Annotated in this window: 54 protein-coding genes and 1 riboswitch (2 of these 55 cut by a window edge); of the genes, 17 read left to right on the top strand and 37 right to left on the bottom strand. The window is 43.8% G+C overall.

Going from position 1 to position 57,671, the window contains the following annotated elements; genetic code table 11:
• The 5 genes from cobN to V6259_RS13650 all read right to left on the bottom strand — a co-directional run.
• Window positions 1-2,273 carry the 5' portion of a cobaltochelatase subunit CobN gene (gene cobN, locus V6259_RS13670; protein WP_341584993.1) on the bottom strand. 1,594 nt of this gene lie to the left of the window's left edge, so 2,273 of the gene's 3,867 nt are visible here — the first part of the coding sequence; it begins with the start codon at window positions 2,271-2,273; its stop codon lies beyond the left edge, outside the window.
• Window positions 2,274-2,344: 71 nt separating this feature from the next.
• Window positions 2,345-3,433: a cobalamin biosynthesis protein CobW gene (gene cobW, locus V6259_RS13665; protein WP_341584992.1), complete on the bottom strand. Its 1,089-nt coding sequence runs from the start codon at window positions 3,431-3,433 to the stop codon at window positions 2,345-2,347.
• A 14-nt stretch (window positions 3,434-3,447) separates the two neighbouring features.
• On the bottom strand, window positions 3,448-4,227 hold the full coding sequence (gene cobM / locus V6259_RS13660; protein WP_133010284.1) for a precorrin-4 C(11)-methyltransferase: 780 nt from the start codon (window positions 4,225-4,227) through the stop codon (window positions 3,448-3,450).
• A gap of 25 nt (window positions 4,228-4,252) precedes the next feature.
• Window positions 4,253-5,029 carry a precorrin-3B C(17)-methyltransferase gene (gene cobJ / locus V6259_RS13655; protein WP_341584991.1) on the bottom strand — a complete coding sequence of 259 codons (777 nt, stop codon included), beginning with the start codon at window positions 5,027-5,029 and terminating at the stop codon, window positions 4,253-4,255.
• Window positions 5,030-5,164: 135 nt separating this feature from the next.
• Window positions 5,165-5,524, bottom strand: coding sequence for an MliC family protein (locus V6259_RS13650; RefSeq protein WP_341584990.1), 360 nt, complete (start codon window positions 5,522-5,524; stop codon window positions 5,165-5,167).
• A 260-nt stretch (window positions 5,525-5,784) separates the two neighbouring features.
• A riboswitch (FMN riboswitch) is annotated at window positions 5,785-5,939 on the top strand.
• Between the two features lie 122 nt (window positions 5,940-6,061).
• On the opposite strand from V6259_RS13650, the gene V6259_RS13645 reads away from it, so the two are divergent.
• Both V6259_RS13645 and cfa read left to right on the top strand, forming a co-directional pair.
• Entirely contained in the window at window positions 6,062-6,559 is a 498-nt protein-coding gene (locus V6259_RS13645; RefSeq protein ID WP_341584989.1) for a 6,7-dimethyl-8-ribityllumazine synthase, read from the top strand.
• A gap of 428 nt (window positions 6,560-6,987) precedes the next feature.
• Complete coding sequence (gene cfa, locus V6259_RS13640; protein ID WP_341584988.1) at window positions 6,988-8,205, top strand: cyclopropane fatty acyl phospholipid synthase; 1,218 nt, start codon at window positions 6,988-6,990, stop codon at window positions 8,203-8,205.
• 96 nt (window positions 8,206-8,301) lie between these two features.
• Here cfa and V6259_RS13635 read toward each other — a convergent pair whose 3' ends face one another.
• Window positions 8,302-9,546 (bottom strand): leucine-rich repeat-containing protein kinase family protein, encoded by a 1,245-nt coding sequence (locus V6259_RS13635; RefSeq protein WP_341584987.1) that lies wholly within the window; start codon window positions 9,544-9,546, stop codon window positions 8,302-8,304.
• 90 nt (window positions 9,547-9,636) lie between these two features.
• Complete coding sequence (locus tag V6259_RS13630; protein WP_341584986.1) at window positions 9,637-11,805, bottom strand: malate synthase G; 2,169 nt, start codon at window positions 11,803-11,805, stop codon at window positions 9,637-9,639.
• 537 nt (window positions 11,806-12,342) lie between these two features.
• Between V6259_RS13630 and pstS the strand changes: the two genes are divergently transcribed.
• From pstS to pstB, 4 genes are read left to right on the top strand one after another with little or no spacing between them, the layout of a single operon-like run.
• Window positions 12,343-13,386 carry a phosphate ABC transporter substrate-binding protein PstS gene (pstS, locus tag V6259_RS13625; protein ID WP_341584985.1) on the top strand — a complete coding sequence of 348 codons (1,044 nt, stop codon included), beginning with the start codon at window positions 12,343-12,345 and terminating at the stop codon, window positions 13,384-13,386.
• Window positions 13,387-13,390: 4 nt separating this feature from the next.
• Window positions 13,391-14,395, top strand: a complete 1,005-nt coding sequence (gene pstC / locus V6259_RS13620) for a phosphate ABC transporter permease subunit PstC (protein WP_341584984.1) — start codon at window positions 13,391-13,393, stop codon at window positions 14,393-14,395.
• A gap of 9 nt (window positions 14,396-14,404) precedes the next feature.
• Entirely contained in the window at window positions 14,405-15,250 is an 846-nt protein-coding gene (gene pstA, locus V6259_RS13615; RefSeq protein WP_341584983.1) for a phosphate ABC transporter permease PstA, read from the top strand.
• A 14-nt stretch (window positions 15,251-15,264) separates the two neighbouring features.
• Entirely contained in the window at window positions 15,265-16,083 is an 819-nt protein-coding gene (gene pstB, locus V6259_RS13610) for a phosphate ABC transporter ATP-binding protein PstB (protein ID WP_341584982.1), read from the top strand.
• A 128-nt stretch (window positions 16,084-16,211) separates the two neighbouring features.
• Here the strand turns inward: pstB and V6259_RS13605 are convergent, their stop codons facing one another.
• Window positions 16,212-16,547, bottom strand: coding sequence for a DUF1294 domain-containing protein (locus V6259_RS13605; RefSeq protein WP_341584981.1), 336 nt, complete (start codon window positions 16,545-16,547; stop codon window positions 16,212-16,214).
• A 210-nt stretch (window positions 16,548-16,757) separates the two neighbouring features.
• On the opposite strand from V6259_RS13605, the gene V6259_RS13600 reads away from it, so the two are divergent.
• Complete coding sequence (locus tag V6259_RS13600; RefSeq protein ID WP_133010275.1) at window positions 16,758-17,291, top strand: glutathione peroxidase; 534 nt, start codon at window positions 16,758-16,760, stop codon at window positions 17,289-17,291.
• 113 nt (window positions 17,292-17,404) lie between these two features.
• Here V6259_RS13600 and V6259_RS13595 read toward each other — a convergent pair whose 3' ends face one another.
• The 6 genes from V6259_RS13595 to V6259_RS13570 all read right to left on the bottom strand — a co-directional run bounded on the left by V6259_RS13595 (window position 17,405) and on the right by V6259_RS13570 (window position 22,381).
• Window positions 17,405-18,511, bottom strand: coding sequence for a FecCD family ABC transporter permease (locus tag V6259_RS13595; RefSeq protein ID WP_341584980.1), 1,107 nt, complete (start codon window positions 18,509-18,511; stop codon window positions 17,405-17,407).
• The gene (locus V6259_RS13590; RefSeq protein WP_341584979.1) at window positions 18,508-19,491 is read right to left on the bottom strand and encodes an ABC transporter substrate-binding protein; all 984 of its coding nucleotides are present in this window, start codon (window positions 19,489-19,491) and stop codon (window positions 18,508-18,510) included. The genes V6259_RS13595 and V6259_RS13590 overlap by 4 nt, the downstream gene beginning before the upstream one ends.
• Before the next feature lie 7 nt (window positions 19,492-19,498).
• Window positions 19,499-20,320: an ABC transporter ATP-binding protein gene (locus V6259_RS13585; RefSeq protein ID WP_240536912.1), complete on the bottom strand. Its 822-nt coding sequence runs from the start codon at window positions 20,318-20,320 to the stop codon at window positions 19,499-19,501.
• A gap of 174 nt (window positions 20,321-20,494) precedes the next feature.
• A complete protein-coding gene (locus V6259_RS13580; RefSeq protein WP_341584978.1) occupies window positions 20,495-21,244 on the bottom strand; it encodes an NUDIX hydrolase in 750 nt (249 codons plus the stop codon).
• Between the two features lie 248 nt (window positions 21,245-21,492).
• A complete protein-coding gene (locus V6259_RS13575) occupies window positions 21,493-21,903 on the bottom strand; it encodes a GFA family protein (protein WP_341584977.1) in 411 nt (136 codons plus the stop codon).
• Window positions 21,904-21,991: 88 nt separating this feature from the next.
• Window positions 21,992-22,381, bottom strand: a complete 390-nt coding sequence (locus V6259_RS13570; RefSeq protein ID WP_133010270.1) for an MmcQ/YjbR family DNA-binding protein — start codon at window positions 22,379-22,381, stop codon at window positions 21,992-21,994.
• A gap of 203 nt (window positions 22,382-22,584) precedes the next feature.
• Here V6259_RS13570 and purB point away from each other — a divergent pair, with 203 nt between their 5' ends.
• From purB to V6259_RS13555, 3 genes are all read left to right on the top strand, one after another.
• A complete protein-coding gene (purB, locus tag V6259_RS13565) occupies window positions 22,585-23,955 on the top strand; it encodes an adenylosuccinate lyase (RefSeq protein WP_341584976.1) in 1,371 nt (456 codons plus the stop codon).
• 113 nt (window positions 23,956-24,068) lie between these two features.
• Complete coding sequence (locus tag V6259_RS13560) at window positions 24,069-25,316, top strand: cupin domain-containing protein (protein ID WP_341584975.1); 1,248 nt, start codon at window positions 24,069-24,071, stop codon at window positions 25,314-25,316.
• Between the two features lie 11 nt (window positions 25,317-25,327).
• Window positions 25,328-25,744, top strand: a complete 417-nt coding sequence (locus V6259_RS13555; protein WP_341584974.1) for a GNAT family N-acetyltransferase — start codon at window positions 25,328-25,330, stop codon at window positions 25,742-25,744.
• 140 nt (window positions 25,745-25,884) lie between these two features.
• Here the strand turns inward: V6259_RS13555 and V6259_RS13550 are convergent, their stop codons facing one another.
• Entirely contained in the window at window positions 25,885-26,505 is a 621-nt protein-coding gene (locus tag V6259_RS13550; RefSeq protein WP_133010266.1) for an FKBP-type peptidyl-prolyl cis-trans isomerase, read from the bottom strand.
• Between the two features lie 434 nt (window positions 26,506-26,939).
• Between V6259_RS13550 and V6259_RS13545 the strand changes: the two genes are divergently transcribed.
• Together V6259_RS13545 and V6259_RS13540 are read left to right on the top strand one after the other, a co-directional pair.
• On the top strand, window positions 26,940-27,422 hold the full coding sequence (locus V6259_RS13545) for a universal stress protein (protein ID WP_341584973.1): 483 nt from the start codon (window positions 26,940-26,942) through the stop codon (window positions 27,420-27,422).
• 68 nt (window positions 27,423-27,490) lie between these two features.
• Window positions 27,491-29,464, top strand: a complete 1,974-nt coding sequence (locus V6259_RS13540; protein ID WP_341584972.1) for a DNA topoisomerase III — start codon at window positions 27,491-27,493, stop codon at window positions 29,462-29,464.
• Between the two features lie 22 nt (window positions 29,465-29,486).
• Here the strand turns inward: V6259_RS13540 and V6259_RS13535 are convergent, their stop codons facing one another.
• From V6259_RS13535 to V6259_RS13495, 9 genes are all read right to left on the bottom strand, one after another.
• Window positions 29,487-30,107 (bottom strand): LysE family translocator, encoded by a 621-nt coding sequence (locus tag V6259_RS13535; protein WP_133010263.1) that lies wholly within the window; start codon window positions 30,105-30,107, stop codon window positions 29,487-29,489.
• 97 nt (window positions 30,108-30,204) lie between these two features.
• Window positions 30,205-30,996 carry a hypothetical protein gene (locus V6259_RS13530; protein ID WP_133010262.1) on the bottom strand — a complete coding sequence of 264 codons (792 nt, stop codon included), beginning with the start codon at window positions 30,994-30,996 and terminating at the stop codon, window positions 30,205-30,207.
• Window positions 30,997-31,173: 177 nt separating this feature from the next.
• The gene (locus V6259_RS13525) at window positions 31,174-32,748 is read right to left on the bottom strand and encodes an inorganic phosphate transporter (protein ID WP_133010261.1); all 1,575 of its coding nucleotides are present in this window, start codon (window positions 32,746-32,748) and stop codon (window positions 31,174-31,176) included.
• A gap of 256 nt (window positions 32,749-33,004) precedes the next feature.
• Window positions 33,005-33,871 carry a formyltetrahydrofolate deformylase gene (purU, locus tag V6259_RS13520; RefSeq protein ID WP_133010260.1) on the bottom strand — a complete coding sequence of 289 codons (867 nt, stop codon included), beginning with the start codon at window positions 33,869-33,871 and terminating at the stop codon, window positions 33,005-33,007.
• A gap of 1 nt (window position 33,872) precedes the next feature.
• Entirely contained in the window at window positions 33,873-34,505 is a 633-nt protein-coding gene (locus V6259_RS13515) for a sarcosine oxidase subunit gamma (RefSeq protein WP_341584971.1), read from the bottom strand.
• Complete coding sequence (locus V6259_RS13510) at window positions 34,498-37,515, bottom strand: sarcosine oxidase subunit alpha family protein (protein WP_341584970.1); 3,018 nt, start codon at window positions 37,513-37,515, stop codon at window positions 34,498-34,500. Before V6259_RS13510 ends, V6259_RS13515 begins: the two co-directional genes overlap by 8 nt.
• A complete protein-coding gene (locus V6259_RS13505; RefSeq protein ID WP_341584969.1) occupies window positions 37,512-37,808 on the bottom strand; it encodes a sarcosine oxidase subunit delta in 297 nt (98 codons plus the stop codon). The genes V6259_RS13510 and V6259_RS13505 overlap by 4 nt, the downstream gene beginning before the upstream one ends.
• Before the next feature lie 12 nt (window positions 37,809-37,820).
• Complete coding sequence (locus V6259_RS13500; protein WP_341584968.1) at window positions 37,821-39,071, bottom strand: sarcosine oxidase subunit beta family protein; 1,251 nt, start codon at window positions 39,069-39,071, stop codon at window positions 37,821-37,823.
• Between the two features lie 60 nt (window positions 39,072-39,131).
• The gene (locus V6259_RS13495) at window positions 39,132-40,514 is read right to left on the bottom strand and encodes an L-serine ammonia-lyase (protein WP_341584967.1); all 1,383 of its coding nucleotides are present in this window, start codon (window positions 40,512-40,514) and stop codon (window positions 39,132-39,134) included.
• A 631-nt stretch (window positions 40,515-41,145) separates the two neighbouring features.
• Here V6259_RS13495 and V6259_RS13490 point away from each other — a divergent pair.
• Both V6259_RS13490 and V6259_RS13485 read left to right on the top strand, forming a co-directional pair.
• Window positions 41,146-41,586, top strand: a complete 441-nt coding sequence (locus V6259_RS13490; RefSeq protein ID WP_341584966.1) for a universal stress protein — start codon at window positions 41,146-41,148, stop codon at window positions 41,584-41,586.
• 9 nt (window positions 41,587-41,595) lie between these two features.
• Window positions 41,596-43,155 carry an alanine/glycine:cation symporter family protein gene (locus V6259_RS13485; protein WP_341584965.1) on the top strand — a complete coding sequence of 520 codons (1,560 nt, stop codon included), beginning with the start codon at window positions 41,596-41,598 and terminating at the stop codon, window positions 43,153-43,155.
• 146 nt (window positions 43,156-43,301) lie between these two features.
• Here the strand turns inward: V6259_RS13485 and exaC are convergent, their stop codons facing one another.
• Complete coding sequence (exaC, locus tag V6259_RS13480) at window positions 43,302-44,819, bottom strand: acetaldehyde dehydrogenase ExaC (protein WP_341584964.1); 1,518 nt, start codon at window positions 44,817-44,819, stop codon at window positions 43,302-43,304.
• A gap of 241 nt (window positions 44,820-45,060) precedes the next feature.
• Between exaC and V6259_RS13475 the strand changes: the two genes are divergently transcribed.
• Together V6259_RS13475 and V6259_RS13470 are read left to right on the top strand one after the other, a co-directional pair.
• Window positions 45,061-45,984 carry an AraC family transcriptional regulator gene (locus tag V6259_RS13475; protein ID WP_133010253.1) on the top strand — a complete coding sequence of 308 codons (924 nt, stop codon included), beginning with the start codon at window positions 45,061-45,063 and terminating at the stop codon, window positions 45,982-45,984.
• Between the two features lie 224 nt (window positions 45,985-46,208).
• A complete protein-coding gene (locus V6259_RS13470) occupies window positions 46,209-47,420 on the top strand; it encodes an MFS transporter (RefSeq protein WP_341584963.1) in 1,212 nt (403 codons plus the stop codon).
• 47 nt (window positions 47,421-47,467) lie between these two features.
• Here V6259_RS13470 and V6259_RS13465 read toward each other — a convergent pair whose 3' ends face one another.
• The 3 genes from V6259_RS13465 to folM all read right to left on the bottom strand — a co-directional run bounded on the left by V6259_RS13465 (window position 47,468) and on the right by folM (window position 49,423).
• Complete coding sequence (locus V6259_RS13465) at window positions 47,468-47,740, bottom strand: hypothetical protein (protein ID WP_133010251.1); 273 nt, start codon at window positions 47,738-47,740, stop codon at window positions 47,468-47,470.
• Window positions 47,741-47,893: 153 nt separating this feature from the next.
• Entirely contained in the window at window positions 47,894-48,577 is a 684-nt protein-coding gene (gene folE, locus V6259_RS13460; RefSeq protein ID WP_133010250.1) for a GTP cyclohydrolase I FolE, read from the bottom strand.
• Between the two features lie 87 nt (window positions 48,578-48,664).
• Window positions 48,665-49,423: a dihydromonapterin reductase gene (gene folM / locus V6259_RS13455; protein ID WP_341584962.1), complete on the bottom strand. Its 759-nt coding sequence runs from the start codon at window positions 49,421-49,423 to the stop codon at window positions 48,665-48,667.
• Window positions 49,424-49,596: 173 nt separating this feature from the next.
• Between folM and V6259_RS13450 the strand changes: the two genes are divergently transcribed.
• Window positions 49,597-50,514 carry a dienelactone hydrolase family protein gene (locus V6259_RS13450; RefSeq protein ID WP_341584961.1) on the top strand — a complete coding sequence of 306 codons (918 nt, stop codon included), beginning with the start codon at window positions 49,597-49,599 and terminating at the stop codon, window positions 50,512-50,514.
• A gap of 148 nt (window positions 50,515-50,662) precedes the next feature.
• On the opposite strand, the gene V6259_RS13445 is transcribed toward V6259_RS13450, so the two are convergent.
• The 9 genes from V6259_RS13445 to V6259_RS13405 all read right to left on the bottom strand — a co-directional run.
• Window positions 50,663-51,751, bottom strand: a complete 1,089-nt coding sequence (locus V6259_RS13445; RefSeq protein ID WP_341584960.1) for an MJ1255/VC2487 family glycosyltransferase — start codon at window positions 51,749-51,751, stop codon at window positions 50,663-50,665.
• A complete protein-coding gene (locus V6259_RS13440) occupies window positions 51,748-52,263 on the bottom strand; it encodes a phosphatase PAP2 family protein (protein WP_133010247.1) in 516 nt (171 codons plus the stop codon). Before V6259_RS13440 ends, V6259_RS13445 begins: the two co-directional genes overlap by 4 nt.
• A 166-nt stretch (window positions 52,264-52,429) precedes the next feature.
• Window positions 52,430-53,497: a phospholipase A gene (locus V6259_RS13435; protein ID WP_341584959.1), complete on the bottom strand. Its 1,068-nt coding sequence runs from the start codon at window positions 53,495-53,497 to the stop codon at window positions 52,430-52,432.
• 50 nt (window positions 53,498-53,547) lie between these two features.
• Window positions 53,548-53,895 carry a 5-carboxymethyl-2-hydroxymuconate Delta-isomerase gene (locus V6259_RS13430; protein ID WP_341584958.1) on the bottom strand — a complete coding sequence of 116 codons (348 nt, stop codon included), beginning with the start codon at window positions 53,893-53,895 and terminating at the stop codon, window positions 53,548-53,550.
• Between the two features lie 84 nt (window positions 53,896-53,979).
• On the bottom strand, window positions 53,980-54,912 hold the full coding sequence (locus V6259_RS13425) for a 2-hydroxyacid dehydrogenase (protein WP_341584957.1): 933 nt from the start codon (window positions 54,910-54,912) through the stop codon (window positions 53,980-53,982).
• Window positions 54,909-55,322: a VOC family protein gene (locus V6259_RS13420; RefSeq protein WP_341584956.1), complete on the bottom strand. Its 414-nt coding sequence runs from the start codon at window positions 55,320-55,322 to the stop codon at window positions 54,909-54,911. The genes V6259_RS13425 and V6259_RS13420 overlap by 4 nt, the downstream gene beginning before the upstream one ends.
• Before the next feature lie 147 nt (window positions 55,323-55,469).
• Window positions 55,470-55,829, bottom strand: coding sequence for a hypothetical protein (locus V6259_RS13415; RefSeq protein ID WP_341584955.1), 360 nt, complete (start codon window positions 55,827-55,829; stop codon window positions 55,470-55,472).
• 9 nt (window positions 55,830-55,838) lie between these two features.
• Window positions 55,839-57,401, bottom strand: coding sequence for an FMN-binding glutamate synthase family protein (locus V6259_RS13410; protein ID WP_341584954.1), 1,563 nt, complete (start codon window positions 57,399-57,401; stop codon window positions 55,839-55,841).
• 200 nt (window positions 57,402-57,601) lie between these two features.
• Window positions 57,602-57,671, bottom strand: partial view of an MFS transporter gene (locus V6259_RS13405; protein WP_341584953.1) — the final stretch only. Its footprint extends 1,109 nt past the window's final position; 70 of the gene's 1,179 nt are visible here — the last part of the coding sequence; its start codon lies off the right edge, out of view — the gene reads right to left on this strand; the stop codon is at window positions 57,602-57,604.

The following is a 57,671-nucleotide window of genomic DNA, read 5'->3' as shown; positions in this document are numbered from 1 at the left end:
AAATCTGCCATTAAGGCATGCAAAATGCCTTTGCTGGTAATGTCACTGCCACGGGGTAAACGCAATAAGGCGACCAAGGTATCGGCCAGTTTATCGTCTTCTGGCAATTCCCCAAGACGATGCAAACCATGGCGAATCTGCGCTTCTTTGATCTCACACAAATAAGTGTCTAGGCCTTCTAGTACACTTTCTTCCACTACAGCGCCATCTTCACTGGATTCTATGCCAGCAAGCTCTTCTAACAAGTGAGTTTCTTGGACTTTCTTGAGGATTTGTTCGCGCAGCCAAGTTTCACGGCGCACATCCATGCCCATGGCTTGGTAATATTCGTCGACTAGGTTTTCTAGTTCGGCCATCTCACCGTAGGTTTCTGAGCGCGTCATCGGCGGCATCAGATGGTCAATGATCACCGCTTGGGTGCGGCGTTTGGCTTGTGCGCCTTCGCCCGGATCATTAACGATAAAAGGATAAAAATGCGGCATAGGGCCAAGGGCAATGTCCGGCCAGCATTGATTAGATAAGGCCGTACCTTTACCCGGCAGCCATTCTAGGTTGCCATGCTTGCCCACATGCACAAAAGCGTCCACTTTATAGACGTGTCGCAGCCAGAAATAAAACGCCAAATAACTGTGTGGCGGAATCAAATCTGGGTCATGGTAATTGGCCGCGAGGTCCAAATTAAAACCTCGGGCTGGCTGAATCCCAATAAAGGTTTCCCCTAAGCGAATGCCTGCCAACATGATGCGGCGCTGGCCGTTTTGTTCACGGCATTTATGGTCGTCTTCAGGTGGCCCCCAACGATCCCAAACGGCATTTTGGCTTTCTAAAGGAAGCTGATAAAAATAATGTAGGTACTCTTCAAGCGCCAAACTTTGCCAACAGCTGCGCTCGTGCAAGGTGGTTGGGTTATTGGTGACGGCGCCCAATAGCGCTTCGATTAAGGCATTACCGTGTTCGGGAATATCTTGGATCGGATAGCCAGCCGCTTCGAGCGCGTTTAACAGATTCACCGTCGAGGCTGGCGTGTCTAAGCCAACGCCATTACCAATGCGACCGTCTTTTGTGGGGTAATTGGCCAATACAAGAGCGATGCGTTTTTCATTATTCGGTTTACTGGATAAGTCTGCATAGCGCTTCGCCAGCTCGGCGACAAATTGCGCACGCTCGGCATGCAACTCATATCGAACCAAGTCGACTTGGGCGAGTTCGTTGTAATGGCTTAAGGCTTTAAAGCTCACCGCGCGGGTGACGATACGCCCATCCATTTCTGGCAAAACGATTTGCATGGCCACATCGCGACTGCGCAGGCCTTGCGTTTGTTGCTGCCAATCTTCTTGAGTACTACCAGAAAGGATCAACTGCAAGACAGGAATCGGTGACGAAAACGCCGACTGAAAATCCGTAGGCTCTGAAGCAAGATCAGGGCTACCGACTCGGTTCGCCGCAAAGCCCGTGGTGTTTAAAATTACCTTAGCTTGAGTTCGCTCAACGAGGGATTCAATCAGGCCAACCGATAAATCGTCTTTTAATGAACTCACGGCAACCGCCAACGGCACCAAGCCTTGTTGCTCTAAAATGTCGATTAAGCCATCGAACATGGCGGTATTGCCGCTTTGTAAATGAGAGCGATAAAACGCTAAGATCACCACCGCACGACCATCCGCTAGAGAGGCTTGATAAGTACGCTGCCACGCGGAGAAACTAGATGACTGACCGTTATGGTAAATCAAAGCATTGGGCAACGGCGCGGGCTCTTGCCACGGATGCGCCGCAGAAAAATAACGCTCACTCAGAAAATAAAATAATTGTTGGCTGTTGGCTTGCCCGCTGTCACGCAGATAGCGCCATATACGATGGCTGTCTTCTGGCTCTGCGGTTGAGACCTTAAATAAGGTGGGATCTGGTGTGTCGTCGCCGGGGACTATGATCAGCGTGCGGCCTTTCTTTGCTTTCGACCACACTTGAAGCTGCTGATAGCCATAGGACCAATAGTGCTCACCCCCCAGCAAGGAGACGACAACCACGCTCGCGTGATCCAACACTTTGTGTTCATACAAATCGTAAGCGGCAGGTTTGACCAACTGCATCCAGTTCGCTAGGCGAATACTGGGAAGCGAGATATTCTTTGCAGACAGCTCATCGAGTGCACTTCCCAGTGCTCCGAGTACGCTGTCTGCAGCGGCAAGTATGACCAGCTGCGCCGGTGTTTGACCTAGGTCGACAATGCCTTCATCGTCGACGAATCCGCCCGGTTTGGCTGCTAATAAATGCACGTCTTCTCCGCTTTTCGCTTACGTTTTTTCCGTTCTATTTTGTACGATTTTGACTTATCTAGGTAACTCTATTAAGCGCTTAAAGCATCGTGCAAAATATTTTCGATTTGTTCTTTAGAGATGCCTTTACCAATAAAGACGAGCTGCGTTTGGCGCACTTCTTCTGGCTGCCATAGGCGGTCAAAGTAACGATCTAAACGCGTGCCCACTGCTTGGAAAACTTGACGCATTGGTTTGCCATGCACGGCCGCAAAGCCTTTCACACGGAAAATATTATGCTCTTCGATCAACTGACTCAGCGTTTCTTGAAGCAAATCGGATGGCACTTCACCCAAGGTAATAACAAAAGAATCAAAGTGGTCATGGGCGTGGTCATGATGGGCACCATGAGCATGGTGATGATCGTGGTGGTTATGCACCGCATCAATTCGGCTTTCTGTGGCCGCATCGATGCCTAACAACATATCCAGCGCCGCTTCACCGTTTTCGATGTAAACCGTTTTAACGGTATTTGGCACCGCATGGGTAATGATAGATTGCACGCGAGCACGTTCGTCTTCGTCCAATAAGTCGTTTTTACTCACGACAACAAGATCGGCAGCACTCAATTGATCATCCAGCAATTCTTGTAGGCTTGGATCATGATCCAGACTTTCGTCCGCTTGGCGTTGAGCTTGTACCTGATTTTCATCATGGGCAAAGCGACCCGCCGCTACCGCTGGCCCATCGACCACGGTAATCACAGCGTCTACCGTGCAGTATTCTTTAATGCCCGGCCAGTTAAACGCTTGTACTAAGGGCTTCGGCAACGCCAAACCACTGGTTTCAATCAAGATATGGTCAATGTCGCCACGACGAGCAACCAATTGCTCCATCACCGGCAAAAATTCTTCTTCTACGGTGCAGCAGATACAACCATTGGCTAATTCATAAAAGCCATCCGAGCTGCGTTTGCCGTTTTCTTGCTCTTCTTCGCCTTCTGGGCAGTCAAGCGGGCAAGAACGCAGGATCTCAGAATCGATGTCTAATTCACCAAATTCATTCACAATCACAGCAATGCGTTTGCCTGCTGCTTGTTTTAATACGTTCGATAGTAACGTGGTTTTACCACTGCCTAAAAAACCAGTGACAATCGTAGTAGGGATTTTATTAAGCTGCATAATGAATCCTGCTTTTATTTTTTGTCGTCTTTTTGACGATGGATTTTTCGGAATATGTGGGCCTGACTTTTATCGTAAAGATAAGAATCAGCAAAGTCGTCAGTGTCTAACACTCGACCCACTAAAATAAGGCTGGTTCGAGTAAACTTTTTTTCTCGCACTTTAGCAACAATATCCGCTAGCGTACCAACCACATAATCTTGGTCAGGCCAGCTGGTTCGATAGCACACCGCCACTGGGCAATCTGCGCCATAATGCGGAATTAACTCATCGACGATTTTGTGAATGCGTGTCACCCCAAGGTGAATCGCAAGCGTCGCACCACTTTGCGCCAAGGCAGGTAAACGCTCTCTTTCAGGGAAAGGGGTTTTACCTTCGTAACGCGTCATGATGACGGTTTGTGATACGCCAGACAGAGTTAACTCTTTTTTCAGCATGGCCGCTGATGCGGCGACTGCACTCACGCCGGGAATCACTTCATAATCAATCTCTAAGACTTCAAGACGGCGAATTTGTTCACCAATGGCACCATATAAAGCAGGATCACCACACTGTAAGCGCGCTACGTCTTTGCCTTCTTTTGCGGCTTTTTCAATGACGGCGGTGGTTTCATCTAAATTCATTTCGGCGGTGTCGTAAATCGCTTCGGCGCTGTCACGCACACTGTCGATAACTTGCGTAGGAATCAAAGAACCCGCATACAAAACGACAGGACAGCGTTCCATGGTTTTGACTGCCTTGATCGTCATCAAATCTGGGTCGCCTGGGCCTGCGCCAATAAAGTAAACCGTCATCTCACTTCCTTAAATATAATCAGCATTACAGCTTTTTAGAATAGCCGCGCGGGGTGTAAATCCACTGTTTTTCGCCATTCACTATGTGTTTAGTGTCTGAGTTACCCACGCTCACCATAGTAAACATGTCTACGTCTTTGGCGTCTAATTTACCAAGCGTAGTAAAGGTAATCTCTTCTTCTGGGCGAGTTAACTGGCGACCAATCATCACTGGCGTGCTGGCAGGGCGATATTGAAGCAACACATCACGGGCGTGATTCAATTGCCAATCGCGTTTCTTCGACACAGGATTATAAAAGGAGACGACAAAGTCCCCTGCGCCACAAGCATGCAGACGCTTGTCGATGGTTTCCCACGGGGTTAATAAATCAGAAAGAGAAATAGTACAGAAATCATGACCCAGCATGGCGCCGACTCGGCTGGCCCCCGCTTGCATCGCGGAGATGCCCGGAATCACTTCGATCTCAACATCCAACCACTCTGGATGGTTTTCTTTGCCTTGCAGCTGCAAGTCCAGCAGCTCAAACACCAAGGTCGCCATGGCATAAATACCAATGTCGCCACTGGAGATCAAGGCGGTACTCTTACCTTGGGCTGCTAAGGTTAGCGCCAAACGCGCACGGCCAATTTCTTCACCTAGCGGCAAGTTGTGAAAAGTTTTGCCTTCACTTAGCTCACCTAAAAGGTCTAAATAATAGCCGTAGGCAACCCAATCGCTGCAAGTTGCCAATGCTTTGGTCGCGTTCGGTGCAACCAATCCTAAATCACCTGGGCCCATGCCCATTACAAATAGCTTGCTCATTACATCTCTTAAAATAGTCGTGCGTTATCAATACGCGAATCGACCCATTGTACACGTGAAATCGACAAGACGAGATGAAAACAGGCAAGGTTAACGTGAGAGTTCTTCAGGTAAATAAGAGAAGTCAGCGTCGAATTAAGACTCGACGCGAATAAGCTGGCATTTGATCTGAGAAAGGTCATCTATTTCAAGACCCGCTTGTTTTCCTTTGATCCAAAAAGAAATGTCTTCGCCAAGATAATGCGACCCAGAGGCGCTAATAGCTTGAGTTAAGTTATACGTTTTTTGTTTCCAGATGATTTGTGCTTCTTCCCCATGAAACATGACTTTTAAAGGCATGCCAGTACACAAGTAATCAGCCACATCGGTTTGACTGTCTTCCTGACTAAAGGTTTGATCCGTCGATTGGCTTGTATCAATGCTACTACAAGCCGTTAGCCCCAACAGCGCTAACCCGGTAAAAAAACAATACATCGACTTTTTATTTATAAGCATATTAGAGACTCCTTTCACAAACACTCCTCTCACAAACTGTAATAAAGCTGATCAAAAAAGTGGATGACTCGCATTCGGTAAACACGATGTCATAAGGTAAAAATGTTGGTCCGGCTATTCTCGCTCTTTAAAAGAAGAAAAAAAAGCGCTTTTACGCTCACCAAGATGACAATAAAAGTGGATCTCTTTACAAAACGTACCTGCATCCTTTGACAGAACTCGTTAAAAAAAAGTATATTGCACCCATCGAAACTATTCGATTTCGTTCTCGGGGCGGGGTGAAACTCCCCACCGGCGGTAAGGAATTTTATTCTAAGCCCGCGAGCGCTCATTCTTCTATCAAAGAAGCATGAGGTCAGCAGATCTGGTGTGACTCCAGAGCCGACGGTTACAGTCCGGATGATAGAGAGCGCGTCAGACAATACCTCAAGCGAGATACCATTTGTGTATGTTCGCCTTTTGTAAAATATTTCATCCTAGATGAAGTATTCGCCTGTCCGTTCGCCCTGATTCACATTTTTTTTAGGATTTTTAAAAATGAATCAGAGCTCAACAACGAATGTTACTGACTTTAACCCAGCAGACCAACGCATTGCATTTATCCATGCTTCTTGGCACACCAATATTGTTTTGAATTGTTTAGAAGGCTTCAAAACCGAATTGGCTACTCGCGGTTATGACCTGAACAAAATAGATATTTTTCCTGTTCCAGGGGCTTACGAAATACCACTACAAGCCAAGTTACTGGCTAAAAGCGGTCAATACGCTGCGATTGCGGGTAGCGCATTAGTCGTTGATGGCGGTATTTATCGTCACGACTTCGTTGCTCAAACAGTCTGTAATGCCTTGATGCAAGTTCAATTGGAAACGGAAGTACCTGTTTTAACAGCGGTATTAACACCACACAATTTCCACGAACACGATGAGCATTCTAACTACTATAGCCAGCATTTTATTAAGAAAGGCGTAGAGCTAGCAATCGCTTGTGATATGACGGTTCAGCTAACAACAAAAACTAAGCGTCACCTTTATTAGGGGTCGCTTTTACGACACTTACTAAACTTTTCAGCATCTCAATATCACTGTTGTCAGGTGTAAAGTAAAAAAAAAAATACATCAAAAACGGTTCGTTTATATTCATAAGCGAACCGTTTTTTTGTGTTAAAACCTTCGAATACGACCATAAAACGCCAAAAACTGTTCATATTTCATACGATTTATGCAATTAAAAAGGATTCACATTCCTTTGAAACTCTTCTTTTTTATTAAACTTAAGGCCAATTTCACTAATTTTAATAACATTTCTATGATTTTTCTTGCAAAACAAACCATTCAATAAAATCACTTAAAAGTCTTGCTGATCTTCCTGCTCTGGGCTTTGCTTTTCAAAAGAGTAATATTTGAAAAGATTATTTCTACTCTATTCAAAAAGACAGATGCTCAACATGATAAGGAGATAATAGATGGGCGTAACAACAAAACAACTCAACGACCACAATACAACCTCATCTCAAAATGACAGCACTTTGCAAGATATAAACTATTCAGATCAACAAAACGCGACCTCTGCGGTTGAGCGCTGGATAGGGACACAACTTGCTAACGCAGGCATCACTATTAATGGCTCCAATCCATGGGATCCTCAGGTGCATAATCCTGCCCTATGGGACAGAATCCTTAGTAAAGGTTCTCTAGGTTTGGGGGAAGCTTATGTCGATGGCTGGTGGGACTGTGAGCAAGTTGATGAATTCATTTCTCGTATTATTAGCGCTCGTTTAGATGAAAAAATGACCGGGCGATGGGTCATATTTAGACATTGGATTTTAGCTAAATTTATTAATCGCCAATCAGAAAAACGAGCTTACCAAGTGGGTGAGCAACATTACGATGCTGGCAACGATCTCTATCAAGCGATGCTAGACCCTACCATGGCTTACTCTTGTGGTTACTGGCATAAAGCCAAAAACTTACACGAAGCTCAACTGAATAAATTGCGGTTAATCTGTGAAAAGGCCGACCTCAAAAAAGGGGAATCCGTATTAGAAATAGGCTGTGGCTGGGGAAGTTTTGCAGAACTTGCCGCCAAAGAATACGGTGTGAGTGTCACTGGTATTACTATTTCCAAAGAGCAAAAGAAACTGGCCGATGAGCGTTGCAAAGGGTTACCCGTTAATATTGCCCTGCAAGACTACCGAAGCCTAGATGGGCAATACGACAAACTCGTGTCGATTGGCATGTTCGAGCATGTTGGTCCTAAAAACTACGACACCTATATGCGAACAGCTCACCGATTAATGAAAAACGATGGCATCTTCGTGTTACATACCATTGGCAACGCGAAAACCTCCGTGGGAACAGACCCATGGATAGATAAATACATTTTCCGTAATGGCGTCATTCCATCCCTTACCCAGATTAGCGAGGCGGTAGAACCTTATTTTGTGATTGAAGACGTACATAACTTTGGCCCTGACTATGCAACCACATTAATGGCATGGTGTAAAAACTTTGAAGCAGCGTGGCCTGAATTAAAAGACCAGTATAATGAGCGCTTTTATCGAATGTGGGTTTATTACCTGAAAACCTGTGCTGGCGCTTTTCGAAGCCGCTCATTACAACTTTACCAAGTGGTCTTAAGAAAGCGTCTCGATAGACTGCCACGCTATCAAAGCATTCGTTAATCGTCTTTTTAAAACAATGATCTAATAAGTAGAAGCAGAAAAGCCGTGACCCTTTATGACTCACGGCTTTCTTATCTTTAGCTGATAAAAACGCTGCTATGTAAGCGCTACCTTGCTCTGCAATGCTTTATATAAGTCACTGTCTTTATCCTCTTCAATACACAAACTAAGCATATCGTCGATGAAAAAACGCATGGCGCGACCTTCTATCATTTGAATACCGTGTTTTTGCTCAGCGGATAAATTATGGTATTTCGATGCTGCGCCAAAATCACCAAATAAAATATGCCCCTCAGGATTAATTAATATATTGTGGGCGTATAAGTCTCCATGACAAATATCTTTGTCGATGAAGTGCTGTAGCACGGCGTCCATTTGCGCCACGATAAAGCCAATCTGCTGAATAGAAAAAGCCTGGCCTTGGGTAAAAGTATCTCGTGTGCAACTCACTAAGCTTGGCGGTTGACCAAGATTATAATAATGCTCAGGAATCAGTGCCATCAATAATGCCGAGCACTCTGGCTCTGAAATTTTAGCCAACGGCTTAACAATATTGTCATGCACACCAATCGATAAACAGGCATCCAACTCATCCTCTGGGTAACCGTCACTGGTGACCTCACCTTTAAATACTTTTACCGCGATAGTGTCAGGGAACGAAAAACGATTATCTTGCCATGTGGCTTTTGAAATGACGCCAGACGCCCCCTGCCCTAGTACTTGATGCAGTATTACGTCATTCGCGGACACTGTTTTAAACTCGCTATGAAGATCACGACTTGCACAAAAAGGGTTACCTGAAAACGCTAACCACGCCAATTTAGGCAAAGCGAGCAAGACATCTGGAAACGTCGTTAGCATATTGGCTGACAAGCGAATCAACTCTAGATTCTGACAATGCTTAATGGATTGAGGAATCTCCCGTAATTGGTTCCCTGCCAAAGCAAGCTTTTGCAAACGCGGTAACTCACCTATTTCATCCGGCAAGGTGTCAATTTGGTTATCCGTTAAGATCAACCAGCGGGTAATGCGAGGTAATGATGCACCTGACACCGTGCGAATCTGATTGCTTTTAAAACCTATCATTTCGAGCTTAGAGCAAGTTCCAAGCACTTCAGGCAGCTCAGTAAACTGGTTATTAGAACAAAATAAAATCTTAAGGTTGCTCAACCTTACCAGATCATCAGGCAAGCTGGTGAGCGCATTATTCGACAAGTCGAGAATTTCTAAGCTGTCCGCCAAGGAATAAATAGCCTCAGGAAATTCACTGAGATTTTCTGCCAATTGAAGGCGCTTTACGCCGCTTAATTCACCGTTATTCAGTTGTTGTAGAGTCTGCAAAACCATCAATCCAAAATAAAATTGACCTTATTATAACGACAAAAAAGCCGAGCGACAGGCCCGGCTTTAATAACACAGAAGGCGCCTTGGTTATTCGGCTTTTTTTGCTATTCGATAGGCGTGCAACAACGGCTCGGTATAGCCTGATGGCTGAGACTTCCCTTTAAAAACAAGATCACATGCGGCACTAAACGCAATACCATCGTAACTTGGCGCCATGGCTTGATACGCAGGGTCACTGGCATTTTGCTTATCCACAATCGCCGCCATGCGCTTTAGCGCTTCCATCACCTGCGCTTCGTTGCACACGCCGTGCTCTAGCCAGTTTGCAAGATGCTGAGACGAAATACGCAAGGTCGCTCTGTCTTCCATTAAGCCTACATTGTTAATGTCTGGCACTTTAGAACAACCTACCCCTTGATCAATCCAGCGCACAACATAGCCTAAGATGCCTTGGGCGTTGTTATCCTGCTCAAATTTGATTTGCTCCGCCGTCAGTGCGCTAGGGTCAGCCATTAAAGGAATATGCAAAATATCATCTAGGCTGGCTCGTTGACGTGTGGCCAAGGTGTGTTGGCGAGCGCGCACATTCACCGTGTGATAATGGGTGCTGTGCAGTGTGGCCCCATTGGGCGATGGCACCCAAGCGGTGTTCGCCCCTGACATAGGATGTGCTATTTTTTGCTCTAGCATCGCTGCCATTTCATCTGGCATGGCCCACATGCCTTTACCAATTTGCGCCTTGCCGGGCAATCCGCATTCGATGCCAATGTCGACGTTCCAATCTTCGTAGGCTTGAATCCAAGGCTGCTGCTTCATGATGGATTTGGGCACAAACGCTCCAGCCATCATGGAGGTGTGGATTTCATCACCGGTGCGATCAAGGAAACCGGTATTAATAAACACCACTCGCTCACTGGCAGCACGAATGCATTCTTTTAAATTCACTGTGGTACGGCGCTCTTCGTCCATGATGCCGATTTTTAAGGTATTGCGTTTGAGCTGTAGAACTTCTTCAATGCGAGCAAATAATTCAACCGCAAAAGCCACTTCTTCAGGACCATGCATTTTAGGTTTGACGATATTAACACTGCCCGCGCGGCTGTTTTTGCGTGTTGTGGTGCTGTTTAAGTCATGCATTGCGGCATAAGCACAGATAAATCCGTCCATAATGCCTTCAGGCACTTCATTACCTTCTCGATCAATAATCGCCGAGTTCGTCATTAAATGACCAACGTTGCGAATAAATAACAAGCTGCGAGCCGGCAAGGTCAATGACCCGCCAGAGGGCGTGAGATAGGTGCGATCTGGGTTCATAACCCGGGTCACCGTATGGCCACCTTTTTCAAACTGATCCTGCAAAGAGCCGTTCATCAGGCCAAGCCAATTTCGATACACTTCAATTTTGTCTTCTGCGTCCACCGCCGCGATGGAGTCTTCACAATCCATAATGGTGGTAATCGCCGCTTCAACCAGTAAATCCTTCACACCGGCTTTATCGGTTTTGCCGACAAGCGACGTCGCGTCGATCTGAATCTCAATGTGCAGGCCGTTGTTTTTTAATAGAATGGCCGTTGGCGTTAACGCGGCGCTATTAAAGCCCACACATTTTTCCGCTTCTGCTAAGCCCACTTGTTCGCCAGATACCAGAGTCACCAGCAGTTCAGCATTGTCTATTTGATACGCCGTTACATCACGATGAGAGCCATGAGCCAAGGGTGCCGCTTGGTCTAATAACTGACGACCAAAAGCGATGACCTTGTCGCCACGAATGGGATTATAACTACTGGTTTTTTCCGCACCGTCGACTTCTGGAATCGCATCCGTGCCGTACAAGGCATCATAAAGACTTCCCCAACGAGCGTTAGCGGCATTTAAGGCAAAGCGCGCATTTTTCAGCGGTACCACCAGCTGTGGCCCCGCTTGCTCAGCGATTTCTTCGTCTACATTCTGGGTGGTGATTTTAAAAGCAGGCCCTTCTGGCAACAGATAGCCGATTTCTTTTAAAAAGGCTTTATAGTCATTGGCGCCATGAGGTTGCGCCTTGTGCGCTAGATGCCATTCGTCGATCTGAGTTTGTAAGACATCTCGTTTTGCCAGCAACGCTTTGTTTTTCGGAGCAAGGTCCTGCAAGGTTGCTTCGAAACCATTCCAAAAGACCGTCGGGTCAATACCGGTACCCGGTGCTATTTCTTCATTCACCAAACGCCATAGCCCTTCCGCTATCGACAAACCGCCTTGCTGGATTCGTGTTGTCATGACCCTTTCCTTATTCTTTCGGCACAAAAATGAATTATTTTTATCAGTTTATATCATTTTGAAACACTTGTAACGGCAAGAGAAAATTACTCTTTATATTGCCGCTCTCTCATCATTGAAAATCAAATTAGTGACTTAATATACGACAAAAAACTCAGCCTAGCTTAGCGTCTAGCTGATTAAGCCATTACGAATATGACATTTTTTACGCAATTCAGTAATAAAAATAATTCATACAGAACACAAAGATATAATAAAAATTATATAGTAATATCAACAGGTTAAGTTAAAACCTCTTTATAAGAACGAATAAACAGCATGGTAGAGAGGCATAAAAATACTAAAAAAATACGGCTATTTAAGCTTTAGTAACGAAACTGTCACAAAGTTTGTTCAATATGTCTCCCCAGACAACGGTGATCAGAAACCATTTATTGTCTAGCACATAAAAATGAGAAGAGATGAACGGCAAAGATTGTCCGTAATCTCAGTTTAAAGAATGATAATTCACACTGAACATTAAAAGGATACACTCTCATGAAACGCATTTTTGCAAGCTTGGCAGTTTGCGCTGCAATCACAGCAACATCAGCTTTCGCTGCCGATCACATCACTGGTGCTGGTGCAACATTCCCATACCCTGTTTATTCTAAGTGGGCACAATCTTACAACAAAGAAACTGGCGCTCAGCTTAACTACCAAGCAATTGGTTCTGGCGGCGGTATCAAGCAAATCACAGCAAAAACCGTTGACTTCGGTGCTTCTGATAAGCCGTTAAAGGCAAGCGTTCTTGAAGAAAAAGGCATGATGCAGTTCCCTACAGTAATGGGCGGCATCGTTCCAATCATTAACGTGAAAGGAATCAAACCTGGCGAATTGGTACTTGATGGCAAGACAATCGCTAATATCTTCCTAGGTAAAATCACTAAGTGGAATGATGCAGAAATCAAAGCATTGAACCCAAGCGTTAACTTACCTGATAACAAAATTTCGGTTGTTCACCGTGCAGACGGTTCTGGTACTACCTTCAACTTCACTTACTATTTAGCAGATATTTCTCCTGAATGGAAAAAAGATGTAGGTGTTGATGCTTCCGTTCAGTGGCCAGTTGGTACAGGCGGTAAAGGTAACCAAGGTGTTGCTAACTACGTATCTCAATTGAAAAACTCAATTGGTTATGTTGAATATGCATACGCTTTGCAAAACAACCTAACTTACTCAAAAATGAAAAACAAAGAAGGCAATATTGTATCGCCTACGATGGAAACTTTCCAAGCCGCCGCTGCTGGTGCTGACTGGAAACACGCTAAAGGCTTTTACCTAATCTTGGCTAACCAGCCTGGTGCGAAAAGTTGGCCGATGACTGCTGCGACCTTCATTCTTCTTCATAAGAAAGTGGAAGATCCAAAAGCAACCAAAGCCGTACTTAAGTTCTTTGATTGGGCATACACAAATGGCGACAAAGCCGCTGAAGATCTTCACTATGTTCCATTCCCAGCGAATGTAAAAGCGCTTATCCATGACGCTTGGGCAAAAGATCTGAAAACGACTGACGGCAAATCCGTATACATGGGCTCTTAAGCTAATGACTAAACCCAACATGACTCTCGTCGACAATACTAAAACGAAAGCTCATGAAGAGGCCGCTGGATCATTCCAGCGGTCTCCTCGCTTCATGAATGGCGAAGGCTTCAACAGCACATTCAAATGGCTTTCAATTTGTTCTGCTATGTTTATCCTTGTTATCTTAGGCGGCTTCTTTGTCTCTTTAACAATGGGTGCATGGCCTGCTATCAGCAAGTTTGGTCTTTCCTTTATTTGGACATCAACTTGGAACCCAGTCACTGAGCAGTTCGGCGCACTACCAGCCATTGCGGGCACACTGATTACCTCTGGTATTGCGATTGTTTTAGCGGTTCCTTTAGCATTTGCCATTGCCATTTACATTACTCAATTAGCACCTAGATGGTTACGTCACCCTTTAGGCATTGCGATTGAATTACTGGCTGCTATTCCGAGTATTATTTATGGTATGTGGGGGCTTTTCTTCTTCGCTCCAGTATTTGCAGAGTATGTGCAAGCACCAGTGATTAATGCCTTTGAAAACGTACCTTTTCTTTCTTCTATCTTTGCAGGTCCTGCGATCGGCATTGGTATGGCAACAGCGGGCATTGTATTGGCAATTATGATCTTGCCTTTCATCGCTGCGGTTATGCGAGATGTGATTGATACGGTTCCTAAACGCTTAAAAGAAAGTGGTTATGCCGTTGGGGCAACCGACTGGGAAGTGACTCGCGCCATTATCATTCCCCATTGCAAAACAGCGATGACAGGTGCCATATTTTTAGGCCTAGGTCGCGCTCTTGGTGAAACCATGGCCGTTACCTTTATTGTTGGTAACGCAAACCGTATTACCGGTGCCATTTTTGCTCCAGGTAACACCATTGCATCGACCATTGCGAATGAGTTTCAAGAGGCTTATACAGAAATACATTCATCCTCTCTTATTGCGCTTGGCTTATTGTTATTCATTATTACCTTCATCGTACTCGCCATTGCGCGGTTGATGCTTAACCGAATTTCATCATAGGAGTTGTCTGTGAACGCTGTCGTTAAACGTCGCCAATTTGCCAACATTATTGCTCGGATGCTGATCGTTGCGGCAACGCTACTGGTACTCGCTTTTCTGGTATGGATTTGTTCGGTGCTACTTTATCAAGGTTTTTCCGCATTCAAACCAAGCTTATTCACCGAAATGACGCCACCGCCTGGTGAGTCTGGTGGTTTGGCGAATGCCATTATGGGTAGTTTTTTATTGGTGGCTGCCGCTATGCTGGTAGCGACACCGATTGGATTACTCGCGGGAACTTACCTAAACGAATACGGTAAAGGAACATTACTGGCCACTATCGTTCGTTTTGTAAATGATGTTTTGTTAGCTAAACCTTCTATCCTTGCGGGCCTTTTTATCTATGAGATTTTGGTCGCTCCAATGGGTGGGTTTTCTGGTTGGGCCGGCTCTGCCGCATTGGCCATTATTGCCATTCCGGTTGTTGTTCGTACCACCGAAGATATGTTGAATCTGGTACCAAACAGTATGCGTGAAGCGGCTTATGCACTGGGTGCAAGCCGTTCAAAAGTTATTCTTAGCGTTAGCTATCGAGCCGCTCGTGTCGGTATGACAACGGGGATTTTATTGTCTGTTGCTCGTATCGCTGGTGAAACAGCACCGCTATTGTTTACCGCGTTGAACAACCAATTCTGGTCAACTGATATGTCTTCGTCGATGGCCAACTTGCCAGTGATGATATTCCAGTTTGCGATGAATCCTTACCCGGATTGGCAAGCCCTTGCTTGGGCAGGTGCACTATTAATCACCTTGACTATCCTTGTTCTCTCTATTATCTCGCGAGTAGTGTTACGCTCTGCGACTGCACAACACTAATTTTGGAAAAGCCAATGGAAATCGCCATGACGCCTTCAGAACTTTTAAATATTGAACCTAGCAAACCTGCGCTAGCTACTGAGATTGATATTTCGATCCGTGATTTGAACTTTTACTACGGTAATAATCACTCTCTAAAAAATATCAATCTTGAGATTGGCCGCAATGAGACAACCGCGATCATTGGACCATCTGGTTGTGGTAAATCAACATTGTTACGTGTTTTGAACCGTATCTATACTCTGTACCCAGGCCAAGAAGCAAAAGGTCAGGTCATCATTGATAATCAAAACATACTAGATCCAAAAATGAATGTCTCTGCATTGCGTGCTCGCGTTGGCATGGTATTTCAGTCACCGACACCATTCCCTATGTCCATCTATGACAATATCGCGTACGGCATTCGTCTTTATGAAAAACCGTCACGTCGTGAAATGGATGCTCGCGTTGAAAAGGCCTTGCGCAGCGCAGCCTTGTGGGACGAAGTAAAAGACAAGCTAAATCAAAGTGGACAAAGTCTTTCTGGTGGTCAACAGCAACGTTTGTGTATCGCTCGAACCATAGCACTGGAACCACAAGTGTTATTGCTTGACGAACCCACCTCTGCACTTGATCCTGTATCCACCTCTAAAATAGAGGATTTATTGGATACTTTGCGCGACGAATACACCATTGTTATTGTCACGCATAATATGCAACAAGCGGCTCGGGTCTCCCAAAAAACCGTCTTTATGTATTTAGGCGAGATAGTGGAAGTGGCGGAAACAGACGAAATGTTTTTACGTCCGAAAAAAGAGCGCACTAAGAACTACATTACGGGTCGTTTCGGCTAGTAATCTGAGGATAAGAAATCCGCTAATGAAACAGTAGTGTAGAAACCGGCCTGATATTTTTCAGGCCGTTGTATTTTTACAATTATTTATCAGACGAGAACGTCATTGTTCATCAGATATAAATGCCTCTACTTATATAGGCTGTTGAACAACGCCTGAATATTGCTTATTCCTTGAACAAAGCCTATCTGAATAAAGAAACACGCCAACATCAGCAGTAAAATATTCGCTACACACGTCAGCCAAAATGCAATACGGAACGATTTTTTTATCGTTTTATGACGGAAATATTTTTGTGCCAATATCGCACCCGGCCAACCGCCTAATAATGCTAACCAATGAAGCGTTACTTCAGGCACCCGACGTCGATTCTTTTTAGCTGCGCGCTTGTCCCAACCATAAAACCCAAACGCCACAATGCTGAAAACAACATACAAACTCACTAGAAAAACAGGGTAAGACAAACAATCTCTCCTTAAGTTACAAGCTATTCATCCTGACAGCCTCCTAAACAACACTCTAAGCAGGACAAGCGAACTTATGCAATTGTTGCGCATTTATTTAATGTCTGAAGAGATATGCTAAAGCGAGAAGCAACAAAAAGATCCACTCATAATCTGTAGTGAGTGCATCTGCGTAGAACGAATCCATTTACATCAATATAAGAGGCTACCATGAGTAATCTATTAGATTTAACCGTTACCAACATCAAAGGCGAAGACGTATCTTTAACGGCTTATCAAGGGCAAACGGTGCTAATCGTTAATGTCGCATCCAAATGTGGATTAACGCCTCAATACGAAGGATTAGAAGCATTATACAAAAAATATCATTCTCAAGGCTTAGAGATTTTGGGCTTTCCTGCGAACGATTTTGCTGGGCAAGAGCCTGGCAGTGATGAAGAAATCCAAGCGTTCTGCAGCCTTACTTACGACGTAACATTTCCAATGTTTAGTAAAATCGCAGTAACAGGCAAGGACAAGCATCCACTTTATAAAAGTTTAATTGAAGCGGCTCCTGTTACGCCAAACCGTGAAGCGATGGAAAAAATGTTGTCTGGGCACAATATTGAATCAACATTGGCGCCAGAAGTAGTATGGAATTTTGAGAAATTCCTAGTGACTAAAGAAGGCAATGTCGTGCGTTTTTCACCTGATGTAACACCTGAAAGCGATGATTTAGTCAGCGCTATTGAAGCAGATCTGTAAGCGCCAAAGTATTTGAAAACGGGCCTTCTCGCTCGTTTTCATCCTCTTAATTTGTGTTTTTTCATTCCAATATTTCGGCTTAGTAAACTTAGTTTTTTCACTTCAGATGACAGTCATAGAGCAACACTTCGTCGCTTTCTCATTAAAAAAACAAATCCGACGCCCCCTACTAGCCCTGTCAAAATACCAATAGGCATATCTTGAGGCGGCATAATAATACGCGCCACTATATCTGCAACAACTAAGAAAATGGCACCAAGCAATGCCGACAACGGTAAAACCTTTCGATAATCTCCTCCCACCAGCAAACGCACAATATGTGGCACCATAAGACCAACAAAACCAATCACACCCGAAAATGCGACAGCGGCACCAGTCAATAAAGCACACACAATAATCACCATAATACGAAAACGCTCAACAGGAATACCCAAGGTGCTCGCAGTTTCATCACCCAAGATCATTGCATTCAAATAGCGTGCTTTGTAAATAAGATACGCACTACCTAATAGTAAAGTGCCAATGGGAAACCATAACTGCCCCCATTGGGCCAAGCCTAGTCCGCCCAACATCCAAAAAATCACCGTATGGGAGGCACGATGGTCTCCCATAAAAATAAACAAGTTTCCTACGGATGTTAAAACAAAAGCGACCGCGACTCCGGCTAGAATCAATCGTCCCGCACTGTGTGCCGCCGCAAAATTTGCCACCGCCAATACCAGAAACATCGCAAGCAATGCACCAAGAAAGGCAAACACAGGTACAGTAACAACACCTAACACCATACCTGTGTGCAATAACGCAATGATTGCACCTAACGCGGCGCCCGATGAGATACCCAGCAGATGTGGGTCTGCAAGCGGGTTACGTGTCACCGATTGTAATGACGCGCCAACCAACGCTAACGATGCACCTACGGTGGCCGCCAAAATAGTTCGCGGCAGTCGCACTTCCCATACAATATTTTCCCGCCCCATTGACCAATCGGGAATAAACCAAGTGGGATGCAACCATACGAGTGAAAGCTTATGCGCGATAACACCCCATACCGTTGATTGCTGAATCGCAACAGAGCCCACTCCAATTGCCAACCCCATAAGACCGAGCAGAAGAAAAGTCAGCAAGATAATCAAAAAAGGCAAAGGCACATAGGTGGCCAATAAAGTGGCACTTTTTGATGATTGATTTTCACTCAGCTCAGACGATGAATCTTTACTCATGAAGCATCACGTCTAAAAGCGGTAGCAAGTCGTTTAATCGCCTCTATATTACGTGGCCCAGGAGTGGCTTCTACATATTGAAGTACCACAAAATGTTTGTTTTTTATCGCTGGTATCGATTTTAATGCCGGGTTATGTGTTAAAAAATCGATTTTCTGTTGTGCGGTTACGTCGCCATAATTCACAATAACAATAATATCGGGAGCTCGATCAATAACAGACTCCCAACCTATCTGGGTCCAACTTTTATTCACATCATCGGCCACATTGATACCACCCGCGGCTTCAATCAGTGCTGTTGGCATACCATAACGCCCCGCCGTGAAAGGTTCAGCTTCACCTGAGTCATAAACAAATACTTTGGGAGGCTTTTTGAGTGGTGTCAGTTTTTCTTGAAAACTCACTAATTCTTTTTTATACCCTGCAACGAGCTTTGTCGCACGCGCTTCAACATTAAAAATGTTCCCTAAATTCAGCAAATCCTTGTATAGATCATTCATCGACACCTTAGGTTTATTCATAATATGAATACAACTTTCGGTTAATTCATACACCTTAATGCCCAATGGCGCCAACGTGGAAGGCGTTACCCCGCCACCAACGCGCATGCCGTAATTCCAACCAGCAAAGTAAAAGTCTGCATTGGCACCCAATAACACTTCTTTGGTTGGGTATTTCGGGGATAACTCTGGCAATTGACCGATGCCTTTTCGCAATGTCGGATCCAGTGTTTTCCAACCCGAGACACCGGTATAACCGACCATATGATCTTGTAAATGAAGCGCCAACATCATTTCGGTCAAATTCACGTCATTAGATACAGCCGCTTGTGGCGCTTTATCAAACGTCACGGTTCTATTACAACTCTGTACTTGCACCGGATAGTGCGCAGCACTGGCGAAATTTGCTTGGGTAACACTGACAAACAAGCCCACTGCTAATATCAAAGGTCGGCTTTTAAAGTGAGATATGTACGTCATAATATGGTTAATCATTAAGGTAAAAAGAAAATCGTGGGCGCTGTGTAATAGGATGTTCATCTATCACGGTCTCAACATCAAAAACGTGTTTAATTCGGCTAGAAGAAAAAACGTTCTCAGGCGTATCAAAGGCGTCTAATCGCCCCTCTTTAAGCACCATAACGCGATCGGCATAGGCTGAAGCCAACGCTAAATCATGAAGCGATACAATTACAGTACAAGGTAGTTTGGCAATAAGTGCAAGGACGTCAAGCTGGTGGCGAATATCCAAATGATTCGTTGGTTCATCTAGGATCAAGACATCGGGTTGTTGCACTAACGCCCGTGCAATTCTTACTCTCTGACGCTCACCGCCGGATAGTGAACTGAAATCACGGTTCGCTAATGGCAATACATCTAACCAGTCTAATGCGCGCTCTACGGTTTGAATATCCTTATCTGAGCGCCCCCAAGACGATGTATTCGGTGTTAATCCGACTTCCACCATCTCAAACACGCTGAGCCCAAAATCTGCACCAGAATCCTGCAACACAGTGGCAATACGTTGAGCGCATTGTTTGGCTGACAGGCGCCAAACATCCTTACCGTCTAGTCGCACATAACCAGAAGTGGGTTTATTTACCCGATATAAACAACGTAATAAGCTGGTTTTTCCTGACCCATTTGGGCCTACAATCGCAACAAACTCACCCGCTTTAATACTTATTTGAATAGGCTGAAGCACCACTCGTCCAGCCGTTGGAGACCAAGATACATTATCTAGCTCAATAGCGGCTGGGCGGCTTTTTAAAAAGTACGACACTGCTGCCGATTTATTTATATCAGACACTAAACAATCCAATTCGATGAGGGCCATGGCCTTCAGGCCATTCTACAATGGCAGAGACTATACGGGGCGTAGAAAGGAGGGACAAGTCATTCTGATTGTGATCTTTTCATTTTAACATGCAGCATTTAGTACAATAGCCCAAAAGTAAGAATACTCACTTTTTGTTGCTTAACATTAGGTCGCAAAAAAGACTTCATTCTGAGCATTGGACGCTAATGATGTATCCACTTGAATGCGCTGTAAGCCGGTACAATTTCTCAACTCTGCCACCATTTTTCGATTGAACGCATGAATATTCACATCTGCCAAATAGTCACTCACTGGCATCCATCTGGCTTCCGCCACTTCAGCGGTATCAGTAATCTCAATGGTTTCGTCAATCGGTACTAAACGGCAAACAATATAAAGATTGGATTTATCAAATTGCACAGGGTGGCGTGCTCTGAGCCCTAATACAGCATCAAATCGAGTGGTTACACCAGTTTCTTCTAGCACTTCTCGAACAACGGCTTCTTCAATGCTTTCACCCTGTTCAAGATATCCACCCGGTAATTTATAACCGCGATAAGATGACCAATTATCGCGCATCACCAACAGCTCATCTTTATCATTGATAACGATCGCCCCAGTACCCAAAGTGTGAGTAGGCGAAAAAGGCGCATAACTGGTTTCTTCCATACGGCAAATCATTGTCAGCGTGTCTTCGCTGCAAGTATGAAATACAAAATTATGTGTTGCTAAAATAGGAATAATGTCTGTTTTGGTGCGTTCAACGGTAAGCCAAATAAGTTTGAAATCGCTTTTCTTGGCTTTTTCTAATAATGAAATCAATCCCTGCTCAAACTGAATTAAGGTATCAGGTAATTGATCAGAATCGATGATAATGCCACCAAAAATATCAGTTTGATGAGGCAGAATAGACAATAGAGTCACCCTTATTTAGCGAAATAAAAGATCATAACGCAACACGCTATGTGGATAAGTGGGAAAAATAAGGAATTGGCAGAGTGCACCTATTAAAAAAAGAGGCAAGCATGGTAAACATCACGCCTACTACAGCCTCAAAGGTCTCTTCATTACATCTATGGAGGGAACTTTAAGCATAGACGACCAAATCATTTTTGCCAGTTTTTTAAAGTAATCATCGAACTGACGCTATCACTTAGCGAGAATTAAGAGAGTGGCCGTTCATCATATTGAGGAATATCATCTGTGATGCGATCCCATTCTGCTTTAGACGCGGCATAAATATGAAGCGCTGGGCGACCTTCAATTGGCGTATCAAGGCTACCAATACGTAATCGAAGCAATTCTGGCTGGCTAGGGCGACGGCTGTAAAGCGGGGATGCGCATCGAGTACAAAAAGTACGAAACACGCCAGGTGTCGATTCATATTCCCCTACTAATGACTCTCCTTCTAAAAAGACAAAGGCATCAGTTGGGATAGCGGCATTAGTCGCAAACGCGGTACCGTTTGCTTTACGACACTTTTGGCAATGGCACTGCATAATATCGCCTAGCTCACTGCGTACTTCATACTGGATGCCATGACACAAACAACTTCCTTTCAACACTGTACTCATAAAACCTCCAAGCGGGCCTAAGTCACTCAACTTTTTATCAGTATAAAAAGAGCAACAATACTAAAAAAAACAACCTGATTTGAATAATCTACTTATTCAACGCATAAACAATCTGACTACCGTGACGAACTTCCAAACCTTCTCGATCTGATTTTTTGAGGCCTTTGACAACCAAACTATAAGAATTATCAATCATACGTTCAATTTCACCCATTGGTAGAGAGCCATCGAGAATGACAGTATTCCAATGTCGTTTATTCATATGATATCCCGCCGTGACGGCGCTAAAAATATCCCTTAACTGAACCGCTTCTTCAGGATCGCATTTTAAATTAAGCGCACTCTGCCCTTGCCTCACCATAAATAAAGCAAACATTTTCTTTTGTACTTTAAACACAATAGCGTCTGGTCCAAATGGATAATCTTCCAACGCTTCTGGTTTTTCTAATAAATATTGCTTTATTGCAGACTCAAGCATAGAAATTCTTAGTAAAAGCGAAGAATAGACAGTGTCTCCCATCCGATTAAAAGCATCAAGCCACTCATTTTACTTGGTGCTTGTTTCCTTCTATCAAGTTAATCATGACAAAACACCTTGAATCACCTTAGCGCAATGGCAGTACGTCCCACTTTTCCCTATAATAGCGGCTCCCTGAAAACCATGGTCGAGGCGTTATCTCAATGGAATTAACTAGCTTAAACGCAATTTCCCCAATAGACGGTCGTTACGGATCAAAAACCAATGTATTACGTCGCTCAGTAAGCGAGTATGGCTTGCTTCGTATGCGTGTCATTGTGGAAGTACGCTGGCTACAGGCTCTTGCCAAACACCCGCAAATTATTGAAGTACCCGCACTAAGTGATGAAGCAAGCGCGTTATTAGACCAATTGGCTGACAACTTCAGCGAAGCAGACGCTCAAGCGATCAAAGACATTGAGAAAACCACGAACCACGATGTCAAAGCGGTTGAATACTTCATCAAAAATCAAATGGCCAACAATGCTGAACTAGCGGCTATTTCTGAATTTGTTCATTTTGCTTGTACTTCTGAAGACATCAATAACTTGTCACACGCTTTGATGTTACGTGAAGCTCTGGAAGTAGGCATTACTCCTGAACTTAAAAACATAATCACAGCGATCCAAGATCTTGCCATTGAGCACGCTGAACAACCTATGTTGTCTCGTACACATGGTCAAACCGCGTCTCCGTCTACTGTTGGTAAAGAAATGGCCAACGTAGCAGCACGCCTTAGTCGCCAGCTTAAGCAAATTGAAAACGTTGAATTTTTAGGCAAAATCAACGGCGCAGTAGGTAACTACAACGCTCACTTTTCTGCTTACCCAGATGTCGATTGGCAAGCTCACGCAGAAGCTTTTGTGACTTCTTTAGGCTTATCTTGGAACCCTTATACAACACAAATTGAACCGCATGATTACATCGCTGAATTGTTCGATGCTATTTGCCGTTTCAACACTATCTTGCTCGACTTTGATCGTGATGTGTGGGGCTACATCTCAATGGGCTTCTTCAAGCAAAAAACCATTGCTGGCGAAATCGGCTCATCAACTATGCCGCATAAAGTTAACCCAATTGACTTCGAAAACTCCGAAGGTAACTTGGGCATTGCGAATGCCATCATGGGACATCTAAGCGCTAAATTGCCGATCTCTCGCTGGCAGCGTGATCTAACAGACTCTACAGTGTTGCGTAACCTAGGTGTTGGTCTAGCGCATAGCTTGATCGCTTACCAATCAACGCTTAAAGGCATCAGTAAATTGGAAATCAATGCACCGCGCCTTGACGCGGATCTAAACAGTGCATGGGAAGTATTGGCTGAGCCAATTCAAACTGTTATGCGTCGTTACGGCATCGAATCTCCTTACGAGAAACTAAAAGAACTAACGCGCGGCCGTACTATTGATCAAGCAACGATCGAAGCCTTTGTAGACACGCTGGAAATGCCAGAAGACGCTAAAGTGGAGCTTAAAAAGCTAACACCTGCGACTTACATCGGTAATGCGGTTGCACAAGCAAAAGCCATTCGTTAATCACTAACTTTCCAAAAGCATCATTAGTGCATTAATAACGTAAAAAGAGCCGATTTATCGGCTCTTTTTTGTCTCCCCTTTTCGATTTTCTCTTTTATTAGAGTGAGTAATTTATGATAGATTTAGACGCACCACTAACTATTTTAGGCGGCATGACGGCACGCTCATTCTTGTCAGAATATTGGCAGAAAAAGCCTCTTTTGATTCGCTCTGGCTTAGTGGCTTTCGATGTTCCTTTGGATGCAGATGAATTAGCTGGCATGGCAATGGAAGATGGTGTCGAATCACGTATCGTAATAGAAAATGGACAGTCTCCATGGGAGTTACGCCAAGGTCCATTTGACGAAGACGCTTTTGCTACATTGCCAGAAAAAGAATGGACGTTATTAGTTCAAGCAGTTGACCACTGGGTACCTGAAGTCCAAGAACTAAAAGAGCGTTTTCAGTTTTTACCTAGCTGGCGTCTTGACGACGTTATGGTCAGTTACGCCACAGAAGGTGGTAGCGTTGGCCCACACTATGACCAGTACGATGTGTTTTTGGTACAGGTTGCTGGTAAACGACGCTGGCAAGTACTCGCACCAGATCAATATCAAGACACGTCTATACCAGATATCCCATTGCATATATTGGAGAACTTCGACGTAGACAGCACAATGGATTGGGAGCTAGACGCAGGGGACATTCTCTACTTACCACCTAATTTTGCTCATAATGGGCGCTCACTGGACGACGATTGCATGACCTACTCAATCGGTTTTCGTGCACCAAGCATGCAAGACGCTTTAACCGGTATCCGAGACAAACTGTGTGACACCATCAATGAGAAAGATCGTTTTTCCGCACCTGAATCAGGCACTCGAGCCCATAGCGCCCAGATCAATCAAGAAGACATTACGTATTTACAAGCAGAGCTTGTACGCTTAATAAACCAGCCAGAGGTTCTTGCTCAATGGTTGGGAGAAACAATGAGCGACAGTAAATACCCTGAATTTTTAACGCCTCTGAATCAACAAGAGCTTGAACAAGCTTATTCAAATGCTTTAGCTGGGCATACGTTTATCCGACCTGGCGATGCACGTATCAGTTATTACGACCCAGAGACATCAGAGTCAGAAAACCAACAAACACTTGAAGGGCTTGATGATCAGCCTGACAACACATCAAACATGACTGTATTTTGCAATGGCGATAGCTTAGTAATGAGCAGAGAGCTCGCTATTTTTGTACAAGCGGTTTGTAACGAAACGGAATTTGACTTTTCAGGACTAGATCTAGAGCAAGACAGCGACCTAATTCCTTTATTACGTTTCTTGATTCGCCAGCAAGGCCTTATTGAACTCACGGCTTCTGAAGAATAAAGGATAAGATTGTGAACGTATTAACCTCCGACTGGAACAGCAGTAAAGACCAACTTACCTTTGTTAGGAAGCAGGTTTTTATTATTGAACAAGGCATTCCGCCCGAAGACGAATGGGACGAGCATGACAAAAACGCAGTGCATTTTGTCTCTTTCGGAACGACGGCAGTACCAACAGGGACCTGTCGGCTGCTTCAAGATGGTCATATTGGGCGCTTAGCGGTTCTTCCTGCCTATCGCCTCCGAGGCTATGGCGACATGCTTTTGCAAAAAGCCGTTCAAGTTGCACGAGAAATGGGGATCAAAAAGGTTTTTTTAGATGCTCAAGTGGAAGCCCAAGCCTTTTATGAAAAACACAATTTTATAACGGATGGTAAGGTGTTTTTAGAGGCGACTAAACTGCACATACGAATGGAAAGAGATATCTAGGTACCTACCCTGACTGTAAAAATAACCTTGTTAGAAGTCAGATAAACAAAAAAGCGAGCTGTCCTCTTCAGGTCAACTCGCTTTTTGGTATTCTTGATGAATTAAGCGACAGCGCTAATTAATCAATCATTAGGCCATTATTAAACTACAGCAATCAATTCAACATCAAACTGAAGAACAGAATGAGGTTGGATCATAGCGCCAGCGCCTTGTGCGCCGTAAGCCAATTCAGCAGGAATAGTAAGACGGTATTTTGCGCCTTCTTTCATCAACTGAAGACCTTCAGTCCAACCAGCAATAACGCCAGTTAGAGGGAATTCAATTGGCTCGCCACGAGCAATTGAACTATCAAATACTTGACCGTCAAGCAGACGACCTTCGTAATGTACACGAACAGTAGACTCTAGAGCTGGTGTCGCGCCTGTGCCTTCTTCAAGAACTTCGAACTGAAGACCACTTTCTGTTACTTGAATGCCGTCTTTAGCTTTGTTCTCTTCTAGGAAAGCCGCACCCGCTTGGATGTTTCCTTCAGAAGCTGTTCGAGTTTTTTCTTCCATTTTTGCTTGAAGTTCAGCAAAAGCGGCTTCAAGTTCAGCACCAGGAACGCGCATTTCTGCACCGTTCAATGAATCTTCGATCGCAGCAAAAAGATGCGTTAGAGACAATTCACCAAGATCGCTACCACGTAGTTGATCACCAATTTGACGACCAATGCCGTATGCGATTTTAGATTCGTTTGAGTCGAACGACAGTTCAGACATAGTTAACTCTCTTATCGGTTAAAAAATTGAGGCGGTATCATAACATAGGCCTCGCAACAGAACATTAATGTCAAAGAGGCTGTAGAGAAGAAGTGCAAATAGAGACTATTAATGATATTGATTATCATTTACTATCGATACAACAATATTGAACTAATAGTAGATAACGTATGAAAGCCAAGACCTTTATCCCGCACGTCATTAAAGATAACAGTTCAGAGAAATCTCGAGATTATTGGGGGCTTTTATTCGTAGGTATGATTTTTGTCATATCAATAGGCAGTTTCTTAATAGACAGCCATAGAGAAAATCAAAAAAAATACGACTCTGAACGTCCTATATACAAGAATATTACTATCGATTATTGATCTAGGTCAGCATAACAAAAAAAAATAGTTTTATACTTTGACCATAAACTAAAAAAGGAAATTAGCATGCTACCTCCAATTAAAAAAATTCTTTATGCGTCTGACTTAGAAGGTAAAACTCAGCCTGCATTGGGACTTGCTTTAAATATTGCTTTGACTCATCAAGCAGAACTTATCATCATGCATTCAATGGAACCACTCAGCCCTCAAGCTGTTAACATGATTTACTACTACGTTCCTAAAGAAGCGTCAGAAAAAATGCATGAAGAAGCGGTTAAGCATGTAGAAGAACGCATGCAAGAAGAACTAACAAGCTTTATGGATGCCAATAAAGAAGAGTTAGCGACACTAAGCACACCACCAAAAACTATTGTCGTGCATGGCGTACCATCAGAAATAATTCAAGAGACTGCTGAGAAAAAAGGTGTCGATCTTATTATTATGAACAGCCGAACTCATAGTCGAATCGGTCAAATGGTCATCGGCTCTACCGCGAATAAAGTGATTCATCACAGTAAAATTCCTGTACTAGTAGTGCCAATTAAATAAGTTAAGCCCTAGTAAGCTCACTACATCTTGGATACACTTAACTGTATATATAAACAGTAAGTGTATCTATGATTCTCTATATTGCCGAAAAACCCAGTCTTGCACGCGCCATCGCGGCCGCCCTTCCCTCTCCTCAAAAAAAAGAGGATGGTTGCATATGGCTGCCTAATGGCGACTGTGTTAGTTGGTGCATCGGCCACTTACTCGAACAAGCTGAACCTCACCACTATAATCCAGCCTTTAAATCATGGAGCTTGGATCACTTACCTATTATTCCTAGCGAATGGCAATGGCAAGAAAAAGCAGCAACCAAAAAGCAGCTATCTGTTCTTAAAAAACTGATAAAAAAAGCAACCACACTTGTTAATGCTGGAGACCCTGATCGTGAAGGTCAGTTGCTTGTTGATGAGGTTTTGCACTACAGCAAAGCATCAGCACAAAAGCTAAAATCGACCCAGCGCTTGCTGATAAATGACTTAACACCGTCAGCCGTAAAAAAAGCCCTCAACAATTTACGCCCTAACGCTGAATTCGCCGCATTATCACGATCTGCTCTTGGTAGAGCGCGAGCTGATTGGCTGTTTGGTCTCAACTTAACTCGCGCCTACACAATAAGAGGTCGTCAGGCTGGTTATCAAGGAGTTTTATCCATTGGACGAGTGCAAACCCCTGTCTTGGGACTTGTCGCAGCAAGAGATAAGGAAAGAGAAGACTTCGTAGCCAAAGATTTCTACCAAGTTTGGGCAAATATTGAAGATAAGAAAAGTAATAGATTTCGCGCAAAATGGCTACCTAGCGAGTCTTGCCAATCCTACATGGACGATGAAAATCGAGTTCTAAGCCTGCCTCTAGCAAAAAACGTAGCTTCTCGAATCACCAATAAACCGGCGATAGTGACGCAAGCAAATTACAAAAAAAAGAACCAATCCCCTCCTCTGCCTTACAGCTTATCTGCTTTACAGATTGACGCGGCAAAAGCATTTTCTCTCTCCGCTCAGCAAGTACTTGATATCTGCCAGACGCTCTATGAACGCCATCAGATGATTACTTACCCTAGGTCGGATTGTCGTTATTTGCCGAGCCAACAGCATAGAGATGCACCCTGCGTCATTAAAGCGCTCACTAACGCTGAAGGCGAGATTGCTAAGGGCGCTGCATCCGCAGACGCAAGCAAAAAAAGCAAAGCTTGGAATGACAAGCAAGTGACTGCTCACCATGCCATTATCCCTACGACGCAATCTTACAAAATGGCGTCTTTGTCCAAAACAGAAAACTTAGTATTTAGCTTAATCGCACGTCAATATTTAATGCAGTTTTACCCCGATTACGATTACTTGGCATCACAGATAAAGCTGGAAATAGAAGGGGGCCAATTTGAAGCAAAAGGCAACACGCCAATATCACTTGGCTGGAAGACCTTGCTACCAAGAAAAAATAAAACGAATAACGATGAAGAACAAAGTGAACTACCGAAGCTCACTAAAGGGGAAGAAACCTGGTGCCATGAAGGTATTATTGATGAAAAGGTCACCACACCACCTGCGGCTTTTACTGATGCAACCTTGCTTGCTGCTATGACAGGAATCAGTCGTTTTGTCACGGATAAAGCGATACGCGCAATTTTGAAAGAAACCGATGGATTAGGTACTGAAGCAACCCGAGCCAGCATTATAGAACTGCTGTTTAAACGCGACTTTTTAATGCGCCAAGGAAAGCAAATACACGCTAGCAAAACAGGCCGTGCTTTTATTGATTGTTTACCACAGCAATTGGTTACTCCAGATATGACGGCAAAATGGGAATCCTCTCTTAATGCCATCAGTTTAGGGGAAGCTAGTTACCAAACTTTTATGCAAAATCTTGAGAAAAATTTAACAGAGCTTCTCGACAAATCCCGAGAAATGCCAACAGCGGCATTACAAAATCTGCCAGCGCCAGCAAAAAAAGCATTTACTAAGCGAAAAGCCTCAACCGGTAGGAAAACGACAGGCAAGAAAACAACAACTTCAAACGCAAGAAGACGCCCTAAAGCGTCTTCTTAACATACTATTTATTGGGTGCTCACTAGCCCATGGCCAGCCAACCACCTACGCAAATCATTAACGTGCCGGCTACACGGTTCATAATGCGTACATTGCCACTCTTCATCAATACCGACCTCAATGTTCGCCCACCTGTTGCATAAATAATCAAACAACTAAATTCAAGGCAGAGAATAATCGCCACTAGCACAGCCAGCTGACTTGCTAACGGTTTTGAAGAATCAAGAAAAGGCGGTAACAATGCAACAAAGAACGCCCACCCTTTTGGGTTGGCAATGGCCGTAATAAAACCTTGAGAAATTAACTCAAATGATGTGGCTGGAGCCCCTTTATGTTCTTCTGTTTTTATCGCCATTTTTCCTTTAGATAGCCACATCTGAATGCCGATATACGCTAAATAAAGCCCACCAATCGCTTTAAGAATAACAAAGGCCGTCGGATAATTAAGTAATAAAGCCGCGACACCAATGGCTGACAAGGTAGCAACGGTTGCAACACCTGTTAACTCTCCCAGCATCATCCATAACGCACGTTTCACACCTATGGTCATACCGAGTGTCATGGCTAACGTCATACACATTCCAGGCGTGATAGAGACAAAGAAGAAAGTTGGAATAAAAGCAGATAAAAGAGCTAGGTTCACACAGTATCCTTACTAACTTATAAATAAAATATCGTCGATTTACTGAGGACTTTACAGTAAGACGCCAAGAGTATAAAAATAACAGGAATGATTCAGTCTAGAAATGTTTCTTTTTCTTAAAACCCGTGTCATCGATGAAGTTATCCCATTCACGATTTAATCCATCTTCTGTAGGTTTTGTTTTCTTATCTTCTGTCGAGCCATCTGCACCATCTGTTTGCTTCATTGATAGCGTATCTTTAATTTCAGCAATGAGGCTATTGTATTGTTTTATCGTCGTTTTTGCTTCTGCTGTCTCTCTAATTGGAGAAAGCTGAGATATGGCTGCTTTATAGTTTTCTATCGCTTTATCATAGTTTCCTGATAGGAAAGACTGACGACCAACGTAAGCATGAAAATCTGCATTTACCTTGTATTTATAAAACTGGATTAAACCTAAATAACGAGCAGACACGTCATGATTTAATGTTTTATCTTTCTCTGATTGTTTAAGAAAAAGATGAAAAGACTCAAATAAACGCTTTAGGCCTAAAATCAGTAACTCATCATTAATGGGTTTGGCTCGTCTTTTTAGCTTACTCGTTTGAAATTCAGACATTTCTTCTACAAGGAACTTACGACGTCGAGTAATCGTTGCATCAGGCTGTACTGCGAGCAAATCATCGTAATAGGACACTAAACGAGAAAAAAGCCAAAGCCTCATATCTTTAGGTTGATATTGAGGAGGTATGTCATCTAAGTAACGGCGTACTTGACGAACATGATTATTCAAAGCCGCTATTTTTCTGACTTTTTCTAAACGTGCCTGCTCTTTAAGCTGGATAACAATAGCAAATACTATGAACCCGCCAATGGACAGCAAAAGAACAGAAATGATTACAACGGTCATACTCTAAGATTTACTCTTTCAATGAAAAATAGCGTTAATATTTTGAGTTAAAGTCAGGATTACAAATACCTTCAAATGAATTGTTTATAAGCCGTACTTTTTTATAGCATAGAGCGGAGATTAGAGACACAAAAAAGGCCAGTTAAACTGGCCTTTTAGTAGATATGAATCAAAATTTTAACGAGAAACAGAGAAGCCTAAAAGCATATAGAACAACATAGCGGCTAATATACCCGAAGCAGGTACCGTAATAACCCAAGCCGCCGCAATTCGAATTAATGCAGAACGCTTTACTAACTCTTTCTTGGTTGCTTTTTTAAGCCCTTTTCGCTCTTCTTTAGAAATTGGAGAAGCATCACTTGCTGCTTTCAACTCTTTAAGAATAAGACGTTTTTTCTCGACGTCGGCCTCAGTAAAGCGTTTCACAAATAATTGCGTTTCTTCAATACCAAGACCTGCTTTTTGAGAATGCTTAATAATCGCTGCAATTTTCTTTTCATAAGACTCTTTCAAGTACTCACGTAGGAAGCCTACACCAAAAATACCACCAACTGCGATATGCGTTGAACTGACTGGAAGACCCAGTTGCGACGCAATGATAACCGTAATAGATGCCGCCATCGCGACACAAAAAGCGCGAGTTTTATCAAGCTCGGTAATTTCAGAACCCACTGTTTTAATGAGTTTAGGGCCAAACAAAGCCAAGCCAATTGCAATACCAATACCACCAACAGCCATGATCCAAAGAGGAATCGGTGCGGTGCTCGAAACAGCCCCAGTCATTAATGCGTCATTAATGGCAGCCAAAGGCCCAATCGAGTTAGCTACATCATTTGCACCGTGTGCAAAACTTAGTAGCGCGGCAGAAACAATCAATGGAATAGTAAATAAACTATTCACCGCATCTTTGTTATTTTTCAAAGAGGCTGCGGTTTTATTAACCATAGGACGGACTAGGAAATAAGCCGTCAATGCAATTGCAAAACCAATTAATCCCGCTGTCATGATATCCAGCTTCCAAAGGTGCTTAAGACCTTTAAGAATTAGATACGTAGAAAAAGCCCAAACCATAAGAGCGACCAATAAAGGCACCGTCTTTTGGGCCGCAGCAATCATGTCATTTTTGTAAGTAATGGAGCGCTTAATATAAATGAGAAATAGCGCCGCAATCACCCCCCCTAAAACAGGGGAAATAACCCAACTTGCGACAATAGCAAGAAGCTGACTCCAGTTCGCTATATCCCAGCCACCAGCCGCAATACCAGCCCCTAACACACCACCAACGATAGAGTGTGTTGTTGACACTGGAGCGCCTAAATATGTCGCTAGGTTAAGCCAAATTGCGCCAGCAAGAAGAGCGGCCATCATGATCCAAATAAATGTCTCTGCGTTGGCGATCGCATCTGGATTGATAATGCCTTTTTTTATGGTGCCAACAACACTACCACCAGCAATCAGTGCACCTGCCGCTTCAAATAATGCGGCAATTAAAATGGCCCCAGTCATTGATAGAGCTTTAGAACCAACCGCTGGACCAACGTTATTAGCAACGTCATTGGCGCCGATATTGAGTGCCATATAAGCACCAATCGCAGCAGCAATCGCTAGAATTGAAAGATTAGAAACGCCAATGCCTTGCCATGAAGCATAAAAGCCAGCGACGAAAATGAAAGCCAAGGCTATCAAGACACGAATTAGTTCGTTTCCACCCCATAGGGTAGTTTCTTCTTTCGGGTTATTTGTAAGATCCATAGAGGCTCATCTTTACTGATTAATCTATACCAAACCGCTTTTCACTGAACCCAATATAGCAAAAAGAGAAATGCCTACCTTAGCAATATTAGAATTTGGCTCTTAGTTCATCCTGTCACATTTCTTTCATGAAATGCTTTCCGGCGCCATTCTACACTGAGGTACATAATATAAAAACCCTAGAAATATTACATTTTTATGTCAGCCATTATCCATTTAAAAAGTGCCCTCTCAGGCACTTATTTAAAAGGATAATCTAGCGAAAAACGACCGTTCGATTACCATTGGGGAAAACTCTTCGCTCACAGTGCAGCTGAACGGCTCGCGCCAAGGCAATACACTCTGCATCCTGCCCTCTTTCCACCATATCCTCAGGGTAATAAGTATGATCCACGGGTTCAACAACTTGTTCGATAATAGGGCCTTCATCCAAATCATTGTTAACATAGTGGGCAGTTGCGCCCACTAATTTAACACCACGATTATGTGCCTGATGATAGGGTTTGGCCCCTTTGAAACCTGGCAACAAAGAGTGGTGTATATTAATTGCTTTATGCTCTAAAAAATCACACATATCCGGTGATAAAACCTGCATATATCGCGCTAACACCACCAATTCTGAATCGGTCTCTTTCATCACCTGGCGCACTTTCTTTTCTTGGTCCACCTTAGTTTCTGCCGTAATGGGGAAATGGTAGTAAGGAATACCGTGCCATTTCGCCAATTCTTCCAAATCAGGGTGGTTCGAGATAATCGCAGGGATATCAATTTTCAATTGATTCGTGCGATAACGATAAAGTAAATCATTCAAACAGTGGGCGTATTTCGACACCATGATCAATACTTTAGGGCGTGTCGCCGCATCGAACATGTCCCATTTCATATCAAAGGACTTAGCTCGATCATCAAATTCCTGACGAAAAGCAACCAAGGCTTCTTCGTTTTCAGGCTGGAATTTAAATTCCGCTCGAATAAAGAAACGACGATTAAATTGATCATCAAAAGATTGAACATCGACCACGTAGCAACATTTATCGAACAGAAAACGAGTCAGTACATCTACAGTACCGATTTCACTTCCACAGCTGGCAGTAATAATAAAATTCCCAGATAATCGAGGCATACTAAGCTCCTTTTACCATAAGACCGAATTCTGCTGATGCATCCGCTAGCCAACGCCAGACATAGTCTGCGAAGCTGCGGCGTACCACCATCAAATATGTCCCTTCTATTTGGTGATGAAGCACAACGGTGGCCTTGGCAAAATGCGTGGTTACCACCTTACCGACAGGAAAACACGCTTCCACATCATAACCACAACTTTTTTGCAGCACCTCGCGAATCGCCTCACCTGAAAGCGTCATCAAGGTTTGACCACCTGACACATCAACCACCGCAAAATGACCGGTCAACTCAGCACGCAGCGAAGCTTCTACCGCTGCTGGTGCTAAATTTGGCGCTAAAATAAGCCATTCATTTGGGCCTATCCAGAAGACATAATAACTGTCCGATGCATGACTGCTTAATGGCGTTAACGGCAGAGCAACTCCTAAGGCTTTTTCCACACCAGCTAAGAAATCTGCGCTGTCAGGATTGCCTCTTAACGTCAGTTGTGCGCAAAACGCCACTTCGTTGAAAGCCACTTTCGCCGTCTCTACGTTAGGGTGGATAATATGATGCAAGGGGGTTTCACGTCGTGTCGCACCTTGCGTATTTTCAGCGCGCGCTGAGAAGTCAAAGGTCGTTAAATTAGACATTTTGGCGCTCTCCTTTTGGGTCGTAAAACACATAATCACAAATTTCTGCTTCGATAACACGGCCATCGGCTAGAGGAAAATACAAGGTTTCCCCTTTATGACTGTGACCTTCTTTGATCACCGCCAGTGCGATCGAACGTCCCACTACTGCACTGTAATAACTTGAGGTCACATGGCCCACCATGGTCATCGGAATCGCTTGTTTTGGATCCCAAACGGCTTGCGCGCCTTCTGGTAACACCTCATCACTGTTCTTCGTTTTTAATCCGACATATTGCTTGCGGTCTGTTTTTTGCGTATCCGAACGATCAAAAGAACGCTTACCAATAAAACTAAATTCTTTGTTTTTACCTACGCACCATCCCATGTCCATATCGTAAGGCGTCACTGATCCATCCGTGTCTTGACCAACGATAATGAATCCTTTTTCAGCACGCAGTACATGCATCGTCTCGGTACCGTAAGGCGTGATACCAAACTCTTCTCCGGCCGCTATTACGGCTTCCCAGACGAACATCCCATCGTTTGCTGGCACGTTAATCTCATAAGACAATTCGCCCGTGAAACTGATACGGAACACTCTCGCGGTAACGCCTGCTACTGTGCCATCGCGCCAATCCATAAACTTAAAGGCGTCTTTATCTAGCTCAATATCATTACAGACCTTGGCTAAAACTTTGCGCGCATTTGGCCCTGAAATGGTCATGGTTGACCAATGGTCCGTTACTGATGTCATAAAGACATCTAACTCAGGCCATTCCGTTTGGTGCCATAACTCCAACCATTCCAATACGTTGGCAGCGCCGCCTGTTGTCGTTGTCAAAATAAAGTGATCATCCGCTAAACAAGAGGTGACCCCATCATCCATGATCATGCCATCTTCTTTTAACATCAGACCATAGCGACATTTGCCTACTGCCAATTTAGACCAAGCATTGGTGTAAACTCGGTTCAAAAATTCGCGCGCATCTTTGCCTTGAATATCAATTTTACCCAAGGTAGAAGCGTCTAAAATCCCCACGCTGCTTCGTGTCGCTAAACACTCACGGTTTAATGATTGCTGCATGGTTTCACCCGGTTTCGGGTAATACCAAGGACGTTTCCATTGACCAACATCTTCAAACAAAGCGCCATTATCCACATGCCATTGATGCATCGCTGTGTAGCGTTCAGGATCAAACAATGAACCTGCATCACGACCCGCTAAGGCACCAAACGTAGAAGGGGTATAAGACGGTCTAAAAATCGTTGTGCCAGTTTCTTCGATACTCTTACCCAGTGAGCGAGCGGCAATCGCCATCCCGTTCACATTGCCAAGCTTACCTTGATCAGTACCAAAGCCCATGGCGGTATAACGTTTAACGTGTTCAATCGACTCGAAACCTTCACGGGTTGCCAGCTCAATACCAGCCGCCGTGACATCATTTTGCAAATCAACAAACTGCTTAGGCGCACGGCTAATATTTTTCTTATGTGGTACTAAAAACAAAGCCTGCGCCTTGCCTTCTGCCAACCATTCAACCGACGGTTTAGCCACCAGCAATTCACCTTCGCCAAAACCTGCTTGCGCCGCCGCTTTGCTGCCGGTTTCCAGTCCATTATTAATACAATCAGCTAATTGATGATCGCCGACAATAGAGCCCACACAGTGTTGCGCCTGTAAGGCTTTACCCGGCACAAAACCAATAATGTCATCAGACCAAACCGGGCGAGATCCTGTATGACAACTTAAATGCACGACAGGACTCCAACCACCTGAAGTGGCCACGGTATCGCAATCATAATGCTGAGTGTCTCCCGTTACCCGATCGCCTTGAACACTAATCGGTGCTACAGAGGCGGTATAGACGCGACGGCCACCCTTCACTTCCGTCACCCCGTGCCCAAACCATACGTTAATCCCTAGCGCCTTGGCTTCAGCCACTAGTGCGCCATCAGAATCAGTACGCGAGTCCGCAATACCCACCACATGACGACCTGCCTTGGACCATTCTATGGCCGCTAAATAGCCACTGTCATTGGCAGTAGAAACAATCAATTTGTGACCTGGAACCACCGCGTAACGCTTAATATAAGTCGTCACTGAAGACGCTAACATCACCCCAGGTACATCGTTGTTGGCAAAGACTAATGGCCGCTCTTGGGCGCCTGCCGCTAAAATTACCTGCTTAGCTCGAATCCGATGAGAACGTTGACGCGTTCCTGAGACGGCACGCTCACCAAGATGATCAGTACGACGCTCGATAGCCACTAGGAAATTATGATCGAAGTAGCCCATTACCGTCGTTTTACACAAGACCTTCACATTGCTCATAGCGCTCAGTTCGGCGACGATTTCTGCCAACCATAAGCTTCCAGACGAGCCATTGATCGTTTGATCAAACGTTAATAAATGACCGCCCATTTCATTCTGTTCATCGGCAATAATGACCCTAGCACCGGTTTTTGCGGCAGCGTAAGCCGCACTCAAGCCCGCTGGTCCACCCCCCACCACCATCACATCGCAGTGCTGATTTAGCTTATCGTAGGTATCTGGGTCCGGCGCTGTTGGCGCCTTACCAAGCCCCGCGGCTTTACGAATAAAATGCTCATAAGTCATCCACAATTTTTGTGGATACATAAAAGTCTTGTAGTAAAATCCCGACGGCATCATGGCACCGGCTTTCCCTAAATAAGACATCAAGTCGAAATTTACGTTTGGCCAACCCGACACCGGATTTGAGACCAAACCCGCATACAACTCCTGCTGTGTCGCCCGCACATTGGGTACAGTAGAATCACCACTGCCCAATTGAATTACGCCATTTGGCTCTTCACTACCATGGCCTGTAATACCGCGCGCACGAGAGTATTTGAAACTACGACCCACTACGTCTACCCCATTGGCTAATAGCGCCGAGGCTAACGTATCCCCTTCATAACCTTTATAAGTCTGACCAGCAAAGCTAAAGTTTAATACTTTATTACGGTCAATACGGCCCCCTTGGGCTAAGCGATTTTTCTGGCTCATTCCGTCTCTTCCTTAGCGGTTACTGCTGGTGTTTCACCTATTTTATAGGTTTCGTAAATATCATAAGTAACGGTGTTACGAGTGACGTTAAAAAAACGTCGGCAACCACTGACGTGGTACCACATTTCATGATGAATGCCTTTGGGGTTATGACGGAAAAATAAGTAATCCCCCCACTCTTTATCCGACAACGACTCAGGGCCTTTAGGACGAACAATGTGCGCTTGGCCACGATAATGAAACTCGTCTTCTTCACGGAGTTCCTGACAATAAGGACAAAATAAATGCAACATAAAACAGATCTCCTAGTGAGCCACACCTGCGGCGCCATGTTCGTCAATAAGGTGCCCCGAATGGAAGCGATCGATGCTAAAAGGTTTGGCCAGCGGATGCGGCTCATCCTTGGCGATGGTATGGGCAAATACATTGCCAGACCCAGGCGTTGCCTTAAATCCACCGGTTCCCCAGCCACAGTTAAAATACAAACCTGGAATGTGTGTTTTGGAGATGATCGGGCTAGCATCCGGTGTCGTATCGACAATCCCACCCCAAGCGCGGTTCATTCGCACTCGCCTAACGTCAGGGAACATTTCACAAATGGCCGCTAAAGTATGCTCAATTACTGGAAAAGATCCTCGCTGACCATATCCGGTATAACTATCAATGCCGGCACCGATGACTAAATCGCCTTTATCCGACTGACTCATATAGCCATGTACTGCATTGGACATTACGACGGTATCTAAAATCGGTTTGATCGGCTCAGATACGCACGCCTGCAATGGATGACTCTCAATAGGCAGTTCCATACCCACCATCTTCGCCAATAACGACGAGCTACCCGCAGTGACACAGGCCACTTTCTTCGCCGCAATAAAGCCTTGATTGGTTTCTACGCCACATACAGCGCCTTCATGACGACGAATGCCGATGACTTCCGTTTGCTGCAACAAATCAACACCCAGCGAATCTGCCGCACGAGCAAACCCCCATGCGACAGCATCATGGCGTGCCACACCGCCACGAGCTTGCCAAGAAGCACCCAAAACAGGGTAACGAGCGCGATCTGAACAATCCAATAATGGGCAAATATCTTTCACCTGTTTGGCGTTTAATACCTCGCCATCAATACCATTGAGTCGGTTAGCATTAACGCGACGTTCAATGTCTCTCATATCCTGTAAGTTGTGACCAAGATTCAACACACCCCGTGGTGAATACATCACGTTATAGTTTAAATCTTGGCTCAGGCCTTCCCACAATTTCATCGAGTGTTCGAATAAATGAGCCGCTTCATCCCAAAGATAATTAGAACGAAGAATCGTTGTATTACGGGCGGTATTTCCTCCGCCTAAATAGCCTTTTTCAACCACGGCAACATTGGTAATACCATGCTCTTTAGCAAGATAATAAGCCGTTGCTAAACCGTGCCCTCCTCCACCAATGATCACCACATCATAGACATCCTTCGGAGTCGGATTGCGCCATACTTTCTGCCAATTTTCATGATGACTTAACGCATGTTTAAACAGACTAAAAACTGAATAACGACTCATAACACCATCCTATAATCTCGATGACACAGTTCTAAAATTGATTGTTACTGACCTATAAGATCAGCACTCAATGACATTAACAGCGAGCCCTCCTCGGGAGGTTTCTTTGTACTTATCGTTCATATCGCGGCCCGTATCCCGCATCGTTCGGATCACTTTGTCTAAGGAAACGTAATGAGTACCGTCACCTCGGATCGCCATGGAAGCAGAGTTAATCGCCTTCATCGCTCCCATCGCATTGCGTTCGATACACGGCACTTGCACGAGACCACCTATCGGGTCACAGGTCAGTCCTAAGTTATGCTCCATTCCTATTTCTGCTGCATTTTCAATTTGCTCAGGGGAGCCACCTGTCGCGGCGGCCAATCCAGCCGCGGCCATCGCACACGCTGAACCCACTTCGCCCTGACAGCCCACTTCAGCACCAGAAATAGACGCATTTTCTTTGAACAACATGCCAATCGCTGCCGCAGTCAAGAAAAAATCTATGATGCCATCTTCACTAGAACGCGGACAAAACTCCCAGTAATAGTGCAAGACGGCCGGAATAATGCCCGCTGCGCCATTGGTTGGTGCTGTCACAACGCGCCCACCGGCGGCATTTTCTTCATTCACCGCCAAAGCATACAAATTCACCCAATCCAGCGCGCCCAGAGAAGGCGTAATCATGTCCATGCGTGTTTTACTGGATAAATCACGATACAAGCTGGCCGCGCGACGCTTTACCTTCAATCCGCCAGGTAAAATGCCTTCATTTCGCATGCCATTTTTAACGCACTCTTCCATAATTTTCCAGATGCCTAGAATGCCTTCTCGTATCGCGGCCTCATTACGCCAAACTTTTTCATTTTCCAACATGATCTGAGCGATGCTCATATCATGGGTTTTGCACAGACCAATTAAGGTTTCTGCGCTGTGAAACTCAAAAGGCAAGACGGTACTATCTTCCACTAGCTCGACGTCACCCTGCTCATTTTCCTGAACGATAAAACCACCGCCAACCGAATAAAAAGTCGATCGGTGTAAAGAGCGCCGATCTACATCAAAGGCTTCTAACACCATGCCATTGGCATGAAAATCAAGACGGTCGATACGGTGATAAATCAAATCAGCTTGCACGTCGATCGCGACCACTTGTTTGGCCAGCAGCTTGATCAATGAGCTGGACTCTATGTCGGCCACACGGCCATCAATAATACTTGGGTCAACCACATCCGGGAGCGCCCCTTCTAAACCCATCAATACCGCTTTACCGGTACCGTGCCCTTTACCCGTTGCACCCAAAGAACCATACAAATCGATCTTTAGGTGCGCGACTTTGGACATTAAATGTAATGTCTCAAGTTGGTGAGCAAACTGATTCGCTGCCACCATTGGACCCACTGTATGTGAACTGGATGGGCCAATACCTACTTTAAAAAGATCAAACATACTGATTGCCATGAACTTGCCTTCTACTTTTATCTAAAATGCAAAATTAGCGATAAGCTAATATTGATGAGTTGTTATTTTTGTATCAGTACAAGAACAAAGACTCGTCTAGAGAGCAACCAAATTTTTCTGATATCACGTATTTCGTAGCAAACTAAAAACAAGGATTAATGCGAAATACACGATCATTTGATTGTTCCAAAAAGGTACTTTATTTAAGTCGATATTGTGTGTTGCCCCCCGATAACTCGTTTACCTGAAAGCGACACTTTTATGTCTCCATACTCCCAAATCAATAAACAAGTCTTACTAGGGCTCTCTTTTGTCCTCAAATTTCTGTTTTTTACACTTAGAAATCCGAGAGAAGGCTGCTAAATCATTTTCTAAGACTAATATTCAAGGTCTCGTATTTAGGAAAAGCACGTTTTTCACAGCGATAATGGCAGGTCATTTTTGGTTTAAAAAAACTCACTATTTGATCAATAAAAACTCAATATTTTATAAAATAACAAAAAATGACCTTTTTTTGTGCACAATGAGCATAAAATATGAACTTTATTGCTATATGTTTGTATAGTAGATACAAGCGTCACGAAGGATTTATGATTTTTTTACCCTTCACACCAAAGGAAGAGGATTTATTATGTCAGCAACTATTATTGTCGGAGTAGATGGAAGTGAGGCAGGCAATCGCGCGCTTTCTTATGCTAAGCGACTAGCCACCTTAATCGGAGACGAATGCACACTAGAGTTAATATGTGTCGTTGAGTGGTCTCCTTATACTTTCCAAACAACGGAAGAAAACGCTCTTCGTAAGAAAAACCGCCAAGAAGAGCTAAATAACGCGAATTCTCGCGTTATTGCACCAGCGCTCAAATCTCTCGAAGAATCAGGCATTAAAGGACATGGTCGTGTGATGCACGGCAAGGTCGCACAACTACTAAACAGCGTTGCCCTAGAAACTAACGCAGAACAAATTGTCGTGGCTCGTTCCACTGAACACGGCTTGAGCTCACGCGTATTTGGTAGCGTAACTGCACATCTTGTTATGAGTGCGAACGTACCCGTGACCGTTGTAAGCTGAGGAGCTGCTATGAAAAAATTTACGATATTAATAACTGCCTTGGCCTCTTTGCTATTGATGAGTCTAAGCTCCACGGTACAAGCATCAGAAAGTATTGATGCTGTGGTAAACGAAGTCTTTGGTGCCGCTACAGGTTGGTTCGTTGCACTGATCTTTGCACCGATTCCAGGAACCAGCTTTCCTTGGATTGTGCTTTGGTTGGTAACAGGCGCCAGTGTGTTCACACTGTATTTTGGTTTTGTTCAGTTTCGCAGCATCGGGCACTCTATTGCTTTGGTCAAAGGCGATTACTCAAATCCAAATGACGCCGGTGAAGTCAGTCACTTCCAAGCACTCGCTACGGCACTTTCAGGTACGGTAGGGTTGGGTAACATTGCTGGTGTGGCCGTTGCGGTTTCTATTGGTGGTCCTGGCGCTACTTTTTGGATGATTCTTGCCGGCTTGCTCGGTATGGCATCGAAATTCACCGAGTGTACCTTAGGTGTGAAATACCGAAATGAATACAAAGACGGCAGCGTGTCTGGTGGCCCTATGTATTACATCTCAAAAGGGTTTGCTGAAAGAGGCATCCCTGGCGGTAAATTGCTTGCTGGTATCTTTGCAGTGTTCTGTATTTTGGGCTCTCTTGGTGGCGGTAACATGTTCCAAGCCAACCAAGCACACGCACAGTTGACACAAGTTATCGGTAATTACCCAGGCTGGATCACTGGGGTTATCTTTGCCTCTCTTGTATTCATCGTTATTGTTGGCGGAATCAAATCGATTGCTCGCGTTACAGATAAAGTCGTGCCGTTCATGGGTATCCTTTATGTAGGCGCAGCCTTGGTTATCTTGATCTTCAATGCTGATAAAATTGGCTGGGCATTTGGCCAAATCTTTACCGGCGCCTTCACTGGTCTTGGTGTTGCAGGTGGTTTAGTAGGTGCCTTGATTCAAGGTTTCAAACGCGCGGCTTTCTCAAACGAAGCTGGTGTTGGTTCTGCTGCGATCGCTCACTCAGCGGTACAAACAAACGAACCTATTACCGAAGGATTTGTGTCTCTGCTTGAACCATTCATCGATACGGTTGTGATCTGTACTATGACCGCCCTTGTGATCATCATCACTGGCCAATTGGTATCTGATCCACAAACAGGGCTTTATATCCTAAACGAAAGTGGCGCTATCCTGACTGCCGATGGCTCATCAGGCGTAGCATTAACGTCTGCCGCATTTGGTTCAACCATCAGCTGGTTCCCCTTCATCCTTGCTATTGCTGTTATCTTATTCGCTTTCTCAACCATGTTGAGCTGGTCTTACTACGGTTTAAAAGCATGGACTTACTTGTTTGGTGAAAGCAAAAAAATGGAGCTGACCTTTAAGATCATCTTCTGTTTGTTTGTTGTTATTGGTGCGGCATCTAGCTTAGGTCCTGTCATTGATTTCTCTGACGCGGCGATCTTTGCCATGGCGGTTGCCAACATCATCGGTTTGTACTGCTTGATGCCTATCGTAAGAAAAGAATTAACCTCTTACCTAGCGCGCCTAAAAAGCGGTGAGATTAAGAAATACAAAGACATCAAGAAGTAATAGGTTTCGATAAAACACTATTTTATTGAATCCATTAAACCCCAAAAGAGTCGCCTCTTTTGGGGTTTTTTCGTTAACGCTATGCAAAAAAAAGAGCCCCGAAGGGCCCTAAAGTTGTCTAAAGGGGGTTAATAGACAAGAGAATGTTAGAAAAATCCTAGCGGGTTAATATCGTAACTGACTAGCAAGTTTTTCGTTTGTTGATAATGTTCGAGCGCAACTTTATGAGTTTCACGACCCACACCTGATTTTTTATAACCACCAAATGCTGAATGCGCTGGATACTGGTGATAACAGTTCATCCAGACTCGTCCTGCTTGAATATTACGCCCCATGCGATACGCTAGATTCGTATCACGAGTCCAAACGCCAGCACCCAGACCAAACTCACTGTCATTGGCAATCGCCAAGGCTTCTGCTTCGTCTTTAAAGGTAACAATACTCACTACTGGGCCAAAAATTTCTTCTTGGAATACCCGCATGTCATTGGTGCCTTTGAATAAGGTCGGTTCCATGTAGAAGCCGTTTTCAAAGCCCGGTACTGTCGCCACACCGCCACCGATCAATAGCTCAGCACCTTCTTCTTTACCAATATCCATATAGCTCAGGATTTTATCAAACTGCTGTTTCGATGCTTGAGCGCCTACTTGAGTGTCTGTATCTAATGGGTCGCCACGTTGAATGGTTTTGGTACGCTCAATAACGAGTTTGATAAATTCGTCATAAATAGACTCATGAACCAAGGCACGAGATGGGCAAGTACACACTTCCCCTTGGTTAAAGAAAGCCAACACCAAACCTTCGACACATTTACTGATGTAGGACTCTTCTTGCTGCATGATGTCAGCAAAATAAATATTAGGAGACTTACCGCCTAGCTCAACGGTAGATGGAATAATGTTTTCGGCGGCACAATGCAAAATCTGAGCTCCCACTGGGGTTGAACCAGTGAACGCGATTTTCGCAATACGTTTGCTGGACGCCAGTGCTTGACCCGCCTCTTTACCGAAACCATTGACGATATTTAACACCCCAGCAGGCAATAAATCACCGATCAGTTTCGCTAATTCAAGGATAGACGCAGGGGTTTGTTCTGCAGGTTTCAGCACCACACAATTGCCTGCTGCCAATGCAGGAGCCAACTTCCAAGCGGCCATTAAGATCGGAAAGTTCCAAGGAATAATCTGACCAACTACCCCTAAAGGTTCATGAAAATGATATGCCACTGTGTGTTCATCTAGCTCAGCGGCGGTGCCTTCTTGTGCTCGTAAACAACCAGCAAAGTAACGAAAATGATCGACGGCCAAAGGAATGTCCGCATTCAAAGTTTCACGTACTGCTTTACCGTTATCCCAAGTTTCTGCTACGGCTAATAGCTCTAGGTTTTGTTCGATTCGATCCGCTATTTTAAGCAAAATATTAGAGCGCGCCGCAACCGATGTTTTACCCCACGCTTCGCGAACTCCATGGGCGGCATCCAAGGCAAGGTTGATATCTTCTTCTGAGGATCGTGGAATTTGGCAAAAAACTTCACCAGTAACAGGGCTAACATTATCAAAATACTGGCCCTTTACTGGCGCAACCCAATCTCCGCCAATATAGTTTCCATATTGCTGTTGAAATGTAACAACGCTACCCGTACTGCCTGGTTTTGCATAAATCATAATCTATCTCCACTCTTGTTGTTTTTGTAATGAGTTTTGCAGTGCTTTTTAATACGGCTTAGAAATAATTAATTTCTCTCACCTCCACTGTAGAAACAACTCAAGATAAAAACTTGTCTGCCAGTCCACGATATTTGTCTGTGTATCCATTTATATTGACCCAGAGCAAATCAAGGTAGATGATTAATACTGCAAATAAAGACACCGCGCCAAAACACAAAAATAATTCAGAGGTGTGTTAATGAATAAATCTTTCACGGGTGGGAATCCACTTGTTTGGCAAAAGCGTACTCCAACCAAGCTGATAGAGAATCGTGTTTGTTTCGCCGGCCCTCACGCCGAATTAAGCATTTACGATACCTATGAACAAGCACAGAAAGTCAGCCTAAAAGCCAGTTCCTTGCTGTATTGTGGAATGGTAAAGGGCGCAAAAGTCATGCATACGAAAACCCGTGAAAACATCTCTTTTCTGCCTCATGAGTCTTTTATTTTATCCCCTGATGAAGAAGTCTTTATCGACTTTCCTGAAGCACAGTTAGACTTACCTACCACCTGCCTGACTATTGAGATTTCAAAAGAACGCGTCGCTCAAATTTGCGATCGGATGAACGACATTATGTCGTCATCTCCCATTCCTACAAAGATTCCGCTGGATCCAAACCAACCTTTGCATACTCTACATACCCAAGCGACGCAGCAACTATTGGATAGACTGACCAGTGATTTTGTACAAAATGACCCAGATCGTGACTTGCTGGTGGATTTTGGTGTCAGTGAATTAGTCACGCGCATTTTGCGCCACCATGGCCGCGATGCCTTGCTGCACTTTACCCAGCACAATCCTGACGCCAACGGCCTCACTTGTGTTTTACATTGGATCGAGCAAAACTTGGCACTTCCTTTGGATATAACAGAGTTAAGCAAAAAAGCCTGTATGAGTCGTAGCCGTTTCTATGATGCCTTTAAGCGCCAGTTGAACTGCACTCCTGCTGAATACCAGCATCAACGAAGAATGAGTCGAGCGTATCAACGCTTACAAGAACACGTTTCTGTGACCGAAGTGAGTTATGAGCTGGGCTATCAAAGCCTAAGCCATTTTAGCCGCCGCTTTCATCAGCATTTTGGGGTAACGCCCAGAGCAATAGCACAGACAAAATTGAATTAGCTCCTGTGTTCTGCCCATTAGGATTGGCACTAAAAATGAAATCGGCAATTCACGGATAGGTTCCTCTAATATTCTAACATTTAGACCTGTAGATCTAGTCAACCAAAGTACACCTCTAGTATAGTGACGCCCTATGCTTGCATCTCTCCTCTGAGTCGTTAGGTTCCCTTTTAATGCAGTCCTTCATGTGTTGCTTTTCGAACAATTAAGATATTAAGGCGATTATGTCATCACTTTTTAAGCACCCTAATTTTGTCCATTATTGGATTGGACAAATAGCCTCCTCTTTTGCTTTTCAAATGCTCAGTGTCGGCATAGGTTGGCAAATGTATAACCTAACGAATAGCCCACTTGCTCTGGGCTTAGTAGGTCTTTGTCAGTTTCTTCCTCAGCTAGCGTTAACCTTGGTCGTTGGTCATGTGGCCGATCGTTATAATCGTCGCATCATATGCGTCTGTACTCGTTTTTGCATGGCATTCACTGTAGGGATTTTAGCATTCGGAAATATAACCGACTCTATCTCAGCTCAAATGATCTATCTTTGTGCAGCTATGCTGGGCACCGCTAGAGCGTTTGAAATGCCAGCGAATCAAGCCATTTTGCCCAATTTAATTCCTAACGAAATGCTGTCTCGCGCCATGAGTGCTATCGCATCAGCTCGTGAAATTAGTGTGATTGCTGGCCCTGCACTTGGTGGGATCATCTATTTATTAGGGCCAACAACACTCTACTTAACCAGTATGAGCTGCTTCCTTGTTGCCTGTGGAATCATGTTTTTCTTGCAATATAACTTCTCAATCAAAACCAAAACACCCATTAACCTTGGTCATCTGCTTGGCGGCTTTTCATTTATACGCGGCAACAAAGTGATTTTGGGATCAGTGTCATTGGATATGTTTGCCGTCTTACTAGGTGGGGCGACAGCATTATTACCGATTGTTGCGAAAGACATTCTTCATACTGGTCCTTGGGGATTAGGACTCTTACGCTGCGCGCCAGCTCTTGGAGCATTGTTGATGTCGATCTACCTCGCGCGTCGGCCATTGCAACACAGTGTAGGCAAGATCATGTTTGCTGCCGTGGCCGTTTTTGGCGTCGCTACAATTTTATTTGGGTTGTCTGAGAATCTAATCTTATCCATGGTTGCTCTAGTACTACTCGGCTCATCAGACATGATCAGCGTAGTGATCCGGTCTACGCTAGTACAACTTGAAACACCTGATGAAATGCGCGGTCGAGTCAGTGCGGCAAATTCGGTTTTTATTGGCAGTTCTAATCAATTAGGAGAATTCGAATCTGGCGTAACCGCCGCATGGTTTGGTGTTGTTCCTGCCATTATTATTGGTGGTGTCGGTACGATTGCTATCGTGGGGATTTGGATGTATTTATTTCCGCATCTAGTGCAACGAAATAAGCTCGAAAAAGCCAATGACTAATCATTCATAGTAAATACGTTATCAAAGAGAAGAAACGCTGCTTATCATTACTTAAAGCGTCGTTTCTTCTTGATCGCTTTCCATTTCCAACTTGGCGAATCGCCTTTCACTACATAAACAACGAGTAATACTAGGGTCATAGAGCCAACCCATATTGCCCATGACATTAGTTCGATTTTGGGGTCATAAATAAAACAAATCATAACAACGGCTAAAAAATACACGGCGAGAACAGCCCACCCTTGCCAAGTATGAGGTTTTCCCCAACCCCAACCATTCTTTTTCGGTGGAAACCAAGTGTTTTTTTTCGGTGTTGTCATGGTATTTTTCTCATCTGTAAACGCCTCTTAATTAGGCTACCTATTGTGACCTAATATAAAAAAAGAGCCTACAAAAATGCAGACTCTTTTTTAGAATACGGTTAGCAAGTATCACTTATATTTAATGTTCTAAATACGTAATTATCTCAGCTCTCAATTTGTTAGGAACTCGCCACGCGTTTTATCACTGCGCTTAAATAGCCCACCTAATGCTGTTGTTTGCGTAGAGGAACTAGCGTCCATAACACCTCGCGCCTTCACACAATAATGTGTTGCATTGATGCTCACCGCGACATTGTCCGTTTCTAATAAAATTTGTAAAGTAACAAGAATCTGCTGAGTTAGGCGCTCCTGTACTTGTGGGCGCTGTGCAAAAAAGCGAACAATACGGTTTATTTTTGATAAGCCAATTATTTTGTTTTTAGGCAAATAAGCGACCTTAGCAAAGCCATCTATTGTGACAAAATGATGCTCGCAGGTACTGGTAAAACTAATGTTACTTACTTTTACCATTTCATCGACTTTCATCTTGTTGTCGATGACCGTAATTTTAGGAAATTGAGCGTAATCTAGACCCGAGAAAATCTCTCTCACATACATTTTTGCAATGCGATGTGGGGTTTCCGCTAAACTATCATCGGTTAAATCTAAGCCTAACGTGCTAACAACATCTTCAAATGCATTTTTAATACGCTGATACTTTTCTTCTGTTGTTAAGCCATTATTAATCATGGGGGTTTCAAGACCATGATTTACCAAAGCGTCACGTACTTTTATTGCTTCTTCAGACAGTACTAAATTACTTACATTTGTTGGTTCTGCTACAGCAGTGTTCATATCGATACCCCAAGTTGCTATACCCTGTCCGATGACATGGAGGCTTTTATAAAAAATAAGAGGCCTTCAGTTGACCTTTACGTCTGGCTAAACTAAATGCCTACCTCCATCTAGAGACAGGGTCCGACCCGTCATATAGCGGTTAGTTAATATATATTGTACCGCTAGTACCCCCTCTTTTTCACCTGGCTCTTGGTGTAAAAGGGATTTATTCAATGCTTTTTGACGATATTCAGCATTATCTTCAGGATTAAACATCAATAAAGAAGGTGCGATGGAATTTACATTTACTTCTGGCGCAAATCGTTTTGCAAAGGAACACGTTAAGTTTGCCAAGCCAGCCTTACTAGAAGCGTAGGCAATATGCTTATCACTGCCTTTTTCAGCCACATAATCCGTCATATGAATAATGTCTGCTTTGCCTTGATGTTCAAACCCGTTACATAGTAAAGCTTCAAAAGCGAGATTTATACGATAAGGCGCAAATACGTGGATTTGCCACATTCTTTCCATCAATTGAGCTAAGTCTGCGCTCTCAGCTTCCGCGCCCCACTCAGATGCGTTGTGAATAAGAGCCCGCACGCCTGAATAATCTTGATGTATTTGCTTAATAAATTCATCAATACCCAGTTGTGAGGAAAAATCAGCACGCAGGCAACGTACACCCAATTTTTCTAATTCGACAATGCTTGTTTTTGTATGGCGATACGTCACAACGACATCATAGCCATCTGCCGTCAATGCTTTAGCACAGGCCAAGCCAATTCGTTGCGCTCCGCCTGTAATGATAATTGGCATTTTGCGTGTCATTTCGTTTGATTCCCAATCAGTTATCTTAATAAACATGATGAAAAAACCATCTCTCATTTATCTTACGTGATCAGGAAAAAAAAGATCAACGCCTATTTCAATATTGAACTACCTTAAGAAAATAGCCTCTAAACCAATGCCAAATCATGATCTTTTCGTTGTATCACTTATTGATGAAACCTAGGAACCATAAAAAAGGATTAGCAATAATGGAAATAATTAAACATTCAGACCGAAAAATATCAGCAACAGATATCCCACAAGAAGCTTTTGACTGGTACGACGAATACGCCCATGGCGATATTGACCGACGCACCTTCTTATCTCGCTTGAGCACACTTAGCATGGCTGGATTAACCTTACCCTTGGTGGCTGGTGCATTAATACCAAATTACGCCCTCGCCGAACAAGTGTCATTTAATGATTCGGATATCACCGCCAGTTACTTAGTCTTTGATACCCCTAATGGTCATGGCAAAGGCCGTGGCTACCTAGTGGTTCCAAAAGGTGTCAATGCTACAAACAAAGCACCTACGGTACTGGTGGCGCATGAAAACCGTGGACTTAACCCTTACATCCAAGATGTCGCTCGCCGACTTGCTAAGGCTGGGTTTATTGCTTTCGCACCTGATGCACTTTTTCCGCTTGGAGGGTATCCAGGTAACGATGATGAAGGGCGTGCTATGCAGAAAACATTAGATGGTACAAAAATAGAAGGCGACTTTATGGATGCCGCCACTCTGCTAAAAAATCATGATTTTAGTACTGGAAAAGTAGGAATGGTTGGCTTTTGTTATGGTGGTTATTTAACCAATGCATTGGCTGCAAGCATGCCTGATACTATTGCTGCTGGAGCGCCTTTTTACGGAACGCCCGCCAAATCAAACCTAGATAAAATTCGCGGTCCATTGCAATTGCACTTTGCTGAGCTTGATAAACGCGTCAATGCCACTTGGCCAGATTATGAGAACACGTTAAAAGCCCACGATATAGAGTACAGCGCGTATATTTATCCTAAGGCAAACCATGGTTTTCATAACGACTCAACGGCACGCTATCAAGAAAAAAATGCCGAACTTGCTTGGTCTAGAACACTCGAATTTTTTAATCGTAATTTGAACGTTTAGTTGTTTCATTATTTACTAAATAGGCATTAGTAAAAAAGCCCCTTTGTGATTTTTTAGCTCAATGAACGTCAAAGGGACTTCTTACTATGTTATGTCGTCTTTTGTTCGAACTAAGCAGGTTCAAATACACCTGAAATAATCAGATTGGCTATACGGCGAAGTGACCTGTTGTTATTTGAGTATCAGATGGAAAGGTAAAATCAATTCCTGCACTGTTTGGCGTTTGAGCCCATAAATCAGCACATAGGTCCTCTATCGTGATGTTATTATCCGCTTGCAGCCAAGCCACTACAGCACGAGCAACATTAGGATAAGAGACTTGTACCACTCGACTGCTATCCAACCAGTACTGAATAACCTGTGAATTAAGATGTTCACTGGTATGGGCCAGCCCTAACGCATCCAATGCAATCATATTAGAGAGTTGCTCAATTTGTCCCTGCATGGGTTTCGCTAGAATTCGGCGACCTAATTGCAACGCCTCTGAATTCAATTCAAACCCAGCGTTACACAACACAGATTCACACTCATTAAGATTTTTTTGAAATTCATTCAGGCTAAAAGGAAACACTTCTACATTTCCGTAAACCCCAGGATCAATGTCTTTGCAATGCAAACGAAAATCATAATTTGGCACCTCTTCTAGCCATTCCATCACCTCTTCACTGTTTTCAAAAGGCAAATAGACCAACACAGACTTATCATCTGGATTCGTTTTTTTCTCATGAGAATGGATGATCGGCGGTAAAATAGGATAACCAAAATGATGCCAATGAGCCCCTAATCGAGTTGTTGCTGGAGCAAAGTTAGACAAAATCCATTGCGATAAACGCTTCCCAGTATAACGAGGAATATTATGACTAAAAGCATACTGATGCCCAAAGCCAAGACAAGGTGTTCCCTGTCGTTTAGCAGCCCATGCTACTACAGGCTCAAAGTCGGTAATCACCAAATCATAACCGCGCGTATTTAGCTCACGAACATCCTTAAACAAGGTGAAGAGATTCGCTTTTCTGCAAGTGGATATAAGATCCAATTGTCCATTTTTAGAGACAAAACTCAGCCCTTTAAAAACACGGTAATCCCCAAAGATTTCCATATCAAAATAGTCAGATTTTGAACGACCTGAAAAAACAAAATCAACCTCAATGCCAGCTAACTTAAATTCTGCCGCCATCGAACGTGCACGTGAAATATGACCATTTCCCGTCCCTTGAACACCGTAAAGTATTTTCATACTAAAACCCCAATCATTAATGCCGCACAACCAGAGCCAAGCAAGGCGCCCATCACGGTATCCGTAGGAAAATGCACGCCGAGAAAAATACGCGACAAGCCAACTTGTGCAGCCCAAATATAAAGATAAAGCCCAAAATCAGGAAACGCTTCATTCAAACAATAAGCGATAAAAAAAGCCCCTGAAGTGTGCCCAGAAGGAAATGAAAACTGGTCAGATGGCACAATAAAGCTTTTAAAGTTATCCAGAGCCTCTTCTGGGCGATTACGCTTAAAACCTCGCTTTAAAATAAGATATGCACAGCGCTCAAGAATAAAACCCAACACGATGGCGTAAGCCAAGGTCTCGAACCCAAAGACCCATAATGAAAACGCGATCAGAACATAAAGCGGCCCATCAGCACTAAAAGAAATCGCTCGACTTACTCTTGCCATGGCAATGCGATGTTTACGTGCCATACACCAATAAAAAGCATGTACATCGACAGCGTGTATATTTTGAAGAATATTCATTTCACCACCTTTCTGGTTGAACATGCTTTCAACATAAGGTAGTCAAATGTCATTTAGACTGCAGTTACATGACAACTTTATGACGATGAAAAAACGCCCTGCTAATCAGCAAGGCGTTAAAGTTGTTTTGTAGAAACTCATTTACCAATAAATTGGTGGTGAGAAGTTAAAACCAGTTAGTAAGCATAATGCCGACACCCAGTGTTTGAGACGACTGATCGTAGCCAAGAAGGGACTGACCATAGCCATTAAAGTACTGAACATAACCTCTCGATTTTCCCCACAGAGGAAAAGTAAAGCCAACCTCTACCGCCCCTTTATTCTCAGAAGAGCGAAGGTTATTACGCAGCATTACATCAATACTGTAATCATCAATGGCATGAAATACTCTAAATTCGCCATAACCAAAATATTTTTCTATATTCGGATTATCGTCTTCGTCCTTACTTTCAGGAATACGGTACCAAGGCTTTATCGAATAAGCCGTATTCCCATCTTCAAACGTAAAATCAACATAGAGACGATTCCAAGAGCGCGATAAGGGATCAGACTGACCATTAGATTGATGGTCAAAACCATAACTGATATTGCTAGGCTTTATATTCAAAAAACCACTTTTTGGCTGAGTAACAATGAAAACTTCAGGCTCATAGTTAGTATCGCGAAAAGGAGCCGAGATCGCGCCATTATAGGCTTGCCAATAGGATTGCTGTGTATAGGCAAACCACAAGCTCGTATTCCTACCAACAATGTTATACGCAACAGGAAATTTAAAGCTAAGTTGAAACTTAAATTCCACTTTATCTAGGTCCTCATTGTTCGCTTTATCACCTAAAAAAGCGCTTTCATTCGGATGAGGATTAAATGTTATCGGTAAAAAATAATTAGGTCGATGTGGTGTCAAAACAAAAGGGTTGTTGGACGTGGAAATTTCTCGTGACGCGCGTTGCTGTAAAAGTCCATCCGCTTCTTGCGCCCGTTTGGAAGTCGGCTCAGGCACTTTAGGTTCTTCAGGCGTATAGCTCTCAGTATTATTAACATTCTCGGTATTATTAACATCCTGAGAACCACCCTGATCGTCTGTCGTCATACTTGAAGACATCTTGGTGCCATCATTGTTTAACATAGTACGATCATCTACTGATGCGGCACTGTCGTTAGATGGCACACTTGTATCAACTTGAGCGTAAAGTATCACAGGAAAAAATAGCGCCCATAACAGCATAACTTTCATGATATATTTCCTTACCCTATAGCAACAGCCATTAAGCTAGTGCATCTTGATTAAGATAGAATGACTTTGCGGGCATAAGTATCGCGTTCCATTTCACAGACTTCAACCGTAAAGCTAACGTCCACTAAAGAAAACTGCGTTAGCGCTTCCAATACGAGATGAGAGAGTGCTCTTTTCTGCTCAACTGTCCTACCAGACAACATACGAATAGTGACATGAACAAACGCATCTTCCTTTCCTGCCGTCATAAAATTCTTATAGGGAAAGCCGCGCAATTTAATGTCTGATTCATCAAAAAGCCCAGACGTTAGACACGCAACCTTAACCGTTTCCAACCAATCCGCAGGAGGCACTTCTTGGTCCAAGTTTTGGCTATATTCAATGATACAATGCGGCATTTCACTTCTCTTTTATTTACGTTTTTTGTGTTAATTTTTAATAAAGCGCTTCTAGAAAGACACCCAAAACAAGCTTATATCAGCCTAATAGCCTCGGGTGAGGACAACAGCTTGTGGCACTGTGCCAAACTCTCGATAAGTTCGAATATGGTTTGCGACAATCTGACTGGCGCTATCTGGGTGAGTCGGTGCCGAAATATGAGGCAATACACTTACTTGAGGATGCTCCCAATATCCATTTTTTGATGACAAAGGTTCTTGAGAGAACACATCTAAAACAGCATGGTTAATGTTTTGATTCAACGCTGCCAATAAGGCCGCATCATCAATAATAGCACCGCGGGCGAAGTTAATAATACTCGCGTTTTTGGGTAAACAAGCAAGCGTTGTTTTATTCAAAAGCCCTCTAGTTTGATCCGTCAACGGTAGTAAACAAACAAGAATATCACTCTGCTGTAACAGCTTATAAAGCCCTTGCTCACCATCAAAACACTGAATACCTGTAATATTTTTTGCACTCCGACTCCAACCTGCGACAGTAAAGCCATTCTCTTTGAGGCGTAGCGCACTGGTTTTCCCTAGCTCCCCTAACCCCAATACACCAATGCGGCGATCCTGAGCGCGAACCATAGCTCGTTGATGCCATTCCTTACGGCTTTGCTGTGCTTGGTACGTAGGCATGTCACGATGCAGAAACAAACTCCACGCTAAGACCGCTTCAGACATTGTTTTGGCTAACTGCGGATCCACCAAACGGACAATTGAAAAATTTGGAGAATCAAGTTCTGCAATCATACCCTCAACCCCAGCCCAAACACTGTGAACCCATTTCAAATTAGGAAGTTCGAGCAATGACGCTGGATTAGGATTCGCCACTATAGCAACATCACAAGCTTGCTTTTGCTCACAACTAAGCGTCTCAAAAGCGACGATCACTTCTTCTGGCAAGGCCTTAGAAAGCGTGGCTATCCACGCGTCTTGCTCGGTTTGTGAAGCACGACTGACAAATGGAATCATTTCGCGTATACCTGAGCTAGATCTTTAAAGCCTTTTAATTCAATGGCATTGCCACTCGGATCTTTAAAAAACATCGTCCATTGTTCGCCTGGCAAACCGGCAAATCGAACGCTAGGCGCAAGGTCAAAAGGCACATTAGCTTCGGTTAATCGTTTAGCCACTTTTTGCCATTCATCGAGCGCTAGTATCAAGCCAAAATGAGGCATGGGAACAAGATGATCACCCACTTTTCCGGTATTTGAGGTAGGGCTTGGCGTGCCTAAATGAAGTGATAATTGATGGCCATAAAAGTCGAAATCTACCCAAGTATCTGTACTACGCCCTTCGGTGCATCCCAATACCTGTGTATAAAAATCCCGAGTCGCATCCAGTGATGTCACATGATACGCATAATGAAATAAAGCAGTCATAGCGGCTCCTAGCAAAAAGAAATGGCTACGTCAAAAACGCAGCCATTAATAAAATAGACTCTGCTAGAAAATACAGTATTGACCTAAAAAGTAAACACCGACTTCTTTATCTTGCTAATGGCGCCAGTCAAAAATAGACTCAACCGTTTACTTCAAAGCCCATTGCACACCATAAGCATCAAAGAAGATGACATGGTTCTGATTATTCTGATCTTTAGGCAATGTTTCAAACACGACTCCGAATGCCGAAAAATTATGGTAATCCTCCCAAAATTGAGAGCTATACCATTCGATCGTCTGCGCCGATTTATTGGATAAAGAGGCTTCTGGGGCTTTCTCATGTTCAACGAGCACAAGCTGAGCGTTTAGGTTTTCAGAGCGTTTAGAGGACAATCGAACTTGCCCATCTAGGTGACCCTCTTCACTTTCAACAACAAGCCCAAAGACAGCCCCATAATAAGCGGCTGCATCACTTACATTAGCAACAAAAATAGTGTGCTGTTTCATTCTGTCCCTCTACTGTAATCGCTCTTCAGCTGACACGGATTTATCTTGAAAGCCAACCATGTTAATGAACTCAGGCCTAACGTGTGGCATAGGATTCACTTCAGAGAAAAGATGTGAACGGCTCTGATTTTCAATAATACGTACATGGGAGCGGTTTAGTTCTCTTGGCTCTTTCACACCACAAGAATGGGCGATTAAACCAATACCGTGGAGTAAACCATCGGCGTAATTAGCAACTCGCTCAGACTTTTCTTGAGGCATTAAGCCTTTTTGTAAATCTGGATTATGCGTTGTAATGCCCGTAGGACAAGTGTTCTTATTGCACTGTAGCGCTTGAATACACCCTAGGGAAAACAAGAAGCCACGCGCCGTTACAATAAAGTCAGCACCGGCACTAAGTGCCCAAGCCGCTTTACCTGGCACCACAAGCTTGCCTGACGAGATGATTTTAATGTATCGACGCAGCCCATATGAGGTGATGATATTTACCACTAAAGGTAAACTTTCTCGTAGCTGCATGCCGACATAATCCATTAAAGGTTGAGGTGCCGCGCCAGTGCCGCCATCTGCGCTATCAATGGTAATAAAATCTGGGCAATAATCGATGCCTTTTTTATGGATCAATTCACACATTTTTTCAAAAAAGCCTAAATCCCCTACCACCATTTTAAAGCCAACGGGTTTCGAGGTAACGGTACGAACATGATGAATCATGTTTAATAAATCATCGATTGACTTAATGTCTGTATGACCATTAGGGCTAATTGAATCCCGACCTACTGGAATACCCCTAGTATGTGCAATTTCTTCAGTCACTTTAGCACCAGGTAGCATTCCCCCTTTACCCGGTTTAGCACCTTGACTCATTTTAATTTCAATCATACGAACCGTTGGGTGTTCCGCAATTTTGGCCAATTTACTGTCGTCTAAATGCCCCTCATCATTACGAACACCATATTTTGCAGTGCCTATTTGGAAGACTAAATCACAACCACCTTCTAAATGATAAGGCGACAAACCACCCTCGCCAGTATTCATCCAAATACCCGCTTTTCGAGCGCCTCGAGATAAAGCTTGTACCGCTGGTTTGGATAAGGCGCCGAAGCTCATACCAGAAATATTAACCACTGAATTAGTGCGATAAGGTTTCTTAGCGGTAAATTCTCCGATGCAAATCTCTTTCGCTTGTACCGCATCTTCGTCTAATGTTGGGAATGCACAGTGGAGGAAAAAGATATCCCCCGGCGTGTCTAACGATCGTGTCGAGCCAAAAGCAATCGTCGTATCGACTTTCTTGGCCGCTCGATAAGCCCATGAACGCTCCGCTCGGTCAAACGGTCTCTCCTCACGATCTAAGGCAAAAAAGTACTGGCGAAAAAACTCTCCTAAATGCTCAAAGGCGTAGCGAAAACGACCAACCACAGGATAATTTCGACGAATCGTATGCGCGGTTTGATGTACATCGACCCAATACATAACACCAATAGAAACAACGGCTGCTAATAATAAAAAGAGAAAAAGAATAGCCCCCCAATGAATGGTGAACGTAGCTAATGAGGACAAAACATCCATTACTGAGCTCCTAAAATTAAGGAATAAGACAAGAGAAATAATAAAGTAGAAACTACTTTAAAATAATTTTTATTAATAAGTCCATTAGAGTACGTCATATACAAGGCGATATCACGATAGAACAAAGAAGACTTTCCGCAAATAACAGGGAAAGATAACGTTGACGAAGCACATTAAAGTAATCGAATTCATTAATTGCTCTATGATTTATTAAGCCTAATTAGACTAATTCCAGCACAGGCAACTAACACCAATACAATCCATGACCCT

It is taken from the genome of Marinomonas sp. TI.3.20 (genome assembly GCF_038155025.1).
In the GTDB taxonomy this organism is placed as follows: Bacteria; Pseudomonadota; Gammaproteobacteria; order Pseudomonadales; family Marinomonadaceae; genus Marinomonas; species Marinomonas flavescens.
This window is presented reverse-complemented; position numbering and strand designations above follow the sequence as displayed.

What these genes read in the sequence shown, in the direction of transcription:
- cobW (WP_341584992.1), bottom strand. Translation starts at nt 3,433, where the DNA reads ATGCAGCTTAATAAAATCCCTACTACGATTGTCACTGGTTTTTTAGGC.
- cobM (WP_133010284.1), bottom strand. Translation starts at nt 4,227, where the DNA reads ATGACGGTTTACTTTATTGGCGCAGGCCCAGGCGACCCAGATTTGATG.
- cobJ (WP_341584991.1), bottom strand. Translation starts at nt 5,029, where the DNA reads ATGAGCAAGCTATTTGTAATGGGCATGGGCCCAGGTGATTTAGGATTG.
- V6259_RS13650 (WP_341584990.1), bottom strand. Translation starts at nt 5,524, where the DNA reads ATGCTTATAAATAAAAAGTCGATGTATTGTTTTTTTACCGGGTTAGCG.
- V6259_RS13645 (WP_341584989.1), top strand. Translation starts at nt 6,062, where the DNA reads ATGAATCAGAGCTCAACAACGAATGTTACTGACTTTAACCCAGCAGAC.
- cfa (WP_341584988.1), top strand. Translation starts at nt 6,988, where the DNA reads ATGGGCGTAACAACAAAACAACTCAACGACCACAATACAACCTCATCT.
- V6259_RS13630 (WP_341584986.1), bottom strand. Translation starts at nt 11,805, where the DNA reads ATGACAACACGAATCCAGCAAGGCGGTTTGTCGATAGCGGAAGGGCTA.
- pstS (WP_341584985.1), top strand. Translation starts at nt 12,343, where the DNA reads ATGAAACGCATTTTTGCAAGCTTGGCAGTTTGCGCTGCAATCACAGCA.
- pstC (WP_341584984.1), top strand. Translation starts at nt 13,391, where the DNA reads ATGACTAAACCCAACATGACTCTCGTCGACAATACTAAAACGAAAGCT.
- pstB (WP_341584982.1), top strand. Translation starts at nt 15,265, where the DNA reads ATGGAAATCGCCATGACGCCTTCAGAACTTTTAAATATTGAACCTAGC.
- V6259_RS13600 (WP_133010275.1), top strand. Translation starts at nt 16,758, where the DNA reads ATGAGTAATCTATTAGATTTAACCGTTACCAACATCAAAGGCGAAGAC.
- V6259_RS13595 (WP_341584980.1), bottom strand. Translation starts at nt 18,511, where the DNA reads ATGAGTAAAGATTCATCGTCTGAGCTGAGTGAAAATCAATCATCAAAA.
- V6259_RS13590 (WP_341584979.1), bottom strand. Translation starts at nt 19,491, where the DNA reads ATGACGTACATATCTCACTTTAAAAGCCGACCTTTGATATTAGCAGTG.
- V6259_RS13575 (WP_341584977.1), bottom strand. Translation starts at nt 21,903, where the DNA reads ATGAGTACAGTGTTGAAAGGAAGTTGTTTGTGTCATGGCATCCAGTAT.
- V6259_RS13570 (WP_133010270.1), bottom strand. Translation starts at nt 22,381, where the DNA reads ATGCTTGAGTCTGCAATAAAGCAATATTTATTAGAAAAACCAGAAGCG.
- purB (WP_341584976.1), top strand. Translation starts at nt 22,585, where the DNA reads ATGGAATTAACTAGCTTAAACGCAATTTCCCCAATAGACGGTCGTTAC.
- V6259_RS13560 (WP_341584975.1), top strand. Translation starts at nt 24,069, where the DNA reads ATGATAGATTTAGACGCACCACTAACTATTTTAGGCGGCATGACGGCA.
- V6259_RS13550 (WP_133010266.1), bottom strand. Translation starts at nt 26,505, where the DNA reads ATGTCTGAACTGTCGTTCGACTCAAACGAATCTAAAATCGCATACGGC.
- V6259_RS13545 (WP_341584973.1), top strand. Translation starts at nt 26,940, where the DNA reads ATGCTACCTCCAATTAAAAAAATTCTTTATGCGTCTGACTTAGAAGGT.
- V6259_RS13540 (WP_341584972.1), top strand. Translation starts at nt 27,491, where the DNA reads ATGATTCTCTATATTGCCGAAAAACCCAGTCTTGCACGCGCCATCGCG.
- V6259_RS13530 (WP_133010262.1), bottom strand. Translation starts at nt 30,996, where the DNA reads ATGACCGTTGTAATCATTTCTGTTCTTTTGCTGTCCATTGGCGGGTTC.
- V6259_RS13525 (WP_133010261.1), bottom strand. Translation starts at nt 32,748, where the DNA reads ATGGATCTTACAAATAACCCGAAAGAAGAAACTACCCTATGGGGTGGA.
- purU (WP_133010260.1), bottom strand. Translation starts at nt 33,871, where the DNA reads ATGCCTCGATTATCTGGGAATTTTATTATTACTGCCAGCTGTGGAAGT.
- V6259_RS13515 (WP_341584971.1), bottom strand. Translation starts at nt 34,505, where the DNA reads ATGTCTAATTTAACGACCTTTGACTTCTCAGCGCGCGCTGAAAATACG.
- V6259_RS13510 (WP_341584970.1), bottom strand. Translation starts at nt 37,515, where the DNA reads ATGAGCCAGAAAAATCGCTTAGCCCAAGGGGGCCGTATTGACCGTAAT.
- V6259_RS13505 (WP_341584969.1), bottom strand. Translation starts at nt 37,808, where the DNA reads ATGTTGCATTTATTTTGTCCTTATTGTCAGGAACTCCGTGAAGAAGAC.
- V6259_RS13500 (WP_341584968.1), bottom strand. Translation starts at nt 39,071, where the DNA reads ATGAGTCGTTATTCAGTTTTTAGTCTGTTTAAACATGCGTTAAGTCAT.
- V6259_RS13495 (WP_341584967.1), bottom strand. Translation starts at nt 40,514, where the DNA reads ATGGCAATCAGTATGTTTGATCTTTTTAAAGTAGGTATTGGCCCATCC.
- V6259_RS13490 (WP_341584966.1), top strand. Translation starts at nt 41,146, where the DNA reads ATGTCAGCAACTATTATTGTCGGAGTAGATGGAAGTGAGGCAGGCAAT.
- V6259_RS13485 (WP_341584965.1), top strand. Translation starts at nt 41,596, where the DNA reads ATGAAAAAATTTACGATATTAATAACTGCCTTGGCCTCTTTGCTATTG.
- exaC (WP_341584964.1), bottom strand. Translation starts at nt 44,819, where the DNA reads ATGATTTATGCAAAACCAGGCAGTACGGGTAGCGTTGTTACATTTCAA.
- V6259_RS13475 (WP_133010253.1), top strand. Translation starts at nt 45,061, where the DNA reads ATGAATAAATCTTTCACGGGTGGGAATCCACTTGTTTGGCAAAAGCGT.
- V6259_RS13470 (WP_341584963.1), top strand. Translation starts at nt 46,209, where the DNA reads ATGTCATCACTTTTTAAGCACCCTAATTTTGTCCATTATTGGATTGGA.
- V6259_RS13465 (WP_133010251.1), bottom strand. Translation starts at nt 47,740, where the DNA reads ATGACAACACCGAAAAAAAACACTTGGTTTCCACCGAAAAAGAATGGT.
- folE (WP_133010250.1), bottom strand. Translation starts at nt 48,577, where the DNA reads ATGAACACTGCTGTAGCAGAACCAACAAATGTAAGTAATTTAGTACTG.
- folM (WP_341584962.1), bottom strand. Translation starts at nt 49,423, where the DNA reads ATGTTTATTAAGATAACTGATTGGGAATCAAACGAAATGACACGCAAA.
- V6259_RS13450 (WP_341584961.1), top strand. Translation starts at nt 49,597, where the DNA reads ATGGAAATAATTAAACATTCAGACCGAAAAATATCAGCAACAGATATC.
- V6259_RS13445 (WP_341584960.1), bottom strand. Translation starts at nt 51,751, where the DNA reads ATGAAAATACTTTACGGTGTTCAAGGGACGGGAAATGGTCATATTTCA.
- V6259_RS13440 (WP_133010247.1), bottom strand. Translation starts at nt 52,263, where the DNA reads ATGAATATTCTTCAAAATATACACGCTGTCGATGTACATGCTTTTTAT.
- V6259_RS13435 (WP_341584959.1), bottom strand. Translation starts at nt 53,497, where the DNA reads ATGAAAGTTATGCTGTTATGGGCGCTATTTTTTCCTGTGATACTTTAC.
- V6259_RS13430 (WP_341584958.1), bottom strand. Translation starts at nt 53,895, where the DNA reads ATGCCGCATTGTATCATTGAATATAGCCAAAACTTGGACCAAGAAGTG.
- V6259_RS13425 (WP_341584957.1), bottom strand. Translation starts at nt 54,912, where the DNA reads ATGATTCCATTTGTCAGTCGTGCTTCACAAACCGAGCAAGACGCGTGG.
- V6259_RS13420 (WP_341584956.1), bottom strand. Translation starts at nt 55,322, where the DNA reads ATGACTGCTTTATTTCATTATGCGTATCATGTGACATCACTGGATGCG.
- V6259_RS13415 (WP_341584955.1), bottom strand. Translation starts at nt 55,829, where the DNA reads ATGAAACAGCACACTATTTTTGTTGCTAATGTAAGTGATGCAGCCGCT.
- V6259_RS13410 (WP_341584954.1), bottom strand. Translation starts at nt 57,401, where the DNA reads ATGGATGTTTTGTCCTCATTAGCTACGTTCACCATTCATTGGGGGGCT.